This window comes from Dyadobacter sp. Leaf189, assembly GCF_001424405.1.
Classification (GTDB): Bacteria; Bacteroidota; Bacteroidia; order Cytophagales; family Spirosomataceae; genus Dyadobacter.
Genome location: NZ_LMPS01000004.1, coordinates 1,093,884 through 1,149,543, shown reverse-complemented (window position 1 = coordinate 1,149,543; position 55,660 = coordinate 1,093,884). Strand labels below are relative to the sequence as shown.

59 protein-coding genes (2 of these 59 only partly in view) are annotated in these 55,660 nt (G+C 45.1%); 24 read left to right on the top strand and 35 right to left on the bottom strand.

The window, feature by feature from the left end; genetic code table 11:
* Positions 1-1,060 carry the 3' portion of a lipopolysaccharide assembly protein LapB gene (locus tag ASG33_RS14175; protein WP_056286136.1) on the top strand. The gene continues 56 nt to the left of window position 1, outside the view, so 1,060 of the gene's 1,116 nt are visible here — the last part of the coding sequence; the start codon falls outside the window, past its left edge; it ends in the stop codon at positions 1,058-1,060.
* A 1-nt stretch (position 1,061) separates the two neighbouring features.
* Here ASG33_RS14175 and ASG33_RS14170 read toward each other — a convergent pair whose 3' ends face one another.
* From ASG33_RS14170 to ASG33_RS14150, 5 genes are all read right to left on the bottom strand, one after another.
* Complete coding sequence (locus ASG33_RS14170) at positions 1,062-2,195, bottom strand: amidohydrolase family protein (RefSeq protein WP_056286132.1); 1,134 nt, start codon at positions 2,193-2,195, stop codon at positions 1,062-1,064.
* Between the two features lie 7 nt (positions 2,196-2,202).
* Entirely contained in the window at positions 2,203-2,721 is a 519-nt protein-coding gene (gene ispF, locus ASG33_RS14165) for a 2-C-methyl-D-erythritol 2,4-cyclodiphosphate synthase (protein ID WP_056286130.1), read from the bottom strand.
* A 42-nt stretch (positions 2,722-2,763) separates the two neighbouring features.
* Complete coding sequence (locus ASG33_RS14160; RefSeq protein ID WP_056286127.1) at positions 2,764-3,234, bottom strand: hypothetical protein; 471 nt, start codon at positions 3,232-3,234, stop codon at positions 2,764-2,766.
* A 182-nt stretch (positions 3,235-3,416) separates the two neighbouring features.
* A complete protein-coding gene (locus ASG33_RS14155; RefSeq protein ID WP_056286123.1) occupies positions 3,417-3,872 on the bottom strand; it encodes a hypothetical protein in 456 nt (151 codons plus the stop codon).
* Between the two features lie 4 nt (positions 3,873-3,876).
* Positions 3,877-4,338: a sigma-70 family RNA polymerase sigma factor gene (locus tag ASG33_RS14150; RefSeq protein WP_056286120.1), complete on the bottom strand. Its 462-nt coding sequence runs from the start codon at positions 4,336-4,338 to the stop codon at positions 3,877-3,879.
* Between the two features lie 242 nt (positions 4,339-4,580).
* Here ASG33_RS14150 and ASG33_RS14145 point away from each other — a divergent pair, with 242 nt between their 5' ends.
* Positions 4,581-5,240 (top strand): HAD family phosphatase, encoded by a 660-nt coding sequence (locus tag ASG33_RS14145; RefSeq protein ID WP_056286117.1) that lies wholly within the window; start codon positions 4,581-4,583, stop codon positions 5,238-5,240.
* Positions 5,241-5,242: 2 nt separating this feature from the next.
* Here the strand turns inward: ASG33_RS14145 and ASG33_RS14140 are convergent, their stop codons facing one another.
* Entirely contained in the window at positions 5,243-5,872 is a 630-nt protein-coding gene (locus ASG33_RS14140; RefSeq protein WP_056286113.1) for a C40 family peptidase, read from the bottom strand.
* A 208-nt stretch (positions 5,873-6,080) separates the two neighbouring features.
* On the opposite strand from ASG33_RS14140, the gene ASG33_RS14135 reads away from it, so the two are divergent.
* The 8 genes from ASG33_RS14135 (at position 6,081) to ASG33_RS14100 (ending at position 12,863) form a co-directional block, all read left to right on the top strand.
* Positions 6,081-6,692 carry a fumarylacetoacetate hydrolase family protein gene (locus ASG33_RS14135; RefSeq protein WP_056286109.1) on the top strand — a complete coding sequence of 204 codons (612 nt, stop codon included), beginning with the start codon at positions 6,081-6,083 and terminating at the stop codon, positions 6,690-6,692.
* A gap of 50 nt (positions 6,693-6,742) precedes the next feature.
* Positions 6,743-8,701 (top strand): M23 family metallopeptidase, encoded by a 1,959-nt coding sequence (locus ASG33_RS14130; protein WP_056286107.1) that lies wholly within the window; start codon positions 6,743-6,745, stop codon positions 8,699-8,701.
* A gap of 3 nt (positions 8,702-8,704) precedes the next feature.
* Positions 8,705-9,163 (top strand): thioredoxin-dependent thiol peroxidase, encoded by a 459-nt coding sequence (gene bcp, locus ASG33_RS14125; RefSeq protein ID WP_056286105.1) that lies wholly within the window; start codon positions 8,705-8,707, stop codon positions 9,161-9,163.
* 104 nt (positions 9,164-9,267) lie between these two features.
* A complete protein-coding gene (locus tag ASG33_RS14120) occupies positions 9,268-10,125 on the top strand; it encodes a transketolase (protein WP_056286102.1) in 858 nt (285 codons plus the stop codon).
* Between the two features lie 59 nt (positions 10,126-10,184).
* The gene (locus ASG33_RS14115) at positions 10,185-11,144 is read left to right on the top strand and encodes a transketolase family protein (protein ID WP_056286097.1); all 960 of its coding nucleotides are present in this window, start codon (positions 10,185-10,187) and stop codon (positions 11,142-11,144) included.
* A 197-nt stretch (positions 11,145-11,341) separates the two neighbouring features.
* Positions 11,342-11,884, top strand: a complete 543-nt coding sequence (locus tag ASG33_RS14110; protein ID WP_056286094.1) for an RNA polymerase sigma factor — start codon at positions 11,342-11,344, stop codon at positions 11,882-11,884.
* A gap of 55 nt (positions 11,885-11,939) precedes the next feature.
* On the top strand, positions 11,940-12,380 hold the full coding sequence (locus tag ASG33_RS14105; protein ID WP_056286091.1) for a hypothetical protein: 441 nt from the start codon (positions 11,940-11,942) through the stop codon (positions 12,378-12,380).
* A gap of 21 nt (positions 12,381-12,401) precedes the next feature.
* Positions 12,402-12,863, top strand: coding sequence for a hypothetical protein (locus ASG33_RS14100; protein WP_056286089.1), 462 nt, complete (start codon positions 12,402-12,404; stop codon positions 12,861-12,863).
* A gap of 85 nt (positions 12,864-12,948) precedes the next feature.
* On the opposite strand, the gene ASG33_RS14095 is transcribed toward ASG33_RS14100, so the two are convergent.
* From ASG33_RS14095 to hisB, 4 genes are all read right to left on the bottom strand, one after another.
* Positions 12,949-14,526: a SulP family inorganic anion transporter gene (locus ASG33_RS14095; protein ID WP_056286085.1), complete on the bottom strand. Its 1,578-nt coding sequence runs from the start codon at positions 14,524-14,526 to the stop codon at positions 12,949-12,951.
* 45 nt (positions 14,527-14,571) lie between these two features.
* The gene (gene can, locus ASG33_RS14090) at positions 14,572-15,219 is read right to left on the bottom strand and encodes a carbonate dehydratase (RefSeq protein WP_056286082.1); all 648 of its coding nucleotides are present in this window, start codon (positions 15,217-15,219) and stop codon (positions 14,572-14,574) included.
* A 98-nt stretch (positions 15,220-15,317) separates the two neighbouring features.
* A complete protein-coding gene (locus ASG33_RS14085; protein WP_056286079.1) occupies positions 15,318-15,614 on the bottom strand; it encodes a hypothetical protein in 297 nt (98 codons plus the stop codon).
* A 331-nt stretch (positions 15,615-15,945) separates the two neighbouring features.
* Positions 15,946-17,070, bottom strand: a complete 1,125-nt coding sequence (gene hisB / locus ASG33_RS14080) for a bifunctional histidinol-phosphatase/imidazoleglycerol-phosphate dehydratase HisB (RefSeq protein WP_056286075.1) — start codon at positions 17,068-17,070, stop codon at positions 15,946-15,948.
* A 183-nt stretch (positions 17,071-17,253) separates the two neighbouring features.
* On the opposite strand from hisB, the gene ASG33_RS14075 reads away from it, so the two are divergent.
* The 4 genes from ASG33_RS14075 (at position 17,254) to ASG33_RS14060 (ending at position 20,875) form a co-directional block, all read left to right on the top strand.
* The gene (locus tag ASG33_RS14075; protein WP_056286073.1) at positions 17,254-17,847 is read left to right on the top strand and encodes a riboflavin synthase; all 594 of its coding nucleotides are present in this window, start codon (positions 17,254-17,256) and stop codon (positions 17,845-17,847) included.
* A gap of 69 nt (positions 17,848-17,916) precedes the next feature.
* Positions 17,917-18,714, top strand: a complete 798-nt coding sequence (locus tag ASG33_RS14070; RefSeq protein WP_056286069.1) for a PASTA domain-containing protein — start codon at positions 17,917-17,919, stop codon at positions 18,712-18,714.
* Positions 18,689-20,551: a T9SS type A sorting domain-containing protein gene (locus ASG33_RS14065; RefSeq protein ID WP_082489213.1), complete on the top strand. Its 1,863-nt coding sequence runs from the start codon at positions 18,689-18,691 to the stop codon at positions 20,549-20,551. The genes ASG33_RS14070 and ASG33_RS14065 overlap by 26 nt, the downstream gene beginning before the upstream one ends.
* A gap of 24 nt (positions 20,552-20,575) precedes the next feature.
* Entirely contained in the window at positions 20,576-20,875 is a 300-nt protein-coding gene (locus ASG33_RS14060; protein ID WP_056286066.1) for a rhodanese-like domain-containing protein, read from the top strand.
* Positions 20,876-20,928: 53 nt separating this feature from the next.
* Here ASG33_RS14060 and miaA read toward each other — a convergent pair whose 3' ends face one another.
* A complete protein-coding gene (gene miaA / locus ASG33_RS14055) occupies positions 20,929-21,846 on the bottom strand; it encodes a tRNA (adenosine(37)-N6)-dimethylallyltransferase MiaA (RefSeq protein WP_056286064.1) in 918 nt (305 codons plus the stop codon).
* A gap of 131 nt (positions 21,847-21,977) precedes the next feature.
* On the opposite strand from miaA, the gene ASG33_RS25955 reads away from it, so the two are divergent.
* Positions 21,978-22,580, top strand: coding sequence for a hypothetical protein (locus tag ASG33_RS25955; RefSeq protein WP_056286061.1), 603 nt, complete (start codon positions 21,978-21,980; stop codon positions 22,578-22,580).
* Positions 22,581-22,651: 71 nt separating this feature from the next.
* Here the strand turns inward: ASG33_RS25955 and gldN are convergent, their stop codons facing one another.
* The 8 genes from gldN to sucD all read right to left on the bottom strand — a co-directional run bounded on the left by gldN (position 22,652) and on the right by sucD (position 31,830).
* Positions 22,652-23,713, bottom strand: a complete 1,062-nt coding sequence (gldN, locus tag ASG33_RS14045; protein WP_082489212.1) for a gliding motility protein GldN — start codon at positions 23,711-23,713, stop codon at positions 22,652-22,654.
* 36 nt (positions 23,714-23,749) lie between these two features.
* Positions 23,750-25,342: a gliding motility protein GldM gene (gene gldM, locus ASG33_RS14040; protein WP_082489211.1), complete on the bottom strand. Its 1,593-nt coding sequence runs from the start codon at positions 25,340-25,342 to the stop codon at positions 23,750-23,752.
* An 83-nt stretch (positions 25,343-25,425) separates the two neighbouring features.
* Positions 25,426-26,244 carry a gliding motility protein GldL gene (gldL, locus tag ASG33_RS14035; RefSeq protein ID WP_056286059.1) on the bottom strand — a complete coding sequence of 273 codons (819 nt, stop codon included), beginning with the start codon at positions 26,242-26,244 and terminating at the stop codon, positions 25,426-25,428.
* A gap of 114 nt (positions 26,245-26,358) precedes the next feature.
* The gene (locus tag ASG33_RS14030) at positions 26,359-27,432 is read right to left on the bottom strand and encodes an SUMF1/EgtB/PvdO family nonheme iron enzyme (RefSeq protein WP_056286052.1); all 1,074 of its coding nucleotides are present in this window, start codon (positions 27,430-27,432) and stop codon (positions 26,359-26,361) included.
* A gap of 344 nt (positions 27,433-27,776) precedes the next feature.
* Entirely contained in the window at positions 27,777-28,754 is a 978-nt protein-coding gene (locus ASG33_RS14025; RefSeq protein ID WP_082489210.1) for a type IX secretion system membrane protein PorP/SprF, read from the bottom strand.
* Positions 28,755-28,886: 132 nt separating this feature from the next.
* The gene (locus ASG33_RS14020) at positions 28,887-29,669 is read right to left on the bottom strand and encodes a uroporphyrinogen-III synthase (protein WP_056286047.1); all 783 of its coding nucleotides are present in this window, start codon (positions 29,667-29,669) and stop codon (positions 28,887-28,889) included.
* A gap of 42 nt (positions 29,670-29,711) precedes the next feature.
* Positions 29,712-30,893 carry a DUF4271 domain-containing protein gene (locus ASG33_RS14015; protein ID WP_056286043.1) on the bottom strand — a complete coding sequence of 394 codons (1,182 nt, stop codon included), beginning with the start codon at positions 30,891-30,893 and terminating at the stop codon, positions 29,712-29,714.
* 58 nt (positions 30,894-30,951) lie between these two features.
* Entirely contained in the window at positions 30,952-31,830 is an 879-nt protein-coding gene (gene sucD, locus ASG33_RS14010; RefSeq protein ID WP_056286040.1) for a succinate--CoA ligase subunit alpha, read from the bottom strand.
* A 103-nt stretch (positions 31,831-31,933) separates the two neighbouring features.
* Between sucD and ASG33_RS14005 the strand changes: the two genes are divergently transcribed.
* Positions 31,934-32,536 carry a DUF6962 family protein gene (locus ASG33_RS14005; protein WP_056286036.1) on the top strand — a complete coding sequence of 201 codons (603 nt, stop codon included), beginning with the start codon at positions 31,934-31,936 and terminating at the stop codon, positions 32,534-32,536.
* Between the two features lie 105 nt (positions 32,537-32,641).
* Entirely contained in the window at positions 32,642-33,139 is a 498-nt protein-coding gene (azu, locus tag ASG33_RS14000) for an azurin (protein ID WP_056286034.1), read from the top strand.
* Positions 33,140-33,204: 65 nt separating this feature from the next.
* Here azu and ASG33_RS13995 read toward each other — a convergent pair whose 3' ends face one another.
* A complete protein-coding gene (locus tag ASG33_RS13995; protein WP_056286031.1) occupies positions 33,205-33,750 on the bottom strand; it encodes a TlpA disulfide reductase family protein in 546 nt (181 codons plus the stop codon).
* A 178-nt stretch (positions 33,751-33,928) separates the two neighbouring features.
* Between ASG33_RS13995 and ASG33_RS13990 the strand changes: the two genes are divergently transcribed.
* Positions 33,929-35,272 carry a tetratricopeptide repeat protein gene (locus ASG33_RS13990; protein ID WP_056286028.1) on the top strand — a complete coding sequence of 448 codons (1,344 nt, stop codon included), beginning with the start codon at positions 33,929-33,931 and terminating at the stop codon, positions 35,270-35,272.
* 146 nt (positions 35,273-35,418) lie between these two features.
* On the opposite strand, the gene ASG33_RS13985 is transcribed toward ASG33_RS13990, so the two are convergent.
* Genes ASG33_RS13985 through ASG33_RS13975 form a run of 3 tightly spaced genes read right to left on the bottom strand, consistent with a single transcriptional unit; the run spans position 35,419 to position 37,055 of the window.
* On the bottom strand, positions 35,419-36,129 hold the full coding sequence (locus ASG33_RS13985; RefSeq protein ID WP_056286026.1) for a superoxide dismutase: 711 nt from the start codon (positions 36,127-36,129) through the stop codon (positions 35,419-35,421).
* 25 nt (positions 36,130-36,154) lie between these two features.
* Positions 36,155-36,769 (bottom strand): recombination mediator RecR, encoded by a 615-nt coding sequence (gene recR / locus ASG33_RS13980; RefSeq protein ID WP_056286023.1) that lies wholly within the window; start codon positions 36,767-36,769, stop codon positions 36,155-36,157.
* Positions 36,770-36,779: 10 nt separating this feature from the next.
* Positions 36,780-37,055: an ATP-dependent Clp protease adaptor ClpS gene (locus ASG33_RS13975; protein WP_056286020.1), complete on the bottom strand. Its 276-nt coding sequence runs from the start codon at positions 37,053-37,055 to the stop codon at positions 36,780-36,782.
* A gap of 108 nt (positions 37,056-37,163) precedes the next feature.
* Between ASG33_RS13975 and ASG33_RS13970 the strand changes: the two genes are divergently transcribed.
* Together ASG33_RS13970 and ASG33_RS13965 are read left to right on the top strand one after the other, a co-directional pair.
* On the top strand, positions 37,164-38,639 hold the full coding sequence (locus ASG33_RS13970) for a sodium:solute symporter (RefSeq protein WP_056286016.1): 1,476 nt from the start codon (positions 37,164-37,166) through the stop codon (positions 38,637-38,639).
* Positions 38,640-38,909: 270 nt separating this feature from the next.
* Entirely contained in the window at positions 38,910-39,305 is a 396-nt protein-coding gene (locus ASG33_RS13965; RefSeq protein ID WP_056286013.1) for a hypothetical protein, read from the top strand.
* Positions 39,306-39,360: 55 nt separating this feature from the next.
* Here the strand turns inward: ASG33_RS13965 and ASG33_RS13960 are convergent, their stop codons facing one another.
* From ASG33_RS13960 to galE, 7 genes are read right to left on the bottom strand one after another with little or no spacing between them, the layout of a single operon-like run.
* A complete protein-coding gene (locus ASG33_RS13960) occupies positions 39,361-39,693 on the bottom strand; it encodes an MGMT family protein (RefSeq protein ID WP_056286008.1) in 333 nt (110 codons plus the stop codon).
* On the bottom strand, positions 39,680-40,270 hold the full coding sequence (locus ASG33_RS13955) for a DUF3109 family protein (RefSeq protein WP_056286005.1): 591 nt from the start codon (positions 40,268-40,270) through the stop codon (positions 39,680-39,682). Before ASG33_RS13955 ends, ASG33_RS13960 begins: the two co-directional genes overlap by 14 nt.
* 10 nt (positions 40,271-40,280) lie before the next feature.
* Positions 40,281-42,779 carry a LysM peptidoglycan-binding domain-containing protein gene (locus tag ASG33_RS13950; protein WP_056286002.1) on the bottom strand — a complete coding sequence of 833 codons (2,499 nt, stop codon included), beginning with the start codon at positions 42,777-42,779 and terminating at the stop codon, positions 40,281-40,283.
* A gap of 33 nt (positions 42,780-42,812) precedes the next feature.
* A complete protein-coding gene (locus ASG33_RS13945) occupies positions 42,813-43,454 on the bottom strand; it encodes an O-methyltransferase (RefSeq protein ID WP_056285999.1) in 642 nt (213 codons plus the stop codon).
* Between the two features lie 30 nt (positions 43,455-43,484).
* Complete coding sequence (gene rfbA / locus ASG33_RS13940; RefSeq protein WP_056285996.1) at positions 43,485-44,351, bottom strand: glucose-1-phosphate thymidylyltransferase RfbA; 867 nt, start codon at positions 44,349-44,351, stop codon at positions 43,485-43,487.
* A gap of 42 nt (positions 44,352-44,393) precedes the next feature.
* On the bottom strand, positions 44,394-45,449 hold the full coding sequence (gene rfbB, locus ASG33_RS13935) for a dTDP-glucose 4,6-dehydratase (protein ID WP_056285993.1): 1,056 nt from the start codon (positions 45,447-45,449) through the stop codon (positions 44,394-44,396).
* Positions 45,450-46,466, bottom strand: a complete 1,017-nt coding sequence (gene galE / locus ASG33_RS13930; protein ID WP_056285990.1) for a UDP-glucose 4-epimerase GalE — start codon at positions 46,464-46,466, stop codon at positions 45,450-45,452. It lies immediately after the preceding gene.
* Between the two features lie 213 nt (positions 46,467-46,679).
* Between galE and ASG33_RS13925 the strand changes: the two genes are divergently transcribed.
* The gene (locus ASG33_RS13925) at positions 46,680-47,528 is read left to right on the top strand and encodes a transglutaminase-like domain-containing protein (protein WP_056286590.1); all 849 of its coding nucleotides are present in this window, start codon (positions 46,680-46,682) and stop codon (positions 47,526-47,528) included.
* Here the strand turns inward: ASG33_RS13925 and ASG33_RS13920 are convergent, their stop codons facing one another.
* Positions 47,529-48,158, bottom strand: coding sequence for a 4'-phosphopantetheinyl transferase superfamily protein (locus ASG33_RS13920; protein WP_056285986.1), 630 nt, complete (start codon positions 48,156-48,158; stop codon positions 47,529-47,531).
* A gap of 157 nt (positions 48,159-48,315) precedes the next feature.
* Between ASG33_RS13920 and ASG33_RS13915 the strand changes: the two genes are divergently transcribed.
* From ASG33_RS13915 to folB, 3 genes are all read left to right on the top strand, one after another.
* Positions 48,316-49,218: a WD40 repeat domain-containing protein gene (locus tag ASG33_RS13915; protein ID WP_056285983.1), complete on the top strand. Its 903-nt coding sequence runs from the start codon at positions 48,316-48,318 to the stop codon at positions 49,216-49,218.
* A gap of 103 nt (positions 49,219-49,321) precedes the next feature.
* A complete protein-coding gene (locus tag ASG33_RS13910) occupies positions 49,322-50,362 on the top strand; it encodes a DivIVA domain-containing protein (protein ID WP_056285979.1) in 1,041 nt (346 codons plus the stop codon).
* Between the two features lie 6 nt (positions 50,363-50,368).
* Complete coding sequence (gene folB / locus ASG33_RS13905; protein WP_056286586.1) at positions 50,369-50,719, top strand: dihydroneopterin aldolase; 351 nt, start codon at positions 50,369-50,371, stop codon at positions 50,717-50,719.
* Positions 50,720-50,775: 56 nt separating this feature from the next.
* Here folB and ASG33_RS13900 read toward each other — a convergent pair whose 3' ends face one another.
* From ASG33_RS13900 to eboE, 4 genes are all read right to left on the bottom strand, one after another.
* Positions 50,776-52,032 (bottom strand): saccharopine dehydrogenase family protein, encoded by a 1,257-nt coding sequence (locus tag ASG33_RS13900; RefSeq protein ID WP_082489209.1) that lies wholly within the window; start codon positions 52,030-52,032, stop codon positions 50,776-50,778.
* Between the two features lie 39 nt (positions 52,033-52,071).
* Entirely contained in the window at positions 52,072-53,250 is a 1,179-nt protein-coding gene (locus ASG33_RS13895) for a sorbosone dehydrogenase family protein (RefSeq protein WP_056285975.1), read from the bottom strand.
* 64 nt (positions 53,251-53,314) lie between these two features.
* Positions 53,315-54,679 (bottom strand): alkaline phosphatase family protein, encoded by a 1,365-nt coding sequence (locus ASG33_RS13890; protein ID WP_056285972.1) that lies wholly within the window; start codon positions 54,677-54,679, stop codon positions 53,315-53,317.
* On the bottom strand, positions 54,672-55,660 hold the 3' portion of the coding sequence (eboE, locus tag ASG33_RS13885) for a metabolite traffic protein EboE (RefSeq protein WP_056285968.1). The gene runs 214 nt beyond the window's last position; the window shows 989 of its 1,203 coding nt (coding positions 215-1,203); its start codon lies off the right edge, out of view — the gene reads right to left on this strand; it ends in the stop codon at positions 54,672-54,674. The genes ASG33_RS13890 and eboE overlap by 8 nt, the downstream gene beginning before the upstream one ends.

Sequence of the window (55,660 nt, the reverse complement as noted above, 5' to 3'; positions counted from 1 at the left end):
TACGCAAGCGCAATTACTCAACGATCCCGCAACTTTGAAAAATGTTCAGAACAGTCTGGACAAAATCTATAATTATGAGTTTGACGAAGCTGAAACTTTCATCAGCCTGGTAGAAAAAAAGTACCCCGATCATCCCGTCTCCCACATTCTCGATTCCTTTATCCTGTTCTGGAAATACCTTCCGATTAAAGATAATCCCGCAAAATCAAAAGAATACGTCCGCAAGCTGGACCTGTGCCTGCAAGCAATTAACAAGAAGTACGGCAAAAACAGCCTTGATCCGGAAGCTGTCTTTTACACGATGGTCGCCAGGGGTTACCTCGCTATGATGTACAACTACCGTGGTGAAATGATGAATGCAGCAGGGGAGGGGAAAAAGGCTTATAACGCATTTGTAGAAGGGCTCAAACTGATCAGCAAAAACCCCGAGTTCTACTTTACGTCAGGGATGTACAATTACTATGTGGAGGTATATCCGGAGGAGCACCCGATCGTAAAACCCGTTCTGCTTTTCTTTAAAAGCGGGGATAAGGCGCTGGGATTAAAGCAAATGGATCTGGGTACTAAAATGGGTACGATCACCAAAGCTGAGTCTTGCTTTTACATTTCCCACGTGTACCTGAAATATGAATCAAAGCCGGAAAAAGCGGTGAGTTACATGGAAAAGCTGGTGAGCCTTTATCCCAAAAACCCTTTGTTTTTAATGAAGAATATCGAGGCACAGCTGCTTTCCGGGCGATACGATGTTGCCCGGAAAGAGCTTGCTGACTTTAAAAAATATAACACAGGATTTTACCCGCTCGCCTTCCATTCATTCCAGGGATTACTCGATGAAAAAGCCGAGCGGAATGATGCGGCGGCTCAAAGGGAATACTTACTCGCGCTGAAAGCGCCGCACGATGCCCAATACACCAAAGAGTACCACGCATTTGCTTATGCGGGGTTGGCCAGGATCGCAGCGCGCGCAGGCAACAAGTCGAAAGCAAAGGATTATTATAAGAAGTGCCTCGAAAAAGCCGAGTACCGCTCCGTGATCAAGGAGGCGAAAGCTTTCAAATGATTTATTTCGGGAAAAGACTTTTATCCAGACCCGGAATAATTTTCAATGCGTTTTTATAGTAAAGCTTTTTCAAAACTTCATCAGAAAGCCCCATTCCGTACATTCGCCAGAATGCGTGATACTTTTTGTGATAGGGGAAATATTCGTCTTCGGTTTCAAGTACCCTGAAATAAGTCGCATATTCCGACGGCACCCAGCTGTCTTTTCCAAATAACACCCGGTCCTGGTACTTTTCAAAAAACTTTTTCGCAGTGCGTGGCTGTCTGCCCAGTTCCGCAATAACAGCGCCTATTTCAACATACATATTGGGAAACACGACCATCAGGCTGTCCAGCTTTTTCAGGTTGTTGGGATACCAGCCCATGTGCGCATTGATAAAGGTTGTTTTCGGGTTTTTTCTGAAAATATGGTGTTGTTCTGCAATTAATGAGTCAAATGGAACAGGATCATTCGGGCCGCGTCTTCTTCCGGGGTGTGTTTTAAGTTCGAGCCAGCGTTCATTGTAGCGATCCATTGGGTCCCAGAAAGAAGGGACATCGGCTGTGTGGATCAGAACAGGGATACCCAGCTCACCGCATTTCTGCCAAACAGGCTGCAATCTTGGATCACTTACTGCTACCCTATTTCCCTTGTCATCTTTAATGCCGCTAAAACCCAGGCTTTTGTAAATCTTCAATCCCTTGGCGCCCATTTTTACATCTTCTTCGAGCTGCTTTACTGCTTTCGCACTCCAGTCTGCTTCACCGAAACCTTTGAACTGCAGGTTTGTGAAAACAGCAATGCGTTTAGGTTCGTTTTTAGTGATATTTTCAAGAGCGCCTTTGAGTGTGGCTGTTCCTTCGCTCCATTCCTGTGACCATCCGCGCCCACTCAGATTGACCATAATACCCATGTTCAGACTGTCCATTTGCTTTACCAGCGCTTTCAGGTCCTGCGTCGGCATTTGATACTGGTGATTATGAACATCGATAAAAGGGAATTTCGCCCTTTTCAAGGGATGCTCTTCCACTTTCAAAGTTGAAATGGGATCGTACTCTTCGAAGCCAAGCGGCTGGGTTACTTGTGAAGGTTCCTGTGCTTTACAGCTGAAAATGAAAGCAATGAGGGAAAGCAGAGTAAGGGAAAGGTTTTTCATCAGGAAGTTACAGGGATGGAGTCAGATTTAGGTTTGAGAATGTATTTTTCGAATAGATCAATGCCACGCAATGCGCGGCGATACCTTCTTCCCGTCCCACAAAGCCGATATGCTCGGAAGTAGTTGCTTTGATGGAGATATCTTCCTCCGGAATTGCAATTACCTCTTGCAGGCAAGCTTTCATGACAGGAATATGCGGGTTCAATTTTGGATTTTGCAAGACAACGGTCACGTCTATATTCCCCACTTCAAAACCTTTCTCTCTGATCATTTCCAGGACTTTTGAGAGCAGTATCTTGCTGTCAACCCCTTTCCATTGCGGATCCTTATCTGAGAAGTGGTAACCGATATTGCGCATATTAGCTGCTCCCAGCAGGGCGTCGCATATGACGTGACAAATGATATCTGCATCAGAATGCCCTTTTGCGCCATGAGAATGCGGGATCTGAATACCACCCAGCCAAAACGGCCGGCCTTCTTCCAGTTGGTGAACATCGTAGCCTTGACCTACGCGAAATGGAAACATATATTTTAATGAAAATGGGAAATAGTATTTGGTATTCGTAAACTATCGAAGCTTCAAAATATCAATATCTTGTTCGATCCCCTCAAACCTTGCGTCAAAACGGTCAAACCTGTTCATCATTGCTTCCATAAAATGAGCCAAAGTATCTTTGGTCACCATGGTATCTTTGATAACTTCTATATCGGTTGAATTCTTTCTTATAACCTTGATGATATCAAGCAGTGCTTCCTGAAAGCCACCTTGCCGGTCACTAAGCTCCATCTGGTTTTCGATCAGTTTGCCCATTAAACCTTCCATTCTGTCCAGTTTCGATGATGTGTGTTTATACCCATCTTCGAGCTGCTCCTGTCCGTTTTCGAGCCTCTCCTGTCCATTTTCAAGCCTTGCCTGCCCGATTTCAAGTCGTGCTTGTCCATTTTCAAGCCTAACCTGGCCGTCTTCAAGCCTGTCCAGCCTAAGTAACATGTCCGCGATTAATTCTTCCAGATTACTGATCCTGTCTCTGTCTTTCATGATAATGTGCTTTAAACAAATATAATAATTCTTTACTATCCTATACGGGAAAGAGGGGCCTTGGTAACGGAGGCTAGCTCTATTTTTCAAAAAAACACGGATACAGTTGGTGTTTCAAAAATAAGGGCGCACAAAAAAGCCGGAGTACAGGCTCCGGCTCTAATCGAAATACTATATTTTCTTTACTTGGTTTGTTCAACCTGCAATTTCAACCTTTGCAGCTCCTCTTCCTGACTTACTGTTTTAAAGTAGTAGTAAAGCCCGGCGATCAGGAAGATTTTTGAGAGTATGAATACTGCAATGAATGCGGGCCGCCAGAATTTGTGGACTTTAATGTGCGTGTCATTTACTTCAACGTCCAGGTACTGCCGGTCTGGGTTCTCGGCATTCGAAAATTCCTGACGCGCTTTTTTGTCACGCGTACTCCTCAGCCTGACAACTTCACGAACTGCCTCCGGCGGTGCTACGGATTCTTTTTCGAAATATTGATTGATGCCAGCTTCCAGCTCAACGACATATTCTTCCAGCATTTGGTCAGATTCAACCATTTGCCTGACCTGCGTTTGCTCCTCCTGATTTGTGAGTCCGAGAAGATGCGCTTCCAGTATTCCGCTTTCTATAAATTCCTGTGTTTTCAATGCGCTAAGCGTTGCCGTTTGTTTTGAAAAAATCGTGGAAGCTGCGAAGCACTTCCGATTTCGTGATGTTTAATTTAACTGCCACTTCATCCGGCGTAAGCCCGCGGCGAAATGCCAGGTCGAATATAACCTGTGGCGTCGGTGCGCCTGAAAAAGGGGCATTGTCTTCTTCAAGTGCCGTCAGCGACGTCAATTTCTTCTTTGCTTCCACTGCCTTTGCACGAGCCAGCTTGATAATGCAGGCTGCGTAGGAAAACGGATAGCTGTTGCAGGATTGAAGCAGGGGAGATGCAAATACACTTACCAGTACTTCCTGCGCCAAATGCGGTTGTGGAATGATTTGTAAGACAATGCCGTAAGCCATCGCACCAAACTGATCGTAAACTTCGAGCGAACTCAGGTTCCTTTCAGGCTTTAAAATAGGTTGCGGCCCCGCTGCATTGCTTATCCTTTCTAATTCATTCATACTCTACAATTAATTAAACGAAAAGTATTCAATCCTGACTGTAAAAAAAGCCGTGCTGGAAAGAAATAAGAAGGCGCCTTTTACTTGTAATAAGATAACAAGTTAAGGTAAATGTAATAGAATAACACCAATATCTCCAATTTAAGTCAAAAGTTCTGGCTGGTATTTACGGCTCACGGATGCTTACCTCAGATTGGCTGATCAGCTTGGTTGATAGGCTTTTCGTTGTATACCTTTGTAGTATGACAGATCAAATTGCGGTTATTTTCGATATGGATGGTGTAATATGTCACACCAATCCGTACCATTCCAAAGCTTTTCGTGAATTTTTTTCAAAGCGCAATCTCAGTCCTACCGATGCAGACTTTGCTGCGCATATGTATGGTAAGAGTAACAGCTACATTCTCAGTCATTTTCTTGAAAGGGTAGTGGAAGGGGAAGAGCTTTTGCAGCTTGAAGATGAAAAGGAAAGTTTGTTCCGGAAAATTTACGAGCCTTTTGTAGAGCCGATCAGCGGCTTCGTTTCATTTATTGAAGATTTGAAAAACAATCAGGTCAAACTGGGCGTCGCTACTTCTGCACCGCGGGCTAACCTGGATTTGATTCTGGGCAAAGTACAGGTTATGGATTACCTGGGCTCTGTACTGGCAAGCGAGAATGTGACAAAGCATAAACCTGATCCCGAAGTATACCTGGCTTCTGCCAAAAACCTGGGTGTGCGCCCGGAGCAATGCGTTGTTTTCGAGGATTCGTTCTCGGGGGTTTCTGCGGCGATCAACGCAGGAATGCGCGTTGTCGGGGTTTTAAGCTCACATACTATCGAAGAGCTGCCACCCTGCAATCTGTATATTTCAGATTACCACGAAATGTATTTTGCAAAAGTGAAGGCGCTATTTGCCTGATATCAGAATGGCCGCATTGCTTTTACGAAACGGCCTTTAAAATAATTGGAAAACAGATTGTCTTCTCTCACGCCGCGTGAAGTGGATGCGTGAATGAAAATGATTTCCTGCGGACTTCTCACGTCGGTTACAATGCCGGCGTGGGATACGTAGCCTTCTTTTCCGGCTTCCGGTACAAAAAACAGCCAGTCGCCCGCTTTCAGGTCTTTCAATTGACTTACCTCTTGCCCGAATTCCGACTGCTGCCAGGAAATGCGGGGAACTTTCATCCCAATCTCAGAATACACCGAACAGATCAGGCCTGAACAGTCTATTCCGCTCTTGTCATTTCCTCCCGAACGGTAGGGTGTACCTGTGTAAGTTCTGGCTACCTGTACCACCTGAGGAATTTCGGCGGCCGATAAGCTGCCCGGAGTGGAATATGCCGGTTTTGCAGCAGGTCGCGCAGCGGTTCTTGGCGCTGGCTTTCTTGCTGGTGCTTTTGGTGCGGGTTTGCGTGAGGTTAAAGTTCTTCTCCCGCTCGTTTTAGCATAGCCCGGTTTCTCAGGTGTTTTGCGGAGGGTATCACAGGAGGTCAGGAGGTTGAGGAATAAAAAGGAAAAGAGAATGGACAGCGTAATTTGCTTCTTCATGCGTAAGCTTTGAATGGAAACAATGTTTAACCAAAAATAGCAAGAAAATATTCTTTTGAGCAGCCAAAGCCGCACTTGCCGGCGGGGAACATCTATATGTAACAACTGTTTCCCAAGCGAAAAATTGTGGCAAATGTTATGTCACTGGCTGCTTTGTAAGTAGTTTTGTTATTGACAGAAATACACATTCAAACCAGATTTACCTCGAATGAAAATAATTTGTGTGGGGCGGAATTATGCAGATCATATCGCGGAGCTGAACAATGCAAAACCAGATGCTCCTGTAATTTTTCTAAAACCCGAAACTGCTCAGCTGCGCCTGGGAGAGCCTTTTTTTTACCCTTCATTTTCCAAAGATGTCCACCACGAAGTGGAGCTGGTGGTCAAGATCAACCGCGTTGGCAAAAATATAGAAGAGCGGTTTGCACATAAGTATTATGATGAAATTGGTGTGGGTATTGATTTTACGGCGAGGGACTTACAATCAGAATTGAAAAGCAAGGGACTGCCCTGGGAGCTGGCAAAGGCATTCAATGGATCAGCGCCGGTTTCGGAATTCGTGCCTGTGTCCGATTTTGAGGATATCCAGAATATCAATTTTAGTCTTGATATCAATGGAGAAATAAAGCAGCAGGGCAATTCGTCGATGATGCTTTACCGGATCAACTACCTGATTTCGTTCGTTTCCCGCTATTTTACATTGAAAAAAGGCGACCTGATTTTTACAGGTACCCCCAAAGGTGTGTCCGCCGTGCAGATCGGGGATAAGCTGACTGCATTCATCGAGGGCAAGAAGATGCTTGAACTATTCGTTAAGTAAACCGTATTCTTCAAGTTTATCGGCCAGCTGCGCCGCAATCACCTTCTTTCATGCATTATTGTTTCCGGACAATCGTCCGCATCAGCTTTTTTGCTTTGGGTTTTGCCTTTTTTGGCGGGGCTGGATTTGCCCAAAAACTGTCCTACCAGAAAGATTATTACCAGTTTCCAATCCGGCCGGGACTTCCTAATTCGCTTGCAGGCGGACTTGGTGATCTCCGGAGCAACCACTTTCATGCCGGTCTGGATATCCGCACGGAGCAGCGCGAAGGATTACCGGTTTATGCCGCGGCAGAAGGTTATGTGTATAAAGTAGGTATACAGCGGAGCGGATACGGCAATGTGATCTATCTCAGGCATCCCAATGGACAAACAACCGTTTACGGCCATTTGTTAAAATTCAGTGAGCCGCTGGCCAGCTATGTCCGGGAAGAGCAATATAAAAAGCAGACTTTTGAGATAGAGCTGTCTCCTGAGGAAGGTAGGTTTGCTGTTAAAAAGGGCGAAGTAATCGCTCTCTCGGGAAACACTGGCGGATCGGCCGGGCCGCATTTGCACTTTGAAATCCGCGATTCCAAAAACAATTATCTCAATCCACTGTACTTTGGGTTTAAGGAAATCCGGGATGTAACCCCTCCCAAATTCGTCAACCTCGCCATTCGTCCGCTCGATATCAATGGAAGAGTGAACGGGCAATTTGACAGGAAGGTATATGCGCCTGTAAAGCTTGCTGACGGATCTTATCGCCTGAAAGATCCCGTAAGTGCAACAGGAATGATCGGTTTTGATCTTGTAGCACATGATCAGATGACGGGAACGGGCTTCCGGTATGGGCTGCAATGCATTGAGATCAGAATGGACGGACAGGAGGTTTTTTCTTACAACATTGAAATTTTCCCCAGTACCTCCACCAGGGACTACAACAACCTGATCGATTACGAAACCGAGCAGGCGACAGGCCAGCGGTTTTTGAAATGTTATGTTCCTGACGGGAATACTTTTAATCTCTACAAAACCAATGCATTTCAAGGTAAGCTGAACATTACCGATACGCTGAGCCACGAGGTGAGTATCAGGATTTCAGATTCGCATGAAAATGCTTCCGAGCTGCTGTTTACCATCAAAGGTGAGCCCCGGAATCCTCCGTTGCGGGTAGATACCACCGAGGTGCGCCCCGAATGGGTTCAAACGGACGTGCAGGAAAACACTTTGGTCGTGAAAGCGAAGTATTACCGGAGCACGCTTCCATTTGCAACCTATTTTGTTGATGGTAAGGAAGTAAAAAAGGAGCCGGACCTATATGCAAATGATGCAGCCGTTTTTCTAACGGATTTAAGAGAATATCGTCCGGATTCTGTGAAAGTGGCCAATACTACTGTCAAAACTTACCTGAGAAGTCAGATCTTTCCTGCGATAGCCTCTTCGTATAAAGCGGAAAAGTGGAGTGTGAACTTCAAGAACACTAGCTTATTCGATACCCTTTTCCTGACCGGGCAGCAGAATTTCAATGCTTTGACAATCAACAACCGCGGCACTGCATTGAACGATTACATTTCAGTTGCATTCACGCCTGAGAAAGTACCTGAGAATAAAGAGAAAACGAGGGTTTACAGGTATCTTAATGGAGATTACCGGTTCCTGGGCGGAGCGTGGAACAATGATCAGATTGAATTTGATACCAGGGAGCTGGGGACTTTCGTGATCATGGCAGATACAATGCCCCCGAAAGTACGCCTGACCGAAAATAGTAAAACACGTATCACCGGTTTTATCAGCGATCCTACCTCGGGTATTGAAAGCTTCAATGCTTTTGTAAACGGAGAATGGGTGCTCTTGAACTACGATTATAAAAAAGCATATATATGGTCTGAAAAACTGGACAAGACCAAGCTTTTCGAAGGCGAGCTTGTGCTGGAAGTAAAGGACAGGGCGGGAAATAGTACTATCTTGCGAACAGAAATTACCGAACCGGTTGTTATCCGTAAGAAGGTAAATAAACGTAAAAAGTAAACTATGGCAATTGAGGCAGGAGAGCCCGCACCCGCATTTTCAGCAAAAGACCAGGATGGCAACGAAGTAAAACTCTCGGATTTTAAGGGAAAAAAACTGGTTCTTTACTTTTATCCTAAAGATGATACACCAACCTGCACAACGCAGGCCTGTAACCTTCGTGATAACTACGATTTGTTGATCAAAAAAGGTTATAGTGTGCTTGGTGTCAGTGTCGATGATCAGAAATCGCATTTGAAATTTATCAAAAAGCATAACCTGCCTTTCTCACTTCTTTCCGATACCGATCACAAGATGGTGGAAGCTTATCAGGTTTGGGGTGAAAAAACGAATTTTGGACATACTTATATGGGTATAATCCGCACTACTTTCGTCATTAATGAAGAAGGTGTGATCGAGGAGGTAATTCAGAAGGTAGAGGCCAAAAATCACGCAGGTCAAATTCTTGGTAAAACTGAATAATTATAAGTCATTTTGCCAGTCCGATTAAGCTGACATTTGCCTGGCTAAGTCACTCACCACGAGGACGGCCGGATTTAATATAGTCCAATAGAAAATCGATAAAAATGGAAATTGAACAACTAGAAAAAGTAGCTTCACAAGTTCGCAGGGACATTGTACGCATGGTGCATGGCTGCCAGTCGGGTCACCCGGGCGGTTCTCTCGGCTGTACCGAATTGTTAGTAGCGCTGTACTTCGAGCGGATGAAACTGAAAGAGGCAGACGGCAAGCCCGTTTTTGATATGAATGGAACGGATGAAGATCTGTTTTTTCTCTCAAATGGCCACATTTCTCCTGTGTGGTACAGCACGTTGGCCCGTCGCGGCTATTTCCCGGTTGAGGAAATGGCTACTTTCCGCAAGCTGGATTCAAGATTACAAGGTCACCCGACCACGCACGAGCATTTGGAAGGTATCCGCATTGCCTCTGGTTCACTTGGACAGGGAATGTCTGTGGCAATCGGTGCTGCATTGGCGAAAAAGCTCAATGGAGACAAAGGCCTGGTATACGTGTTAATGGGAGACGGTGAGCAGCAGGAAGGCCAGGTTTGGGAAGCAGCTACTTTTGCGCCGCACCACCAGGTTGACAATCTGGTCGCATTTATCGATTTGAACGGACAGCAGATCGACGGTCCTACCGTGAAGGTTATGAACAACCTTGATCTTGGTAAGAAATATGAAGCATTTGGCTGGGAAGTGATTTCCATTGAAGAAGGAAATGATATGGCAGCGGTGCTGAAAGGTTTGTACGAGGCAAAAAGCCGCCTTGGTCACGGCAGACCTATTATGGTCCTGCTCCACACCGGAATGGGCTTTGGTGTTGACTTTATGATGGGCAGCCACAAATGGCACGGCGTTGCGCCAAACGATGAGCAGCTGGCAGCAGCATTGGGTCAGTTGGAAGAGAGTTTGGGAGACTATTAATACCGGATAACCCAAATTCCTTTAAGCCATTCTATTATTTATAAGAAGATATCAAACTCATGAAAAAATACACCTTCACTGAAAAGAAAGATACCCGCTCGGGTTTTGGTGCCGGAATGCACGTTTTGGGTCAGCAAAATCCAAATGTAGTTGCACTTTGTGCTGACTTGGTGGGTTCTTTGAAGTTAGAGCCTTTTATTAAAGAAAATCCGGAGCGTTTTGTTCAATGCGGGATTTCGGAAGCAAATATGATCGGAATCTCGGCTGGTCTGACAATTGGCGGTAAAATTCCTTTTGCAACTACTTTTGCCAACTTTGCGACAGGCCGCGTTTATGATCAGATCCGCCAGAGTGTAGCCTATTCAGGTAAAAATGTGAAAATCTGCGCATCTCACGCAGGCTTGACATTGGGAGAAGATGGCGCTACCCACCAGATCCTGGAAGATATCGGAATGATGAAAATGCTGCCTGGAATGACAGTAATCAATCCTTGCGACTATAACCAGACCAAAGCTGCTACCATTGCAATCGCTGAATATGACGGTCCTGTGTACCTGCGTTTCGGCCGGCCGGTTATCCCTGTATTCACGGATGCAGACCAGAAGTTTGAGATCGGCAAAGCGTGGATGGTGAACGAAGGAACGGATGTCAGCATTTTTGCGACCGGCCACATGGTTTGGGAAGCGATCCAGGCTGGCGAGTTGCTGGAAGCAGAAGGTATCAATGCTGAAATTATCAACATTCACACCATTAAGCCGCTTGACGAAGAAGCTGTACTGAAATCTGTGGAAAAAACAGGTTGCGTGGTTACAGCCGAAGAGCACAACCGCATTGGCGGACTTGGTGACAGCGTTGCGCAGGTTCTGGTGAAAAACAAGCTGGCTCCGCAGGAATATGTAGCTGTGGACGATAGCTTCGGCGAAAGCGGAACACCAACGCAGCTTTTGGAAAAATACGGATTAACAGCCAAACACATTGTGGAAGCTGCCAAGCGTGCAATTGCCAGAAAGCAGGCATAACGCATTTACATTATAAAATCAGAAGTTGTAAATAGAGCCCGGTGGGAAGTGAAACACGTCTTTCGCTCCCGCCAGGCTCAATTTTTGTTTGATGAAATGGAAAAATAAACTATTATTGACTTACGTTCATTCGCATTTGAGCGGCAATGCTACCCACGCTGCGCTGGCGAATGAACTTTCAGGTTAGAACCTTTTAAATGTCTGACGAAGAATTATTATCCCTTTTTGCAAATCCGGAAACGCGTCGAAATGCGTTTAATCAGCTTGTACGGAAGTACCAGCAAAAAGTATATTGGCTGGTTCGCAAAATGGTTATTGACCACGATGATGCCAACGACGTTACTCAGGATGTGTTCATTAAAGCCTGGACTGCGCTTGAAAATTTCCGGGGTGATGCCAAGCTATACACGTGGCTGTACCGCATTGCGAGTAACGAGGCGATCAACTTTTTGAACAAAAAAAGAAGAAAGTACTTCGTGCCGATTTATGATGTTGAAAATGAACTGGCGGAAAAGCTGGAAGCCGATCCGGAAGTCAGCGGCGATGCGATTCAGCTAAAATTGCAAAAGGCGATACTGAAATTGCCAGAAAAGCAGCGGCTTGTTTTTAACCTTAAATACTTTGAAGAACTGCCGTATGAGGAGATTTCAGAGATAACCGGGACATCAGTCGGCGCATTGAAAGCTTCTTATCACTGGGCGTCAAAAAAAATTGAGGATTATTTAAATGACAATGATTAAACTATTTGCGGCGCAAAGAGTCAAACTTCCGAATAAGTAAAAATTATTAATAACTATGGATAAGGGACGTATACGATTGGAAGATATCCGGAAGGAGGTTCCATTTTCGGTGCCCGAGGACTATTTCGATAAGTTGCCTCAACAAATTCAATCCAGGATACCTGCTGAGCCGGTGCGAAAACCTGTTATCAGTTGGAACTGGCAGCGGGTGACCGGCCTGGTCTCGGCAATGGCGATCATCCTTGTTCTGGTTTGGGTAACTGTTCCCGAGCGGCAGGGATCTCTCGGCCAGGAACCTTTGAGCGATGTGAGCAATGCTTCCATTATCAATTACCTGGAAGAAGAAAATATCAGCTACTATGATCTGAGTGAACATAAAGTAGTTCAAAAAGCTTTTGATACGGACTCAACAGTTTTGTATTATCTGGATGGACTTGACGACGATGTGATCCGTCAGCAAATCCAGGAATCGGTTACTGCACAAGAAACCATCTGACCCTAACAGCATCAAGAAAAAATGAAGGTTAAGCTTATTACCCGGAGATATCTGAACATCCTTTGCGGCCTTGTTATGATTGTGGCCGCAGCTTCCAATGCGAATGCGCAGCATCGGTCAGAAGAAGAAATCAAGAGGATACAGGACGCAAAAGTGGCGATTATAACAAATCGCCTGAACCTGACACCGGAACAGTCGGCTGGTTTTTGGCCTGTTTATAATGAATATTCGCAGAAGCGCCGTGAAATCCACCGCTCTCAACGGAAGATTATTAACGACAAGAAGGCCGAAGGAAAAACCGATGACCAGGTCCTGAACAATCTGAAAGAAGTGCAGGATTTGCGGCAGAAAGAACTGGACCTTGAAAAAGAATACCAGAGCAAGTTTCTGAAAACCATTACAGCAGCCCAGGTTATTGAATTGTATAAAGCGGAACGCACATTCAACGATATGTTGATCCAGCGCCTGAAACAACGTAATTAGCGTACCTGATACATTCGAACTATTACAAAAAGAATCCCACAACCGTGAACCGGTTGTGGGATTTTCTTATAACCGCATTCTGGTTTTAATGGCCTCCAACAGTCTGGACGTCATTGATACCTCTTGTTTCCACGGTAATGTTTCGCAAGGGGGCAGAATGCTTTTTGAAGTCCTGGATAATTTCGAGGACATCATAGTCGATGTTAAGCGACTTGCTACCATCTATGACCACCGTAGCTCCGTCTGGCAGGTTTTCCAGTGTCGCACTGATACTTCCTTTGTTCAGGAAAGTCACTTCTTCCGACAATATCAATGTAATCACCTCACCTTCACGGTGCTGCTCTTTAACATAGTGGTAGGAGTGCTGGTAATTCTTTCTCAGAATAAAGTAGATCGCGACTACCATTCCCACAGCGATGCCTTTGAGCAAATCTGTACTGAGAATAGCGATAATGGTAACTATAAACGGGATAAACTGCTCTTTACCCAATCGGTACATTCCCTGATAAAGCGAGAATTTAGAGAGCTTGTACCCTACCATTAACAGAATAGCTGCAAGAGATGCCAGCGGAATGTAATTCAGGAATTTCGGGATCAATACGGCCGATAGCAGAAGAATTGTACCGTGTATAATGGTACTCATCCGGGTACGGCCACCTGAGTCGATATTGGCAGAACTGCGCACGATAACCTGTGTTACAGGTAACCCTCCGATCAAACCCGACGTCATGTTCCCGATACCCTGCGCAATCAGCTCGCGGTTGGTAGGAGTGCTGCGCTTGAAGGGATCAAGCTTGTCGGTTGCTTCAACAGAAAGGAGTGTTTCAAGGCTCGCTACAATCGCCAGGGTCAACCCTATGGTATATACTTCTACTCTTTGAAAGGCAGAGAAATCAGGTGTTTTGAAGAACCCGAAGAACTCGCGGGCATTTGTTGCAACAGGCAGCTGCACCATGTGTTCGCCTGAAAGCGTCCATGCAGGCATTAATGCGGCATAAACCAGATTTAATGCAACCCCTATCAACACAACAAACAATGCGCCCGGCACAAAGCGGAAAAACTGGATCCGTTTCATGAAAGGCTTGTCGAACAGGATCAGTAATCCGAGCGAGACCGCAGAAATGATGATTGCGCCGGTACTGCTGTACCTTACGGAGTTCCAGATTTCAGTAAACGTATTCTGCCCGTCTTTCTGATTGAATGCCTCATCGCCCATGAAATCTGCATCGTACCCGAAAGCATGAGGGATTTCTTTGAGGATCAGGGTGATACCAATAGCAGCGAGCATTCCCTTGATCACCGATGAAGGGAAATAGTACCCGATGATTCCCGCCTTTAGCAGACCGGCAATAACCTGCAAAGCACCTGCTATGACTACCGCCAGGAGGAAGGCTTCAAAGCTGCCCAACGTTTCAAGCGCATTTAAAACGATCACAACAAGTCCGGCAGCCGGGCCTGCAACACCTAACGAAGATCCGCTGAGCGCGCCTACTACAATCCCGCCTATCATTCCGGCAATAATCCCTGAGAAAAGCAGGTCGGACCTGCCGGTAGAGGCGAGTGCCACGCCGAGGCAAAGTGGTAGTGCCACCAGGTACACGACGAGCCCGGAGGGGAAATCGTATTTGAGGTTGGAGAACAAACTCTTATTTTTCAAAGACATACGACTGATTCGAAAGGATTGTTAGTTTTTATTTTTGTAGTTAGCCTAAACGAGTTGAAGACTTTCCAGCCGGTATACATCCTCAAAATCGTTGGTGTTGCCTGCTGTCACATCAAGGTCTTGCAGGATACCTGAGCTGATGTCGTAAACAACTCCATGAACTTGGAGCGCTTTCCCGTTTGACCAGGCATTTTGTACAATGCTGGTTTTGGCAAGACCACGTACCTGTTCGATCACATTGAGTTCAACAAGTCTGTTGCTGCGCAGTTGAAGATCAGAAATAGCGTTGAGCTCTTTCTGGTGCAGCCTGTAAACGTCTTTGATGTGACGTAACCAGTTGTCGATCAATCCCACCTGCTTGTTGCCCATTGCCGTAAGTACACCACCGCAACCATAATGTCCGCAAACAATAATGTGGATTACACCAAGCACATTCACCGAGTAATCGAGCACGCTCAGCATACTCATGTCGGTGTGGATCACCATGTTGGCGATGTTGCGGTGTACGAAGATATCCCCTGGCTGGGTGCCTGTCAGGGCATTTGCCGGAACGCGGCTATCGGAGCAACCGATCCACAAAAACTTAGGACTTTGGCCTTTCGCCAGGTTGTTAAAAAAGTCTGGATTTTCTTGGGTAGTATCGTTAACCCACTTCTTATTGTTTTCAAAAAGCTGCTGATATGACTTGACCATGATCTCTGATTAGTATAAAAATAAAAGGATATAGTCCTAGCTTCGAATGGACAACAATTATCCATAGAATGCTGGAATATTTACTAAATCGGGGGAAATCAAATCAGCTCCGGAGGTGGGGAGAGCAGATTATAAACAATGTCATTCCGAAAACTGATAGCGTACAGGAAGGAGTTTTTCGGTGGAATGGACAGGGAGAAATGGTCGAATTGAACTGCATGATCAGTGAAGAGCTGATCGTCGGTCATTTTTTCGGCTTCCGTTTTTTCATTATCACAGGTACCGGTATCGCAAACCACAGACATTTTGCTTTTGGCAAGCAAAATACTTGCTACATCTGTGGCTTTACAGATGAGAAAGGTCGTAAGCAGTATGAGACAAAGTGTTCTGAGCAATGTATTTCAGATTTGAGGAAGCGAGTTGGTAACGCCTGGTTGGGCTAAAACGTTCTTTCCCAGGTAATTTATTGCAGACGGTGTACAAAATATGTTACTACTGCAATATCAGCGGAGACAAAAAAAGGGCAATGAAGCCCTGTTACTTATTGGTTTTCCAATTCTTTTCATTGTTCTCAAGCCAGCGCCCCACGAGAAATGCGGAACCCAGTAGAACAATATAGAAAACGATCATTATTATTGTCATTCCCATAATTAATCAATTAAATAGACTTTTTTGACTTGGACAAAAATAGGTAAAAAATGCAAATGGAATCTATTTCAACAAAATTTAAAGTACCCCTTTTGTTGACGGCATAAAATCCAAAGCCTTCATATCGCGACGCACAGCCATTTTGATCGCCTTGGCAAAGGCTTTAAAAACAGACTCAATCTTGTGGTGCTCGTTATCGCCTGCGACTTTGATATTCAGGTTAGACAAAGACGTGTCCGAGAATGATTTGAAAAAGTGAAAGAACATTTCCGTAGGCATTTCACCAATTTTCTCGCGCTTGAACTCCGCATCCCACACAATCCACGGCCGGCCTGAGAAATCAATGGCTACTTGCGCAAGCGCTTCGTCCATTGGAAGCAGGAACCCATACCTGTTGATACCCCTTTTGTCGCCGATCGCCTGGCGGTAAGCTTCGCCCAATGCAAGTGCAGTGTCTTCAATCGTGTGGTGCTCATCTATGTGCAGATCACCGGCAACGCGGATAGAAAGATCGGCACCTGAATGCCGGGCAAGCTGGTCAAGCATGTGATCGAAGAAGCCCAGGCCCGTGTGAATATCGGACCGGCCACTGCCGTCGAGGTTCAGCTCTATTTTGATCTGTGTTTCTTTTGTATTTCGCTCCACGGACGCAATCCGGGAAGGTAATTTCAAATGTTCATAAATCGTATCCCAGTTCGTTGTGATCAATGCAGTTGCGGATTTAATCTGGTCCGAGATACTGTTATCCGGGAAAGATTCAGCAAACAGAATTGCTTTTGCGCCCAGATTTACGGCCAGTTGAACGTCGGTCAGCCTGTCACCGATTACGTAGCTGTTCGCAAGATCGTATTCTTCCGTTAGGTAGGACGTCAGCATGGCAGTGCCGGGCTTGCGCGTGGGCAGGTTATCCTCGGGGAAGCTTCTGTCCACGTGTATAGCAGCGAAGTTGATATTTTCACCTGCCAGTGTTTGAAGCATTTTGTTGTGAGCGGGCCAGAAAGTAGGCTCGGGAAACGAGTCAGTCCCCAGACCATCCTGATTGGTTACCATCACCAGTTCGTAGTCAGTTTCTTCGGCTATTTTCCTAAGATTTGAGATCGTTTTGGGTAAGAATTCCAGTTTTTCAAGCGAGTCAACCTGAAAGTCAGTTTTTGGTTCTACGATAATCGTCCCGTCCCGGTCAATAAATAGTACTTTTTTCATTCGTCAAATAGTAAGAAGATAGCGGTTATATCCGAACTGCCCGGCTGTGATTTCCTGCAAAGTTCGCAAAGAATGGGAAATTGAAAAGCTATCAGAGCGAATGTAGGCGAGTTTAACGCATTTATTAAGAATAACAGTGCGCGAGAAATCTTAACTTTGGCTTTCAAACTTGACTTGAATAGGATGTTTACAGGAATTGTTGAAGCACTGGCCGACGTAGTAAAGATAGAGCAGGAGGGTACTAACAAGACATTTACATTGGCTTCTTCCATTGCAACAGAATTTAAAATCGATCAGAGTATCAGTCACAACGGGGTTTGTCTGACGGTTGTGGCAGTGGATGGTGAAAACTATCAGGTAACCGCGATTGAAGAAACCCTTTCAAAAACAAATTTGGGAGAGCTGGTGCCAGGCAGCAAGGTCAACCTGGAAAGATGTATGCCCGCCAATGGTCGTTTTGACGGACACATTGTACAAGGGCATGTAGATCAGACAGGCATTTGCACGAATGTGGAAGAAAGAGATGGCAGCTGGCTCTTCGACTTTGAGTACGATAGCGCAACTGGCAATATTACAGTTGAAAAGGGCTCCATTTGCATCAATGGCGTGAGTCTCACGGTATTCAATTCGGAGAAGAATGCATTCAGAGTGGCGATTATACCTTACACTTATTCCTTTACGAATTTTCACTCATTGAAGCCAGGCGATTCTGTTAACCTGGAATTTGATATTTTAGGTAAATACATTAAAAGAATTCTTGGCGCTTATACAGTTTAGGATATTGGCTTCTAACATTATTACGTTTATTTTTACCCGTATATCATATTTCGTGCATCAGATACATTCATGGCCAAGATAAGTACGCAGTCCAAAAAGGACCTCTTCATACATATAGGAATAATTGTCTCGCTGCTTCTGGTAATTTTTCTCGGTTTTTTCTTTGTATACCTTCCTTTTACAACCAATCACGGCGAAGCAGTCACCGTTCCTGATCTGAAAAAGAAAAGCGTGGCGGATCTAGAAGAGTTTCTGGATACCCGCGACCTGCGTTATGAAGTGGATTGCACATTTGTTGCCAATATCGCTCCGCTGACCATTATTGCCCAGTACCCGCCTCCGGGAGCGAAAGTGAAAGAAGGCAGGAAGATATATGTGACGGTAGTTTCTAACACAGCCCCGCTGATCAAAATGCCGAAGCTGACGGATATGACGCACAGGAGTGCTCAGCTGCTGCTGAAAAGCGTTGGGCTGGAAGAAGGAAATATCTCCTACGTACCAGATATGGCGCAGAATGCGGTTTTGCGGCAAATGTATAATGGCAAAGAAATTCTGCCCGGCCAGCCAATTACCAAAGGTTCGAAAATCGATCTTGAATTGGGAGAAGGTTTGGGTACGGCACAATTTGAAGCTCCTTCTGTGATCGGAATGCCGCTCGATGAAGCGAAGATTGCGATTATTGGTTCAGGGTTGAAAGTAGGTCAGCAAATGGAGGTTCAGGCCGAAGAAGGTCAGGCGCCGGGATCGGTTGTAAGACAAAACCCTGATGCAGGCAATAATGTGAGAATAGGGGATGTAATTGATCTTTGGGTAACGCCGCAGTCTTTGGAACCAACTGAGAATGAAACAAACCAGCCTGAGCAATAGCCTGTTTAAAATTCAAAAGAAAGTTGCCGTCCTTTTTTGGATACTGCTGCTGGTACAGTGCCAATCTCTCTATGCACAGCTAAGGATTGTGCCGATTGATCCGTCAAATAATACAGATATCAGAAGAGGTAGTGAAGAAAATAACCTGAGAACTGAGGCAGTAACTTTGCCTTTCTTCGATGATTTTTCAACAGCCCGCACTGCCTCTCCGGACATAAAGTACTGGCTTCCGGGAAGCGGGGTTTACATCAACAATTCGCTATCTACTTCGCATCCTTCACGCAATCTGGCCACATTTGATGGACTTAATGCGGCTGGGATACCTTACAACCTGAACAATCAGCTGGGCCAGGGCTTCACGGATACGCTGACTTCACAAGCCATCAATCTTGCTGGTAAAACTGCTGCCGACTCGGTTTATCTGAGCTTTTACTGGTCTGCAAAAGGCTTCGGCGAACTACCTGATTCCAGCGATTTCCTGAGCCTGGAGTATTTTAACCGAAATAATCAATGGGTAACTGTCTGGCAGCAGAACGGATTTGAAGCAGATACTACATTCAAACAGCAGTTTGTTGCGATCACAAACGCAGCATATTTGCACGCTGTTTTTCAATTTCGTTTTCGGAGTTTTGGCCGCAATTCAGGCGCGTACGACACCTGGCACCTGGACTATGTGCATCTGGATGCAAAAAGGTCCCGAAAGCAGCCGTACATCTTTGATGTAGCTACCCGCAAGGCGATCTCGCCACTTTTGAAAAGGTACACTGCTATGCCGCTGCGCCAGTATCTTGTTAATCCAGCCGGCGCATTGTCCGACTCTATCAAGACAGACATTGTAAATCATTTCAATAATTTCAATGTCCTCACCAGCACATTTACCTTAACTGACGTAAAATCAGGAAAGGAATTTCAGCGGAATGTGCAAAGGTCGATTTTTGTAGAATCATTGAAGTCAAAGACACTGAGTGTAAAGCCTGCGCCTGCGGCTATTAGTGCCCCCGGTGACTCCATTCATTTGTTAGCGAAGTTTTTCATCACAACTACGGACACGATCCCGAATGTCAATCTGAAAAATAACGACACGATAACCTCACGCATTTCTCTGACAGACTATTATGCATTTGACGATGGAAGTGCGGAGTACGGGATTCAGGTAAATCAGCGATTGGGCCGTGTAGCTGTGCGCTACATTTTGGCCAAACCCGATACGATCGGTGGAGTCAGAATGGCGATTGTTCCATTCAACAGGGATGTGGCAGGACAGAACTTTACGATACAGTTTTTAAGCAGTAAAAATGGAAAACCGGACCGGGTTCTGGCACAAAGATCAGCCGCTGCTTCCTACGCATCGGACCGGAACGGATTTGCTGACTACCGGTTGAGCACGCCTGTTGCAGTACCTGATACCTTTTACGTTGGCTGGCAGCAGATCAACGAGCAACCGTTGACCGTAGGTTTTGACAGAAATTCCACGTTGGGTAAGGATCATGTTTTCTATAACCTGGGAACCGAATGGGCGAAGGAGCAATCTTTAAACGGAAGTATAATGATTCGTCCGTATCTCGGTGCAAAAGTGCTTGGAGTAGTGACTGGCAGGGAAGAAGTTGCGACTGAAAACTGGTTCTATCCAAACCCAAGTAATGGTACTATCAGCTGGAAGGCTAAAAATTTAAACCAGATCTACATTTATTCAAATGATGGCAAGTTATTAGATACAATTTTGCCGAAACGTGATCAGCAATCGCAGGAGTTGAGGGGATTAAAGGACGGGATTTATATTCTGAAAGCTTCGGACGGGAAACGATCATTTGTACAAAAAATGTTAATATTGAAATAGCTAATCAGTAAACAAATTATCGAAATGGATATAACTGTTGAAGAACTTAAAAAGAGACTGGATGATGGTGAGGACCTTCATTTCTACGATGTACGTGAAGAACATGAGTATGAAGAAGATAATCTGGGCGCTAAATTGATTCCCCTCGGCGAGCTTCCGGATCATCTTGACGAGCTTGAACCATTGAAGAACGAAGAAATCATTATTCATTGCCGTTCAGGCGCGAGAAGTGGCAAGGCTGCCAAATTTCTTGAATCACAGGGTTACACGAATGTAAGAAATGTAACAGGCGGCATTCTCGCCTACCGTGAGCTTGAAGATTGATTAAGGTCAAAAGAAGGAAATGGCGATTTACAAACCTGTAAATCGCCATTTTTTTATGCATATAGGTGAGTACTTATATATGCACGAATATTATCATAGTCTTCTACGTCGAACCATTTGAAATCGCCCTGGTGACGGAACCAGGTTAGTTGTCTTTTAGCATATCTTCTTGAATTTTGCTTTAAGAGCCGGATCATTTCAGATTCATCGTATTTGTTGTCAAGAAACTCAAATACCTCTTTGTAGCCGACAGTCTGCAAAGCCTGGTGTGAGCGGTAAGGAACCAGGCTTTTTACTTCATCTACTAACCCGTCTTGCAGCATGATATCAATGCGCTTGTCAATTCGGTTATACAGTTCTGTACGGTCGCGATTCACTGCAATGCAAATGGGCTCGAAATCCCTACTTTTCACATTCCTTAATTTGTACTCACTGATTGGCGTGCCGGTTGTATAATATACTTCAAGCGCACGAATCACCCTTTGTGGATTGGATAGCTCGCTGGTAGCAGCAAAACCCGGATCAACAGCAGCAATCTCTTTTTGAAGAACATCCAAGCCTTCTGCGACTAACTTATCAGTTAATTTCTCGCGCAGCCCTGGTGCAGGTGCCGGAAGATCATCCAGGCCTTCCAGTACAGCTTTTATATAGAATCCCGAGCCGCCTGTCATGATCATATAGTCAGAATGCTCAAAATGCGCTTTCAGGAGCTTGATTACATCGCGCTCGAAGTCTCCCGCACTGTATGTTTGCTGAATGGAATGGGAGTTAATAAAATGATGAACAACTTGCCGGAGTTCTTCCGTACTCGGTTTGGCAGTACCGATGTTCAGCTCACGAAAGAATTGACGGGAGTCGGCAGAGATTATTTCTGTATCTAAATCGAGTCCCAATTTCACTGATAATGCTGTTTTTCCAACAGCCGTCGGGCCTGCAATTACGATAAGCTTTTTCTTTCCGGTATTCGGCATTACGAGAAGGATTAGTGACTTTTTTTCTATAATTTATGGGTCAAACTGCTTAGGCTTCGTCACTTTAACAAATCCTTGCGTATTTATTTTAAATCTTTTCTTTTCAATTCACATTCTAAACGTAAACAACTATGTTGAAAAAATTATTACTATTTGCCTGGATCGGAGTGATGGTTCTAGCAGTTAGCAGTTGCGAAGGTCCGGAAGGTCCAGCCGGCCCGAAAGGAGATACTGGTGCAGCCGGCCCCGCGGGTCCTGCTGGCCCTGCCGGTGAAGATGGCGAGGATGGAACGGGCAGTGGTATGTCAGGGTCTGTTATCGCATTTATGGGTGAGATTGAAACCGACACTTCAGGAAATATGATTGTTGGGGACACAGCCTTTTTTGCTGATGCCACCGACGAGGAGATACTTAGTTTCGAGAAGGGGATGTTCCAGGTGTTTTTGAAAGACAATGGCGCTTACTTCCCGGTTCCTGGGTATGTACTTTTTGAAGACGAAGCAATTAGTTACGGCTATTACTACCAGATTGACGGGAATGGTTTGTATTTCCCTATTTTCAGAACTTCTGCGGCAGATAACCCGCAACGTTCATTTGAAGAGGTTCGTGTAGTATTTATCCCGGCTCTCAATGCAGGTAAACAAAATGCGAATGTAAACTGGAAAAATTACGACGAAGCAGTTAAGGCACTTGGTTTGACGGAAGCTGATGTAAAGGTGATCCGCAAGAAGTAACTCACGATCGTTTATAAAAAGAGAGAGCCGAAATCAATCGATTTCGGCTCTCTCTTTTTACTATCATTCTCTTAATATTCCCAGAGACCGTGTTCCAGCTCCATTAACTCTTGTTCGTAATTAAGGGATTTGATCAACGCTTCTTTTTCGCCATTATAGATATCTAAAAACGCTTTATCGTTTGCATTTGAGAACTTGGTGATCCTTCCGTAGAACAAGCGAAGGTCAAATGCGTCAGCCAGGTTCTTGTTTTGCGCTGTGTTATGCGTGTTGTACCAGATATACTTCTTAGGATCGCTTCTGAACAATCTCTCTACGTCTTTGTAGCGGAAAGAAGCAACAGGAATCTCCAAGCCAGTAGCTGTTTGTTCAGCAGGCAGGATGATCGTAAGCGTCTGAATATCGTTGTAAAGTCTTGATCTCTTCTTGTCAAAAGTCCAATCTTCTTTGATCTCCAGAATGCTAAGCTGCTCAGGGAAGTACTCTTCTTCAGTTGCTGCTACCTGCGTGTCAAAAGATGTTGAATCCGGCTTAGGTTGTTCAACTACCGGCGGCTCTTCTTTTGCTACCTGCGCATTTTTAGCACCTTTTTTGGTTGATTTCTTCTTTGGAGGACCCCAGCCATCATCTACCGGCTCGGCCTCTTTCTTTGCAGCTGCACCCCAGCTATCGTCAGCAGGCTGTGCTTGCTTGGCAGGTTCTGCTGCTGGCTTAGCGCCCCAGCCATCATCTGTTTTAGCAGGTGCACCAAATCCTGCGGCGATCTCTTCTGCAGATAATCCCGCAGTTTGATTAGGGATCAGAATACGTTTATGAAGTTCGTCACCCGTGATCTTTGTTGCGCAGGAATCATTTGTATATGCATCAATCAGCCCTGCTTTTGCAGCATCCAATAGATAACGTGTAATCTCATTGTTTTTTGAGAACATGGAAATGTTCTGCTTTTCTTTAAGATCCACCCTTCTCCAAAGCGTCCTTTTCATCATCACATCTCCATCTGCAATAGGACGTGACGAGAAAACATTAGCAGTCGAATCCTCTTTCTCCTGTGCGAATGCAGACCCTGAAATCAGGGACAAGGATAATAAAGACCATGCAATCGTTTTTCCATTCATTCTTCTCATATCGTGCATAAGTTGTATTGTCCAATCAACGACAAAAATAATGTCTTAGTATAAAGTAACCTGGCGAGTTTGGGTTCCCATTTCGACCTCGCTGATTGCACCTTTGAAGTTCTGGCGCTCTACTTTGAGAATCGAAATAACATACCGGTCACCTGGCTGTGCCTGCTGTGCCAGTGAAGAGATAGAACCGCCTGATCCGGAAAGCGTTACACCATTGATACGACGCGAGCCTCTCGCAAGAGATACCTCTATCTGAGACACTCTGAAACGCGCATCCTCAGGCGAGAAGTTCTTAAAGCTTTCGTCAGGAATAGCTACTACCTGAATGCTTCTGGCGCCTGTTGCAGGTGCACCTTTTCTTTCATCAAACGGAGCTCCGTTAACCCTTACTTCCAGTGATGGTTTCGGTACCCTGTTAACTCTGAAAGGCTCCGATCCAAGTACATTGCCCGCATTGCTTACAGTGATGTTCAACTGAGCTCTGTTTGGAACAATAGTAAATTTACCTTTCTGACCGCTTGGAATAATCTCGCCGCCATCTGTCGAGAAGCTAGGAGCCCAAAGAGCGCCTAATGCAGGACTTTGAATACTCAGCTTGTTCGCACAACCAAAGTACAATGGAGGCAGTGTTCCTGTTTCGATCTGGTAGGTTGGCTTCACCACGAAGTATTCCTGATTCATGGTATAAGTAGTATCTCTTCCAGAAGGGGTAGGGATGGTAATTCTTGCCTGAAGTTCACGTTTTGCAAGTCCTTCCGCATTGTATCCGCCACCTTGTGCAGTGAACTCGATTAAACCAATTCCGTTTTCAACTTTCACCGGCGATCCGTTCAAGCTCATTCTTGGGGTGATACCACTTGCCGAAGCAGCGATAAACATCTGACCCTTGAATTTAGTACCTGCAACCACAGTCTTCGCATCTGCACTTACCATAGCAAGTACCCGGTCAAACTTAATGTCGGCAGCACCAACTTTACTTGCGAGATAATTCAAAACTTCACCTTCCATTCTGCGAATATCCGTTTGCTTCTGGCTTAGTACTGCAAGAGCAGCTGCAACAGGAGTTTGCGCGAAGTTCAATTCTGCAAAATCTTTATTACGTTGTTCCTTGTTGCCTTTTGCCACAGGATCCTGATTTCCGTCCAGTGCAAGAGGTTGAAATTTGTTAGGTGTAAGTTGGTTCAATTGTGCAGTAAAGCTGTTGAGGCTTTTCTGCAGCTGGTATGCTTTTCCATTTTTAGCACCTCCCACCATCAATTCTGCTACTTTACCTTCTTCCTGCGGATTTTTAATCGCGCCCTCCTCATTCAAGCCGCCACCTGCACTGGTGATGATTTCCTGCTTTAATGTATTGATCGAATTTGTAATCTCGGATGTGTACTGACGAACCTGGTCTGCTTCCTTTAAAACGGCAAGATCTGCCGAGCGGTTTCCTGCTTTTTCGACAGCCGCCTTTATTTTAAGTACTGTTTCCTGGTTGATTTTATTGGCTGCGCCTGAGGACAGTTCCAAAGAATTGTTCAAGAGAATGAATTTTTCTATAATGGCTGAACTTACCTGCAATGCGAGCATCGCTGTAAGTACCAGATACATCATTCCAATCATCTTTTGACGGGGTGTTTCTTTTCCACCTGCCATATTATTCAGTAATCGGTTTCAGTGATTAAATAATTTAGGGGAGACAAGCTTCTGCAAATTACAAAAGCTTGTCAGAAGGGTTTTTACGCGTTTCCGCCACGCATTGCAGTAAGCATATTGCCGTAAATACCATTCAAAGAGGAAATGTTGGTTGTCAATTTCGACATTTCACTTTTGAATACTTGTGATTCTTTGGTGGCATCTGCCATATTCTCCATTGCGGCAGTAAGGTTACCGTAGAATGCATTCATTGCTTTCAGGTGTTTTGTAGTATCCTGAAGTTCAAGCTCATAAACTGCGTTTAATGCGCCCATGTTCTTAGTGATCTGCTGGAACTGCTCACGGTATGACTGTGCGTCTTTCGTAGCGTCTGCCATAGAAGTCATCGCATTGATAGCAACTCCGTAAGATTTATTCATATCGCTGATCGCTGTTGACGCAGTTTTCACATTTCTTGCGTAATCATTGGTAGCAACAGTTGCATCAGTCAGATCAGTGATTTTACCAACAGTTTCAGAAAGGTTTCTGAATCCTTTGCCAAGGCTGTCAAATATTTCCGGGGAAAGCTTAGCATTGTCAAGCATATTGTCAAGCTTGGCAGTAATGTTGCTGCTTTGGGTTGTTGTGCCGCGGGTAATTGCAGGTCCGTTGTAATCGTCTGCAAGCTCAGGATACACTCTTGTCCAATCCGGATCTCTGTCGGTAGACTGAGTCAATGTTTGCAACGCGTAAAGTAAAAAGATGATTACCTCAGTACCCAGACCAAGAGTAAGCATCTCGCTTCCTCCGTCCCAGTGCTGAATTTTAAATAAAGCTCCTAAAATCACGACGGCAGCACCGGCGCTGTATATTGTTGGTACCAGTTTATCCCAAACAAAACTAGGTCCGCTATTCTTAGCCATACGAATCAAAAATGGTTACAGTGAATAAATTGAAATAAATACTATGAGTTCGAGGGGATCGAAAAAAAGAAGCAGGGTATAAAACACTGCTTCTCTTATATATTAATGTTACTACTAACGACGTCTGGCACGGGCACCTCCACGGTCGTTAACATTATCCATCACGCAGCGGAAGCCGATGAAAGCGCGACGTTCAGTTTCATATTCAAAAGTTCTTGTTCCTGTTTGCAGATAGTAAGCAATGTCTTTCCACGATCCGCCTTTTACAACTTTACGAGGCTCGTCAGGATTGTCGTATTCAGGGTTCATATCCCACACGATCGCGGTAGCATTGTCAGTATATGCGTCAGAAGTCCATTCAGCTACGTTTCCTGCCATATTGTAAAGACCAAAATCATTAGGGTTATATGCGTTTGCAGGACCTGTATATGGATATCCGTCTGCGTCGTAGTTACCTCTTTGTGGTTTGAAGTTAGCAAGGAAACATCCTTTCGCATTCATTGTATAAGGGTTACCCCATGGATACTTCGCAACTGCACGTCCGCCTCTTGCTGCCCATTCCCATTCTGCTTCTGAAGGTAGACGGAAACCTGTAGAATTAAACTGTCCTTCTTTATTCTGAAAATCGTGAAGAAGATTGGTGCGCCACTTGGAGAAGTACTGTGCAGCAAGCCAGCTTACACCAACAACAGGGTAAGTATCAAATCCCGGGTGCTGATAGTAATATTCTACAAATGGATCTCCATTGGAGTAGGCAAAATCTTTTTTCCATACTGTAGTATCAGGGTAATACTTGGACATGATTTCTTCTTCGCCCAACACAGATACAGAGTCAACAAGGAGTGCATTCACGAACTGACGATATTCGTTGTTTGTGATTTCAGTATCATCCATAAAGAATGAGCTGATTGTCACACGACGGTTCATGTTGTTCATAGAAGATGCAATATCTTCATCGGCTTGTCCCATTACGAACGAACCCGAAGGGATTACCACCATTCCTGCAGGAGTAGTCTGTTTAAAGCCCTTTCTGGCAGTTGCAGTAATTTCTCCATTTTGAATACCGCTTTCTTCTTTTCCTCCCTTGCCAAACTTACTCTTGATAAATCCGCAACTCTGCATGAGCATAAGAGCGGCTATCAAAAGCAGACTTTTGACTCCATCCCGATAGAACACTTTCACATTCATAGTGGTTTTGTAAAATTTTAGATAATAAAATGCTAGCCTAAAAACGATAATTGATTCTGTATAGTATAATTGAAAAAGACAAAAAACTAATCTGCTCCGGGCTGATCCAGCGAGTACCGAAGGGAAATAAATATGCTCCCAAAGCTGCTAAATCCAGACTTATCGACTTAACGTAAAGAAAAAGAGAATTGGTATAAGTGTCGATAATTTTACAAATATAAATTAAAGTTTAACAAACTGCCTTAGAGGAAGTAGTTACAGGTTTGTAAAAAACCAAGGTAAATGTGCCAATGCTGGTATTTTAATACTAAAAAATTGAATATTGCAAACTTTCGAGTTGGCAGTTAGAATCTGAATCGCGGTGTCCTGATGATCGTTTTCTTGCCAAACTTAGGAGATGGTAATGCATAGGACAACATCACTTCAAAAGAGGAAGGTGACTTGGTACGGTCGCCGCCTAATACCAGATCATACGCGCCTGATAATCTCAGCGATTGATCCGGAAGCAGATAAATTCCTCCCATTAATATAAAGTAAGTATCCTGCTGCCGATAGGTACCGCCGATCCAGTAGCGTTTGTTGTAAGTTACAGTAGCTCCGCCTTCTACCGAAACCGTGCTGATGTCAGATTTTACAAGTACTATGGGCTGTATATCAAGTAAGTAACCCAGTTCTATGTTTACACCCGCATTGAAATATAATGTTCGGGGCAATGGATTGGTGCCTGTTTCTGAACCAAGTTGGTATTTTGGTTTGAGCAGGTGGTTCAAAGACACTCCAGCATAAAATGCATCAGCTTCGTAGCGTACACCTACTGCTACATCAGGATTTATTTCCGAAATCACACCCGTTTGAATCAATGGATCGTCCGGGTCTCTGGCGCGCAGCTTTCCATAATCAATCGCCTGGCGAAAAAGTCCGGCGCTTGCACCTACCTGAAAATTCCCGCCGCCTAATGGAATACGATAAGCAGCAGACAATTTGAAATCCTGATCCGTGCGCGGCCCGCTTCGGTCATTCAGTGCGTAAAATCCAATGCCAAAATTCTTGATCGGCATGCTGAAAGAGAACAGCTGCGTTGACAATGCGCCGCCTTCGTCCGTCAGGTTTGTTCCCTGGTAACCTGCATATTGTGTCCGGTGTGTAAGCTGAAACTTGGTAAGACCATCCGCGCCCGCAGCTGCCGGATTAAGGTAAAGCTGGTTCAAAGAAAATAAACTAAACTGCGCGTCTTTCTGAGCAACAGCAGCAAAGGGAAGCAAAAATAAAATAGCAAGTAACCGGTTATTTTTATTACTCCTTATAGTAAACTTCAAAGTCATACTTTTGGGTTTGTTTAGGGAATCAACCGAAGGTTTTCAGTTTTGATTTATAACGCATATTGCTTAAAAAAATTGATATAAACACAAAAAAGCCCCGGAAATTTTCCAGGGCTTTTTTGTTGAATTTTAAGCTTATATGCCGTTTGCCTGCCTGATATAAAGGTCAAGCGCGCCGGTCATTGAAGGCGCATTTGGTAACGGCGCCTGGATGTCAAGTACAAGGCCCGCATCTTCCACCGCTTTCGCGGTTGTAGGGCCAAATGCTGCTATGCGGGTATAGTTTTGTTTGAAGTCAGGGAAGTTGTCAAACAGCGACTTGATACCCGACGGACTGAAAAATGCAATGATATCATAATATACGTCTTCCAGATCAGAAAGGTCGGAAGAGACAGTCTGATACATGGTAGCCTCCTGAAAGTGGAACTCTTCTGTATCTGCAAATTCCGGAATATCGCTTTTTCTTACGTCAGAACACGGATAAAGAAACTTCTCTTTCTTATGTTTCCGCATCAGTTCAATCAGCTCCGACGCAGTTTTTGTACCTGTGAAAATCTTTCTTTTCCGGATTACAATGTACTTCTGAAGGTAATTGGCAGTTTGTTCCGAAATACAGAAGTACTTCATCGTTGCAGGAACCTCAATACGTCCCTCGTTGCAAATCCTGAAAAAATGATCAATGGCGTTGCGGCTTGTAAAAATAACCGCTGTGTGATCCAGAATGTTGACTTTTTGCTTGCGAAAGTCTTTGTATGAAACTCCGTCAATTTGAATGAAAGGCCGGAAATCAACTTTGATATTATACTTTCGGGCTAATTCGTAATAGGGTGAATTTTCGTCGGCGGGTCTGGATTGGCTTACTAGCAGGCTGGTCACCTTTTTAAGCCGTTCCTGATCAAAATTGATAGTATCACTCATGTAAAATCCTCATTAGTTTGTTCCAAACTCATCTTTGTCTGATTATAAGGCAAATTTCATACTAACGATGAGCGGGATGATTTCAATAACGCAAAGGTACGAAAATAAATACAGATTAATCAACGCGCCAGGCGGCTTGGTGACCACGTACAATGCAATGAAACGGCCTATATAGAAAAACAGAAAGGGTATCACAATGTATGCCCGCATATCCGAGATCCAGTTCATCTGGTTAAAGCTCATTCCGAAAATGATAAGAAAGAACGCCCCGTAGAACATGTAAGAGGATTGTATTATTTTGATAAACAAAACATCAACCTGCTTGTCAAGATTAAGCATATTTCCAGCCAGCAACATGCAAATGTATTTGACGTAGGTAAGTACAAAAAACAACGTAGAGATAATCAGAAAGTCGGCGAAGATCATGAGTGTGTTTGATTTCTCCGATAGTATGCTGTTTACCGAAAACAGATTAACCCTGTTACTGGCAAAAAACAGGAGTAAAAAGCTCATCCACATCGCGGTGATGATCGCGAAAAAGATAATTGTATTACTGTAAGGTTTGTTGATTTTCGAAATCTGCTCGCGGGGGTCACCGTTGAAAAACTCAATGGGATTGATCAGCCGGATGAATGAGAGTGGGTTCAGGTTGAAAATCCATGCATTCAATATCAGGATCAGTACCAAAGCCAGCACTGCGAAATTACCGAACGGTGAAAATGAAATGGGTTTAATATTAATAAAGCTGGGCCGAGTACTGGTAAGCGTAGCTGCATCAGCGCTGTTTTTTCTGTGACACAATAACGCCGCTTTGTCCTCAGTTCCCGGACCGCCATAGATCGTGACCAGCAATTCGTCCTTTCTGTAAACTTTAATCAGACTGTCAATGCTGAGCTCCCTCCATTGGCCGGGGTCAATCCGGGATTGCAGTGCACCTTCGATGAACAGGTAGCTCTCCGTTTCGGCTGTCAGCAGCAATGCATACCTGCGGTTCTTAACAAGATCAATGTATAGACTTACAGAACGGGAATCCTCGTCAACACCCTGCGAGTAGGGGACGTAGTTTTTATAGGCTGCATTATAAACAAGCCAATCATTCTGGTAATTGTAAACAGGGAAATAGCGTTCGGGGAGCGTGACCTTAGCTGCACTGAATGCAACGGTCGCGAAAAACATAAATGCCGTAAAGAAAGCCCAACTGGTGCGTGTGAATACGGACTTCATAATTATAAAAGGGCGGGGTTTCCCCAGCCCTCTTAAAGGTAGTATGCTTAAATGTAGATTATTTTCTTCCAAGAGCAAGCAGCATCGTTTCGCCGATCAATGCAGGCGATTCAGCAACAAAGATACCTGACTCTTTCATGATTCTGATTTTAGCTTCTGCAGTATCGTCAGCACCACCGATGATTGCACCAGCGTGGCCCATTCTGCGGCCTTTAGGAGCAGTTTGTCCGGCGATAAAGCCTACAACCGGCTTTTTATTACCAGTCGATTTAATATAGTTTGCAGCATCTGCTTCCATGCTTCCGCCGATTTCACCAATCATAACGATCGCTTCGGTTTCAGGGTCATTCATCAAAAGTTCTACTGCTTCTTTGGTAGTTGTTCCGATAATTGGGTCACCGCCGATTCCGATTGCAGTAGTTTGTCCCAGTCCTGCGCGAGTCAGCTGGTCAACCGCTTCGTAAGTCAAAGTTCCTGATTTTGAAACCAGACCAACAGTGCCTTTTTTGAAGATAAAGCCAGGCATGATACCTACTTTACATTCTTCCGCAGTGATTACACCCGGACAGTTAGGGCCGATCAGGCGGCAGTTCTTGTTTTTGATATATTCTTTCGCCTGCATCATATCCTTGGTTGGGATACCCTCGGTAATACAAACGATTACGCCGATACCAGCATCAGCTGCTTCCATGATTGCGTCAGCGGCGAAAGCCGGTGGAACGAAAATGATAGCCACGTCAGCTCCGGTAGAACGAACAGCCTGATCAACAGTGTTGAATACAGGTCTTTCCAAATGAGAAAGTCCGCCTTTACCAGGGGTAACACCACCTACGACATTGGTACCATATTCTATCATCTGCTGGGCGTGAAAAGACCCTTCCGAACCGGTAAATCCCTGAACTATAATCTTAGAATTTTTATTAACTAAAACGCTCATGTTGGTAAATCAGTTTTTTTGGTAAAAGTAGAACGAAAAGCACGAAGTAGCAAAATGTAACCAGAATTTGTAAATTGCTTTTTTGACAATCTGATGGGTGTTTATGGATCTACTTAGCAATCCCCATATATTTTCTAATCTCGTTTTAAGCGGCACCAGTTTGTTCATTTTTTTCAGGTATTTCAATAGTCAGCCTGCGGTTACGAAATGGCTTTGGGGTATCTTCTTCTTCAGTATCGCTGCTGTCGCGTTGACGGACCTGCTCGTTTTTGCAGGAGTGGAAACGATGAACCCCGTCCGCGAAATTGCTTCTGCCGGTGAGATGACGCTGGGCGCAATATGCCTTGTGTCGGCATCGTGGTGTCTTCTAATGCGCTATAAGGGCGGGAATTTTCTGCTGTTTTCAACGGTAGCTCTGGGGTTGCTGCTCTTTTACTGTATCACCTGGTTCAGAGTAGAATATGTGGGATTGATTATCAAATCCCTTTGCATTCTAGTGACCCTGCTGATCTCCTGTGTGGGCCTGGCCAGCAGACTGAAAAGCGCGCTTTGGGTTGTTATTTCGATGATGCTCCTTGCATTAGCTACCAAGTCTGGCAAGCTTCCTATTCCAATGGACCCTGTCGATATTAACCATTATATGATGGTTTTGTCAGTGCTATGCGTAGGTCGGGCTGTGCGCGATCAGTACAAAATCCTCTTCTGACAGATTAGTTTTCAAACAATTGTTAATGAATTGTTTTTTTAAAACACCGTGTCGTAAATTGCACAGGTTAAATTTAATTAAACAAGTATACCTAATACTCATAACATGAAAACGACCAAGTATGGCGTAATGCTTCTTGCCTCAGTTCTGGCTTTTGGAGCAGTTACAATGAACCCTGTTAAGGCTGAGTTGATTTCTGCCGGCACAGTGGTGGACGATGCAAAACAAGTTAAAACCATCGTTATAAAAGGAACTGACGCAATGCAGTTCGACCTGAAAGAGATCAAGGTAAAAGCGGGACAAAAAGTAAAGCTTACCCTTACTCACGCTGGTAAACTTGCAAAGGCTGCAATGGGTCACAACTGGGTATTATTGAAACCAGGTGTTGACGTTGCGACATTTGGGTCGAAAGCTGCGGCTGCCAGAGAAACAGAATACATTCCTGCATCTGAAAAGGCGAGCATCATTGCACATACCAAGCTTGTAGGTGGCGGAGAAAGCGATACGATCGAATTCACAGCTCCTGCAAAAGGTACTTACACTTACATTTGCAGCTTCCCAGGTCACTATGCCCTGATGAAAGGTACTTTCGTAGTGGAATAAACTATTGATAATATGTTTAACAAGAAAGGCGCTGATACCAGCGCCTTTCTTGTTAAACAGGGTTTTCAGATTTCCGCAAGCTGTTTTTCTATCAGGTCAACTACCTCTGGCCGATCCCATTGAGAGGCGCCTATTTCCTGCGCCAGGATTTTTCCCTTGTAAATAATGTAAGTCCGCGGAATCGCATTGCCATCAAGTGCGGAGGGATATGCCCCTGTATATTGATAAAAAGGCAGCTGATATCCCTTTCTTTCAATAAATGGGTTAACAGTGGCCGCATCTTCGTCGGAGATAATGTAAAAAGCTACGTCTTTATGTGACTTGTATTTATCATAAAGCTTTTGAATACCTGGCATTTCCATATTGCAGGGTCCGCACCAGGTCGCCCAAACGTTGATGAAAACCAGCTTGTTTTCGTCCATCGCCACAGGCTTTCCTTCCAGGTCTGTCATAGAAGTGAGGTATACCGAGGATGATTCTCCTGCTTCCTGAACGGGTTCCTGATCAGTTGCGACCGGCGCATCGGCGGACTTGAAGAAGGCGAAGTATACGGCCGTGCCGGCAATGATGAACAATAGTGCTACAAGTATTTTCTTTCCCGCTGCTGTCATATCTAAATGGTTTGGTAAGTAGTAGGTTGTACCAATGGTACCGCCATAAAAGTAACCAATATCCCGGACTATGATTTACAATAATCCGACGCATTTCTTTTTTTGATGCTAAAACGGAATTTGAATACTTTTATAGAATAATTGCAAAATATCTGATTTGAGGAAAAGGTTTACATTCATGAAATTCTTAGTATCTGGCGTCGCATTTCTATTTGCGCTTACCCTGTCTTACCCCATTCTTGCCCAGCGTTCAGCCGCCGAATTCTTTGAAGAAGGAAACACAAAAGCCGGCACGGGCGATTTTAACGGCGCATTGCAGGCTTACTCTACTGTGATATCCATGAGTCCTGAGCACGCGCCAAGCTATTTCAACAGAGGGTTGGCCAAGGCAAATTTGAAAGACCACCGCGGCGCGATACTGGACTACGATAAAGCCATTGAACTCAGTCCGAAAGAGTCTTTGTACTACCAGAGCAGGGGAGTGAGCAAGAGTTTACAGGAAGATTACCGTGCCGCCATCGAGGATTATTCCAAAGCCATCGAGCTAAATCCGGAGGAGCCCAAAGCCTACTACAACCGCGGTGTTAGCTACGCCAAACTTAAAAATCACCGGAATGCATTGACGGATCTCGACCACGCGCTCGCATTGAACCCTGATGAGCTGGCTGCATTGTACGCCAGAGGCAATTGCAAGCAGGATTTACAGGAATACGCAGGAAGCCTCGCCGATTTTACACGTGTAATCGAATTGAGCCCTAAAAGAACGGGCGCTTATGCAGGCCGCGGGTTAGCGAAATTGGAACTCGGGGATTACCAGGGTGCCAGCGCCGATTTTACGCGGGCCATTGAATTAAGCCCAAATGACAGCGAGCTTTATGCAAACAGGGGTTTGGCGAAAAACAAATTAGAGGATTTCGGAGGCGCTATCATTGATTTTGATAAAACCATTCAACTCAACCCGGATCATTTTCAAGCTTATTATGGTCGGGGTTTTTCAAAGGGAAAACTGAATGATCACCGCGGCTCAATTGCAGATCTGACGAAGTCAATCGAGCTTAAAAATACGTATGTAGGTGATCCTAAAAAGATTGTCTATTCCGGGAAGATTAACCGGGAAAAGCTGGACGAACTTCGTGAACAAGTGAAGGAGAATGTCAAAATAGCGGCGCTCACCAATGAGCGTGCCGAAGCTTATTATATCAGAGGAGTTGTAAGAGCGAAAATTGGAGAAACAAAAGCTGCTATTCAGGATCTTACAACAGCAGTAGAGCTTAGTCCAACTTACTCGAATGCATATTTTTCCCGGGCAATGATCCGCTCTGCCAGCGGCGATCAAATGGGAGCTGTACTGGATTTTACAAGTTCCATCAAACTCCGCTCCGACTATCCGGAAGCATATTACCTGAGGGGAATTTTGAAAAACAGCCTGGGTGAAATCAACGATGGTTGTCTGGATCTCAGCAAAGCCGGAGAACTGGGCTATCAGCAGGCTTATAAAGTGATTTCTTCGTTTTGTAATTAGATAGTAAGGGAGGAGGGAAAAAAGTTTGTCACCCTGAGCGGAGTCGAAGGGCATCGTGCGCAATGCCCTTCGACTCCGCTCAGGGTGACAAGGTGTTGCCTACCGTTACCTCCTTCCTCCCTCGTCCCTTTCCTTCCTCCTCCTTCTTAAGCCTTCTTCATATTATCCGCTACTTTCTCCCAATTCACAACATCCCAGAATGCTTTGATGTAATCTGGTCTTTTGTTTTGGTAATGCAGATAGTAAGCGTGTTCCCAAACATCCAGTCCGAGAATTGGTGTACCTTTTAGTTCGGATACATCCATTAGCGGGTTATCCTGGTTTGGAGTAGATCCAACTGACAATTTTCCGCCTTTTGCAACCAGCCACGCCCAGCCAGAACCGAACCGAGTAGTAGCTGCTTTGCCGAACTCTTCTTTAAACTTTTCCAGAGAGCCGAATTGCGCATTAATTGCATCTGAAACTGCACCTGTTGGTCCATTACCTTTTTTCGGGCCCATTACTTCCCAGAAAAATGTATGGTTCCAATGACCGCCGCCATTGTTGCGGATTGCCGCTGGCGCTTTGCCCACAGACTTGATGATTTCTTCCAACGACTTCTTCTCAAACTCAGTCCCTTTCACTGCATCGTTCAGATTTTTCACGTAAGCTGCGTGGTGCTTTCCGTAATGGATTTCCATGGTCATTTTATCAATACTCGGTTCCAGAGCGGCAAAGTCGTAAGGAAGCGGGTTTTGTTTGAATGGCGCCGTTTCCGCCAGTATCATTCCCGAATCTCCGGCAAATGTGTGATTGGCCAATGCTCCGGCAGTAAGTGCTCCACCGGCAAGTGTCCGCAAAAAATCTGTTCTATTCATAACTATTCATTGAAATTGTTATTAATCAATCATAAGCCACCCGACTTATGATACTGCGTCCCAGCGTGATTTCATCGGCATATTCCAGGTCTCCGCCAATGGGTACTCCGCGGGCAATGGTACTTATTTTTACTCCTGTGGATTTAAGCCGCTTTTGTAAATAAAATGCAGTAGTATCGCCCTCCATGGTAGGACTCAATGCAAGAATAATCTCCTGAACCTGCGCAAAATCCTCCGGGTTCTCAACGCGCCCGATCAGTGAATCGATATGCAGATCGGAAGGGCCAATCCCCTCCAAAGGTGAAATGATGCCCCCAAGCACGTGATATAAACCTTTGTATTGATTAGTAGATTCAATGGCAAGTACATCCCGCGTATCCACTACCACACAAATCATGCTTTGATCACGCTTCTGGTTTGCGCAGATGTTGCAGTAAATGTCGTCGGCGATATTGTGGCATTTGGCGCAATAAGTGGTTTTGGTACGCATGTCAAGCAGGGCATTCGAGAGAGACCGGGTTTGTTCTTCTTCTCTTTTAAGCAAATGTAATGCCAGCCGCAGCGCGGTCTTTTTACCAATTCCGGGAAGTCGGGAGATTTCGTTTACTGCATCCTCAATCAGTCGCGAGGGATAATTCATGTGCGTAAGGTTAATGTATTTCGGCTGAAATACCTCTCCGGCAAATTTCGTTCCGCATGCCGGCGAGTTCCTCAAATGCTCCCTCTTTGACGGAACATTTTCCCTTATAATGTATAATGATCGTACATTGTTCAGCCTGCTCGCTCGAATGCCCGCACACCTCTATCAAAGTATCTATGACCCAGTCAAAAGTATTCACATCGTCATTATAAATAACCAGCTTTTTAATGTCGGTGTCAATCGTTTCTTCCAGAATTTCTACATCTGTTTCTGTCAGCGCTTGCATAACAACCAAATTTCTGTTTGATTAGCAAATCTAATTAAAAACGCAGATTATAAGAAGCATTAGGCTTTTAATCCGTCGCTCCATCAATCCCAAACAGCCCCTTTTTTAATGAATCCTTATATCTCGCTGGTCATATTGGTAGTCTATTTCGGGATGCTGATTACGGTCTCTATTTACACTTCCAGAGGGGCGGATACGAATACATTTTTTACTGCTAACCGCCAGTCTCCGTGGTACCTGGTGGCATTCGGCATGATCGGAACTTCACTTTCAGGGGTCACGTTTGTTTCAGTGCCAGGTGCGGTTGCCAACATCCAGTTTTCATATTTCCAGGTAGTGATCGGGTATATTCTGGGATACTTTGTAATTGGTACCGTGCTGATGCCACTTTATTACCGCCTCAACCTGATTTCCATTTACAGTTACCTAGAACAGCGTTTTGGTTTCTGGTCGTATAAAACTGGTTCCGGCTTCTTTTTGCTTTCGCGTACAATTGGCTCTGCCGTAAGGCTTTATGTGGCTGCGCAGGTTTTGCAGCTGGCCCTTTTCAAGCCGTTGGGTGTTCCATTTGAGGTGGCAGTCGCAATTACCATATTTCTGATCTGGATTTATACCTTTAAAGGGGGGGTGAAAACCATTATAGTAACAGATACTTTGCAGACTTTCTTTCTGATTACTGCGGTCGTTCTGACGATCGTTTTGGTGTCAAGAGAATTAAATCTGAACGGGATAGGGGATATCTGGAATGCGGTAGACCAGAGCAAATACTCGAAGATCTTGTACTGGGAAACCAATGATCCCAAGAACTTCTTCAAGCAATTCTTTGCCGGCGTATTTATTGCCATTGTAATGACCGGCCTTGATCAGGATCTAATGCAAAAGAACCTCACTTGTAAGAACATAGGCGAGGCGCAGAAGAACATGTTCTGGTTTACAGTCGTGCTTGTGATCGTCAACTTCCTGTTCCTGTCTCTTGGTGCATTGCTTTACGTATATGCAGAAGCGCAGGGTATCCCGGCAACAGCAAAGACAGACGATTTCTATCCGATGCTTGCGCTCAACCACCTTGGGTTACTGGTAGGTATCACGTTCTTGCTAGGCATTACTGCCGCCACTTACGCCAGTTCCGACTCTGCATTGACTGCGCTGACAACTGCATTTTGCATTGATTTCATGAACATCGAAAAGCGGCCAGAGGAAAAGCGCTCATCCATTAAATTCTGGGTGCACATCATGTTCTCTGTGATCTTCTACCTGGTTATTCTCATCTTCAATAGATTGAACAGCAAAGAAGTAATCACGGCCGTTTTTGATCTTGCAGGTTATACCTACGGACCATTACTCGGACTTTTCTCCTTCGGCGCATTTTTGAAAAGACCGGTTAAAGACCGCTGGGTTCCGCTGGTCTGCATTCTGGCGCCCATTCTGACTTACGTTATCAACGATCACTCAGCTGAGTGGTTTAACGGATATAAGTTCGGGTTTGAAAGATTGATTATAAACGGGCTGATTACCTTCATCGGTCTCTGGATACTTCATGATCCCAAACCCAAGCTCACCGACAACTACGCTTCTTTCAGGTAAGTCTGCTTACGCATGCAAAATAAAACCGCATATTGCTGTAACATTTTAAATGTTCGCTTTCAAGGTCGAATGTTCGGTTCTGAACAACTTCTTGCGGGCTGGTTTTGGAAATGGAAGACCAAGATTAATATTATAGCGGATTGAAAATCAGATACTTATAGATCAAATTTTGTATGTGGAATTTGTAAAAAGGCGAATGTGGCACGTCCTTTTTTATTTAGAGATCAACCATGCAAGTGCATGCGGTCAAACTCTAAATAGCTATTAGCCATGAAAATCTCAAACATTTCAAACCTGTTCTGCGCATTGGCGCTCACTTTGTCACTCGCTTCTTTCACAACTGACAAAAAGAAAAACACAGAAGACAAAGAAGCAAAAGCAGTAGCATTCGACGCAAGTCTTTACAAGATTTCGGATACCAACAAAGTCAGACTATCTGTCAATAAAGGTACCGACGACAAGGTAAAAGTGATTGTAAGGGATAAAGCAGGGAATGTGTATTACTCAGAAGTTTTCAATGACAAAGGTTCCAAATACCGCCGCGTATTCAACCTGGACGAAATGGGAGACGGAACTTACTACTTCGAAATGCACAACAAGAATAACAAATTGGTCAAAGAAGTTCAGATTGAAAGTACCAGCGAAAAGCTGATTTCATTACAATAGGTTTAGTAAGGTTCATCATAAACAAACAATCCCGGCCTTGGCCGGGATTGTTTGTTTATGATAGTTCTTTTTCCGGGTCCCAGAAGCAGGTTTTCCAGTTCTGAATCTTATTGTTCCTGACAATCACGCCCTCGCTTTCCAGCAATTCCTGCATGGTAGTGGGGGTTTCGAAAAGTGCCGCGGCGGTAAGCTCCCCCTGGCTGTTGACAACTCTGTGGGCAGGAATACCTTCACGTGTATAGCTGTTGCCCATTGCCCAGCCCACCATTCTCGCGCCACGATTGTTTCCCAGGTATTTGGCTATCGCGCCGTAAGAAGTTGCGCGGCCGGCTGGTATCTGCCGGACTACATCATATACGTCGTTGAAAAACGAATTATCTTTTTTCATTGGCTCTTGCCTCTTCACGCTCGCCTATCTCGTGAGTCAGCTGATCATACCATTGTGTACCATAAGCACGGATCAGCGGCTCTTTCAGGAATTTATAGACAGGTACGCCAAGCTGTTTGCCAAAGTCGCAAGCAGGGCTGCATATAGACCAGCGATCGTAGTTCAATGCGTGAAATTCATCGTATTTTGTAACACGAATAGGGTACAGATGGCAGGAAATCGGTTTTTTATAGCTGATCTTGCCGTCTAGGTAAGCTGCTTCAATACCGCATTTAAGAATGTTATTTTCATCATAAATGGCGTAAGCACATTCTTTCCCATCGATTATCGGAGTTACAAAGTCTCCATCCCAGTCTTTGGTTGAAGTTCCTTGTTCGGCAATGGCCTTTTTACCTGATTCAGTCAGGTAAGGTTCTACCATCGGATATATTTCGTCGAGAATGGCTACTTCCTCTTCGTCAAGCGGCGCACCTGAATCTCCTTCTACACAGCAAGCACCTTTACATTTGTCCAGGTTGCAGACAAATAGCTGGTCTTCGATATCGTCACTGATACAGGTATGGTCAATTAAAATCATGGGTTCTCTTCTACTGCTGAGGTATTTTAAGTTTTTGTCCCACCATAACGCTATTTCCTGAAATATTGTTTACTCTCTTAAGTTCTTCAATGGAAGTGCGATAGGTTTGTGCAATGCGGAAAAGTGTTTCACCGGCGGCAACAATGTGCGTCTGTACACCGCCACTGATTGCCTGGTTAACAGCTTCATTGTCCGAAGGATTGCCTGCATCGCGTCTTACACGCAGCCGCTGGCCCACTTTCAGGCGATCCGAATTGCTCAGGTTATTTATTTCAAAAAGATCCTTAATAGTCAGATTATAAGCTTTTGAAATGCTGTAATAGGTTTGTCCACCCTGAACAACGTGGAATTCGGCATTTGGATCAGCTGTCAGTCTGGTCTCTTGCTTGATTTCCTCGGGAGTCTTGAAAGTGGCAGCAGGCTCACTGCGTGTTACAGCAATTCTTTCAGGTGCCGTTTTCTCAGGAGTTGTTTTTTCAACTACAGGTGCAGCTGCATTTTCCTTGCCTGCTTTGCTAACGATCAACTTTTGACCCACAACCAGTCTGGCCTGAGCTCCTCTGTTATTAAGATCCAGAAGCTCGCGTAGCGAGAGATTGTATTTGCTCGCAATGCCAAAATAGGTATCGCCTGACACTACTGTATGCGTGGTAGCAGCGCTGGTACCAGCGTCTGTTGAAACTTCTTTTGCTGCATTCTCCTTTGCCGCGCGTTCTTCTGCCGCAGCTCTCTGACGCGCATATACAGAAGTGGAAGCTGTTGATCTCGTTTCATTTGGTGTAATTACCTTCGACGGACCATCTGCTTTTGCAATCGGGCGTTGCTCCTCCGTAGATTTAAATGACGTATCTGCATTGTCCTGTGTGATGATCACAACCCTGTCGTCAGATTCCTGCATTACAGGTTGCTTCGAAGCAGGATCTACGGCACCGGTTTTAGGTACCGAACTAGATGCTGTTACCGGAGGAGCTGTCACAGGTGCTGCGGCCGAAGCAGCAGGTGTAGCTGGTTCAGGAGACTTTGTCTCAGCAGGAGCGCCAGTTTCTGTTTTCTCAACCAATACTGGTGTATATTTCTTTCTGCCCGATGGTTTGTCAGGAATGGTATTGGCAGCAGTTACCGGTGTTTTTTCAGGTACAACAGCGATTACCGGATCTTTCGCAGCAGGAGGTGTGGTTTGAGGAGGCGCGATGATCTCGATTGGTTGTTTCTTCGGACGCTTTTTGTCCAGGAACAAAACCTGTCCTGTCTGAATCGGATAGTTCCGGCTGGTAGTGCGGTTATATTTTAAAAGGTTGACAAGGCGCACACCATATTGTTGCGATACACTATGCCAGGTATCGCCAGGCCGCGCGGTGTGGAATGGGGTAGAGGCTTTCTTATGCTTTCTTGATAAATAATATACTTGTCCTGGAACAAGCGGCATTTCTGCCAGCATATCATTGTATTTCATGAATTTAGGAGCTCTGAGCCCGCCCGCCTTGGCTAGTGTTTTAGGCTTTGCACCCGGTGTCGCTTCGATCCCTTTCAGGCCATTGATTTCGTACAATGCAGGACTTTGGGAGGGTGGGGAGGTTTTCCTTAGAACCGGGTAACCCGAATCTTCGTAAACAGAAGCTACGGTAGTTTGCTGTGGCGGCAACGACAATTTTTCCCGTACTTCTGCAACTTGCGCCACCGGTACAGGAATCGTTACGAGATATTCCCTGTCAGATGGAATCTCGTCGTCTACAAGCCAGCGGTTATAATTTTTCAGCTCTGCGGCCGGGATACCGAGCGAACTTGCAATCTGATCCAGCGACTTGCCTTTTCCAAGATCTGACTCGATTAGAACAAATGCATTCGGCGACTTGTACCTTTCTATACCCGCTTCCAACGCAATTTTATGTGCAAAAAATCGGAGCATGTACCGGTCTGTTTTGGCTGTAAGCGTCACTTCACGTGCATAAGCCCAGCTGGCAGGGACAATCTTTTTCACACCGCCTGCTCCCAGGTAATAAGAGTACAATGTAGTTACCCAGTTGTTGAACTGCTGGTTATTCTTCTTTAAATACCAGGCAGCGGCGTGCGTAGAAGAACTGATGTTCTTTCGCTCATCAACTTTATCATCAACCCGGAGGTTCAGCCCGCGCGCTGTTTCAGGTTTGAACTGCCAGTAACCCACTGCATTTGAGGTAGAGACCACATCAGGGCGAAACGAGCTTTCCTGTACCGCAAGGTATTTGAAATCAATGGGCACTTCCTCGTCCATCAAAATACCCTCTACAATGGGAAAATGAAGAATAGCTCTGTCCATTTTCTCTTCCCAGAACTTCTTATTTGACATCAGGCTTTTTACGTCCTCTTCGATCAGGTTTTGGGCGCCTCTGTCAAACTTCACCGTAATTCCTCCGAAAGACACACTTGCAGGTATCTCGGGAGTTTGCGATAAAGACTGACTAACTGTTACAAGCGACAAAATCCACGCAACTGCAAGGTACTTGATGTTTTTAATGAAAGTTCTGGCCATAAAATAGTGGTACTTGACTTACTGATTGTGTGCTTAATTTTTTTGAAGTATCATTAATCCGTCGCGGATTGGCAGCAGCACATTGGAAACGCGGCTATCCTCGTGAACCATACGGTTGAAATCCAGCAACGCTTTGGTGTCTTTGTCCAGCTTAATGCCTTCCTGAATGACTTTGCCACTCCAGAGTACATTATCGGCGATGATGAAACCGCCTTTTCTTACCTTTTCAAGACAAAGCTTAAAATAAGAAGAATAATTGATTTTGTCCGCATCGATGAAAACCAGGTCGAAGGTGTCTTCGAGATCCGGGATCAGATCGAGGGCATTGCCAATTTTATATTTGATGGAGGAGGAATACGAAGAGCGTTCAAAGAAACTGCGGGTAAAAGTTTCAAGCTCTTCGTTGATATCGATAGTAACTAATTGCCCGCCTGGATTCAATCCTTCGCAAAGGCACAATGCAGAGTAGCCGGTGTAAGTCCCGATTTCCAGGATCTTGTCAGGTCTTATCATCTTTGAAATCATTGACAAAAACCTGCCCTGTAAATGCCCGGAAAGCATACGTGGACTGAGAATGTTAGCGTGGGTCTCCCTGTTCAAAGACTTCAGCAACTCACTCTCATTTTCCGTGTGCTCTACGGAATACTCCTCTATTTCCTCTGCCAAAAACTTCATTTAAATAATCCGGACAAAAGAGCCGCCGGCTCAGCCGTTGGCTACAATGCGTTCAAGATAGGTTCCGTAGCCGCTTTTTACGAGAGGCTTGGCGATTTCACGTAACTGGTCTGCTGTAATAAAGCCCATTCTGTAAGCGATCTCCTCAATGCAGCCTACCTTTAAACCCTGGCGTTCTTCTATCACCTGTACAAACTGTCCGGCCTGCATCAGCGACTGGAAGGTACCAGTGTCGAGCCAGGCTGTTCCACGGTTGAGTACGCCTACTTTGAGTTTGCCGCGTTCCAGATATACCCGGTTAACGTCGGTAATTTCCAGTTCACCCCTTGGTGAAGGCGGGATTGTTTTCGCGATTTCAACAACGTCATTATCGTAAAAATACAACCCTGGAACTGCATAGTTTGACTTGGGTGTAGTCGGTTTCTCTTCTATCGAAAGAACATTGTTGGATTTGTCAAACTCTACAACTCCGTAACGCTCAGGATCATGTACCTGGTATGCGAAGATTACGCCACCCTCTGGATCGTTATTGGATTGTAAAAGCTGCGATAAGCCTGATCCGTAGAAAATGTTATCTCCCAGGATCAATGCTACTTTCTCATTTCCGATAAACTCTTCTCCGATGATAAATGCCTGTGCCAATCCGTCCGGGCTTGGCTGCACAGCATAACTGAACTGGCAACCCAGCCTGCTGCCGTCTCCCAGGAGCTTTTCAAAGTGAGGCAGGTCGTGAGGCGTAGAAATAATCAGTATCTCGCGAATGCCCGCCAGCATGAGAATAGACAGCGGATAGTAGATCATTGGTTTGTCGTAAACGGGCATAAGCTGCTTACTTACTGCCAATGTCAAAGGGTGCAACCTGGTTCCGGAGCCTCCGGCCAATATAATGCCTTTCATAAAGTGAGTTCTTTTTTGGGGTGAGCGACCTACTATCCGGAATTATCTTTCCGAATACATTCCGTCGTAGTATTTCTGGTATGTCCCGGAAGTAACGTTATTAAGCCACTCCTGATTGTTGAGGTACCAGTCTACTGTTTTTTCAAGACCTTCGGCAAATTGCAGGGATGGTTTCCAGCCCAGCTCATTAGAAAGCTTGGTTGCGTCGATCGCATAGCGCAGGTCGTGGCCGGCACGGTCAGTCACATAGGTGATCAGCTGTGCAGTTTCGCCTTCTTCGCGGCCAAGCTTTTTGTCCATAATGGAGCAAAGCAGCATTACCAGGTCAATGTTTTTCCATTCATTGTGCCCACCGATATTGTACGTTTCGCCATTTGCACCATCGTGGAAAATCACATCGATTGCTCTGGCGTGGTCTTCTACAAAAAGCCAGTCACGGATGTTTTCGCCTTTTCCATAAACCGGAAGCGGTTTTTTCTGGATGATATTGTGGATCATCAAAGGAATCAGCTTCTCAGGAAAGTGGTTTGGGCCGTAGTTGTTAGAGCAGTTGGAAATCACAACAGGTAACTTATAAGTGTTGTGATATGCTCTTACAAAGTGATCAGAAGATGCTTTGGAGGCCGAGTAGGGAGACCGGGGATCATATTTGGTTGTTTCCAGAAAGAAAGTACCCGGATCGTGCAGCTCACCATAAACTTCATCAGTTGAAACGTGGTAAAAACGGTGGTTTTGAAGATCTTCTTTCCACGCACTTTTTGCCGAGTTCAGCAGGTTTACGGTCCCGACCACATTCGTCATTACAAATGACATAGGATCTGAAATGGATCGGTCGACGTGACTTTCGGCTGCCAGGTGGACAACACCATAAAAGTTATGTTCGGTAAAAAGCTTCTCAATGAACGCAGCGTCCACGATATCGCCTTTTACAAATGTATAATTAGGTGCGTTTTCAACGTCGCGCAGGTTTTCAAGGTTACCTGCGTAAGTGAGTGCATCCAGGTTGAAAATGTGGTAATCAGGATGGGAAGTTACAAAGCGGCGCACTACATGTGAACCAATAAAACCGGCACCGCCGGTGATCAGAATTTTTTTCATTTATTGAGCTGATATTTTTAGTTGCCAATTCCATGCATCGCGCAAGGCGTCTGCTATGGATTTTTCAGCATTCCACTTCATTATATTATTGACTTTGTCCGACTGCGCGTAAATCTTCTCCACATCTCCCTCACGACGCGGCCCTATCGTATAATTTAATTTCACACCATTCACTTCTTCAAAAGTGTTGATCAGCTGTAAAACGGTGTAGCCTTCGCCGGTGCCTACATTGAATACATCGTAGTAGTTGGCTTCTTTTTCTTTCCCCAGCAGTTCCAGCGCTTTTACATGCGCTTTGGCAAGGTCAACCACATGAATGAAATCCCGGATACAAGTTCCGTCTGACGTGTCATAATCACTGCCAAATACAGTCAGAGATTTGCGGAGACCAGCTGCTGTTTGCGTAATGAAAGGAACAAGATTGCTCGGTACTCCATTTGGCAACTCGCCAATCAGCGCAGATTCGTGGGCACCGATCGGGTTAAAGTATCTGAGCGAAATGGCTTTGATGCCCGGCTTGGAATAGGTATGATCGCGGATGATGTCTTCACCGATCGCTTTTGTATTTCCGTAAGGTGAATTAGCGGGCTTTCGTGGTGTATTTTCGGTAACCGGTATCGCGTCAGGCTGCCCGTACACCGTACAAGAAGAGGAGAAAACAAAATTCGGGACATTGAACTCCTGCATGGCACGCAAAAGAACCAGAAGCGAGATAATGTTATTCTCGTAGTAGTTTAATGGCTTTTCAACCGACTCGCCTACCGCTTTGTAAGCTGCGAAGTGAATGACCCCGTCAAACTGCTCTTTGGCAAAGAGGTCGCGGATCTGGTCTGCATTGTTACAGTCGATTTCGTAGAATGGAAAATCCTTGCCTGTAATCTTTTTGATCCCCTCCAGAACACCCCTGTTTGAGTTATAAAGGTTGTCTACAATGACCGGTTCGAAACCTGCTCTATCCAACTCTACAACAGTGTGGGAACCTATAAATCCGGCTCCTCCGGTAACGAGAATTTTCATGCCCAAAATCTAATTTTAATGATTATCGCTGATGTAGCTGCTTGTAAAAAACGCCTTTAAGTATGCAATAAAACAGAATTCAGGGTATGATAACAACTTAAAGTGATTATCTGGGAGTGCTTTTTTTTCCCGGGCAAAAGTAGAAAATTTGGCTTCTATAAAAAAAAAATGTTTTTATTTATCCGTTGGTTGTTAAATGCAGATTTGAGGAAAATGAACCAGAGAGAAATAAAGGCACTGATATCCTTACTTGATGACGAAGATCATGAAGTGAGCCAGCATGTTGAGGGTAAAATCCTGTCACTGGGAGGAAGTGTGATCCCGTTTTTAGAAACAGAATGGGAAGAAAGCTTTAATCCCCACGTGCAAAGAAAAATAGAAGAACTGATCCACGAACTGCAGCTCAGCATTATGATCGAGCGGCTGCAAGCATGGAAAAACGGCGGCGGCCTGGATTTGCTGGAAGGAATGTGGATCATCGCAACCTACCATTATCCCGACCTCTCCATAGAAAAGCTGAAAACCACTATCGAGCAGCTTTATTACGATATCTGGATCCAGTTTCAGGAAGAAATGAATGCGGTAGACCAGATCAAACGCATTAACAGCCTGTTTTTCGGAGTGATGAACTTTGCGGCGAATACCAAGAACTTCCATTCGCCTTCCAACTCAATGGTCAATGTAGTACTGGAAAGCCGCCGCGGTAACCCTATTACTTTGTGTGTGATTTACCTGCTGGTCGCAAGAAAGCTGGGAATGCCGGTGTACGGGGTTAATCTTCCGAACCTTTTCGTGCTGACGTATAAGAGCGACCAGACCCAGTTCTATATCAATGTATTTAACCGCGGGATCATTTTTTCCAAAACGGATATCGATCATTATATCGCCCAGCTGAATATCAAATCAAAGGAGATCTTTTATCAGCCCTGCACCAATCTTGAAATTGTGCAGCGCGTGTTGCGAAACCTGATCTTGTCTTATGAAAAAACAAGCGAGCAGGATAAAATGCAGGAGATCGAAAAGATATTGAAGTCAACACTCGACGAGCCGGAAGATAACTGATCAGAGTGCGACGGCCAGGCAATGCCCGTCAAACCACCTGATGTGAATTCTGGACTTTACAATTTTGTCTTCGTCTGTCAGTTTTCCTTCTGTCAGTACCTGTCCAACGGAGAATGGCTGAATGCGGATCGCTTCTTTAAAACTGATCTTTTTCTTTCCATACATTTTATAAAGCGCCTCTTTCGCGCACCAGTAAATGCTGAGGCGCGAAATGTCGTTTTCTGCGTGGTCAAATTCTTCGGGAGAGAGGTACTTATTGGCAGTCCGCTGCAACTTTGCGTCACTTTTTTCCATATCAATGCCCACTGCGGCAAGCGGGTTAATTGCTACTGCCACAAATTCAAATGTATGTGTAATGGAGATATGGGATTCGTTGTCGATCAGAAAAGCTTTTCCGTGTTCGTCCTTGTGCAGACCTACATAGGCAATGCCAAACCTTTCCGCAAGGGTTTTGATGAGCATGCGGCTAGCCAGCCATTCCCTGATTTTCTGAGGGTGTGAAATGTTGTTTAACTCTTCGATATTGAAGCGGGTACCCAGATTTTCTCTTAACTCTGATTCAGTTTCCGTTAACTTCCACAGCAGCAGTGTACAGGTTTCTTCGATCATCTCGGAATGAACGAGCGGCATAGTTATTCTGTTTAAAACGGATTGAAGCTTTTTGGGGCTGTTGGCTTTTAGCTATTAGCAGTTAGCTTTTAGCTTTTGGGTGTTAGCTTTGAGTTGGCTCCATTAATTAATACCTAACGGCTAACAGCAAAGGCTAACTGCTAACCACCAAAAAACAATGAACATTCACAAAGTAGATACTTTTTCCGGTCATCGGGATAGTGTTTATACAATAATTTCAGATTCGACTTCCCACGGTTTCTATTCTGCCGGCGGCGATGGATTTGTCATTCAATGGGATCTGAATAAGCCAGACCTGGGCAACCTCGTTGCGCGCGCAGGCACCTCCGTTTATACGCTGGCCCTCCATCCTGAGGATCAAAAGCTCTGGATCGGTCAGAACTACGAGGGAATTCAGCTGCTGGACACCGTAAGTAATAAGATCGAAAAAACGTCAAAGATCACGGCGGCTGCCATTTTTGATATCAAGATCTGGGGCGAAAATGCATTGATTGCTACCGGTGACGGGGTGATCATTGTGGTGGATGTGCCGAGCTTTTCTGTTCGTAAGCACATCAAGGTTTCGGGTAAAAGTGTGCGGTCGATTGCAGTTAATTCGCTTACCAATGAATTCGCAACCGGCGACAGCGAATGCAATGTACATATCTTTGATCTGGACGGTTTTGTTTTAAAAAAGACAATCCAATCACATTCAAACTCCGTTTTCTCCGTTAAGTATTCACCGGACTGTCAATATCTTTTCACAACCGGGCGCGATGCGCACCTGAAAATCTGGGATGTAAATGATGCTTATGGTACAGTGGCCGACATTCCTGCGCACATGTACGCCATCAACGACATTGCATTCAGTCCCGACCAGCAATTATTTGCTACCTGCAGTATGGACAAATCAATTAAAGTCTGGGATACTGCAACTTTCAAATTAAAGAAAATCATCGATCGTGCACGCCACGCCGGGCATGGAACTTCGGTGAATAAACTCCTCTGGACAACGTGTGAAAACCAGCTGATATCATGCAGCGACGACCGGATGATATCGGTCTGGAAAGTGGCCGAATAGCATACTTATAATATGGTATTATTGGCAAATACTTTGAAAAATGACGCATATATCTTTAACTTACACGACTGATTTTATCTAGTAACAAAGCTTTGAACGCATCATGAAAATATCCGCGATAGAGATACGCAAGCATACTTTTGAAAAGATTTTCAGAGGTTACGACCCGGACGAAGTAGATGCTTTCCTGAATTCACTGTCACAGGAATGGGAGCGATTTTCGAGCGAAAACAGCTTGTTGAAAATGCAGCTCGAATATGCGGAAAAGGAGCTTAGCAAGTTAAAAGACATAGAATCAACGCTATTTCGCACACTGAAAGCGGCGGAAGATACCAGTAAGCTGATTGAGAAGGAAGCACATGAGCTTGCTGAGAAAAGGATTGAAGAATCGAAGTCAACAGCCAGTGATCTGGTGTCGGAAGCAGAATCCAGGACGAGCCAGATTATACGGGAAACCGAAGATCGTTTGAAGCAATTCAAAGAGGATTTTGCAACTGAAATCAAACGGCAGGAACGTGACTTCAAAGCGATTGAAAATTTCAGGGACAACCTCATTGTTCAGCTTACTTCGCTGGCCAATAATACCATAGATACTGTTGAACGTTTTGAGCAGAAATATGATAAGGAATCTGTTCTGAACAAGATGGAGGAAATCAAGCAGCACGTTGCTGAAATCGATATTCCAAAGAAACCAACTTATCAGATTCCTGCCATGGAAGTTGCCAGGGAAGAGGAGCCGGAGGAGCATCAGGCGGAGGTATCTGTGATTTTGCAGGACGATAAACCGGAAGTTGTTTTTGAGATCGCAAAAGAAGAGGAAGAGCCAGAAATCGTTGAAGTTGAACCGGAAGAAGAAGAATTGTTGCCCGAAGCGGCCTTTGAACAGGAGGAGCTGAATGCGATCGAGGAACCTGAGCCCGTAGCAGTCACAGAGCCGGAACCAGAACCGGTTGAGGAGGAAGTGGTTTACAACAGGCCACGGGAAACAGTAAGAAGCGCTGCCGATGAGGCAAATGAAGCATTGGCTGAAATGCACAGATCAGCTGAAAAAGCGCGCGATTCATCACCGGCGATCAACAGGCCGCGTGAAACTACCCAACCCAAGAAAACGGGCGGCGGAGGTTCATTCTTTGACCAAATCTAATTGACATTGGGAACTATCAGCCTTGAAGGACTTGAATTTTTTGCCTATCACGGATATTATCCCGAAGAGCAAAGGATAGGCAACAAATACGCGCTCGACATAACAATCACAACTGATTTTTTTAAAGCCGCGCAAGCCGATAAACTCAGTGAAACAGTCAATTACGAAACGATTTATCAGATCGCGTCCAAAGTAATGCAGGAGCCTGCAAAACTACTGGAACACATCGGCTTCAATGTAATTGAGAAGATCAGAGAACATTACCCGCTTGTAGCAAATATCAAAGTGCGGGTCTCCAAGTTCAACCCGCCGGTAGGAGGGGTTTGTACGCGGGCTACTATAACGATGGAAGGATAATAAGAGAGGCAGCCTTAGGGCTGCCTCTCTTATTATCCTTTGTCACCAAAGCAACGTCAATACTCGTGAGGAAGCGGAACGTTGATCCGCTCGTTCCATGGCAAACCGTGCTGGTTAAGCAAGTCCATGAACGGATCAGGGTTCAATTCTTCTACATTGTATACACCCGGCTTCATCCATTCTTCATTCGTCAGCATCAGCATGGCGCCGATCATTGCCGGAACTCCCGTGGTATAGCTTACAGCCTGTGCGCGTACTTCGCGGTAGCATTCAGCATGGTCGCAGTTGTTCCAAACGTAGTAAGTCTTTTCTTCTCCATCTTCAATACCCTTGATCTGGCAACCAATGGAAGTTTGTCCGGAGTAATTTTCGCCCAAAGAATCAGGTGCAGGTAGTACTGCTTTCAAGAATTCGAGCGGCACGATATCCATTCCCTGAAATTTGATAGGCTTAATGCTGGTCATACCTACATTTTCAAGCACATTCAAATGCGTAATGTAAGCTTGTCCGAAAGTCATCCAGAAACGCGCCCGTTTTAGGGTAGGGAAGTTTTTCACCAAAGATTCAAGCTCTTCGTGGTAAAGCACATAGCTTTCCTTTGGACCAATACCCGGATATTCAATCGGTTTGTGAATGGACATTGCAGGGATTTCAATCCACTCGCCATTCTCCCAGTACCTTCCTGGCTGCGTGATTTCACGGATATTGATTTCCGGATTGAAGTTAGTCGCAAATGCTTTTCCATGATCTCCTGCATTACAGTCAATAACATCCAGGTAATGCATTTCATCGAAATGGTGCTTGTTGGCATAAGCCGTGAAAACCTGCGTAACGCCCGGGTCGAAGCCGCAGCCCAGAACCGCCATTAAACCAGCTTCTTTAAACCGCTCCTGGTAAGCCCATTGCCAGCTGTATTCAAACTTGGCAACATCTTTCGGCTCGTAATTTGCGGTATCCAGGTAATGTACGCCGGTTGCCAGACAGGCTTCCATAATCGTCAGATCCTGGTAAGGCAATGCTACATTGATCAGTAGCTTAGGTTGAAAACGCTTGATCAAAAGCACTGTTTCGGCTACTATATCTGCATCAACCTGCGCAGTCTGGATAGTAACTCCGTGCATTTCCTGGATTTCAGCGGCAATTTTATCGCATTTGGCTTTGGTGCGGCTGGCCAGCATGATCTCGGTAAAAACATTGCTGTTCATTGCACATTTATGCGCAACAACACTACCAACACCACCCGCGCCAATAATTAGGACTTTCGACATTTTTATATTTTTAAACTTGTCAGGAGACCGGACAAGTTGGTTCATATTTTCGGCAAAGATAAAATGGCGGGCTTATTTTTCAACTTAATTTGCATTCACCAGCTTCATTACCTTTCCATCGCTGTAATTGAGGAAATAAACCTCCCCATTCACATCCTGCCCGAAAGAAGAAATTGACCCCTGGTTTTCCAGGATCAGCGTATTTTCCTTTTTTGCATTACCGTCCATTTCCAGCGCCCAGATCCGTCCGCTCACATAATCGCCGTAAATGTATTTGCCAATCAATGAGGGTACCGCTTTACCACGATACACATAGCCGCCTGTGATGGATTTATCGCCATTGCTCTGGCTGTAATCGTGAATAGGCTCAACCAAACCTTCCCGGCCGCAGTTTGAGGCTGGATTGTAGCAATCAACGCCCTCTTTCAATCGCCAGCCATAATTACCGCCTTTGGTAATAATATCAATTTCTTCTCGCTCATTCTGGCCCACATCTCCTGCAAACAGCCTGTTGTTTTCCATATCGAAACTGATCCGCCAGGGATTTCTGAGACCGTACGCATAAATCTCCGGCAGGTTTCCTTCGGTGTTCGTCGCGAATGGATTATCGGCTGGGATACCATAATTGCCTTTCGTAGTTCCATTCACATCCACACGCAGGATTTTACCCAAATGACTTTTCAGGTTCTGCGCATTGTTCTCAGGATCGCCGCCGCTACCCCCGTCACCGGTCGCGATATACAGCAATCCATCTTTCCCGAAATGCATTGAGCCTCCGTTGTGGTTACTGTAAGGTTGGTTGAATGTGAACAGTACCACCTCACTTGCAGGATCAGCCTGGTTAGTTGCCGGGTTCGCTTTGTAGCGCGCGATCGTAGTTTTTAATGGATTTCCATTGGTATAATTGACAAAAAGGAACCCGTTTGTCTTATAGTCCGGGTGGAAAGCAAGACCCAGCAAACCGCGTTCGCCGCCAGAGGTTACTTTATTTTTAATGTCAAGAAAAGCACTGCTGCTGGCTACGGAAGCTGTACTTGCGAAAGTTCTGATCGTTCCTTCCTGCTCGATCACGTAAAAGCGGCTGCTGTCGCCCGGCGCCTGGGCGAGCTCAACGGGTAAGTTGAATTTCAATGCGGGGAATGCGTCAGCAGAAGTGATCCCGCCCTTCGGGATCTCTGGTACCTCCTCCTTATCAGGGTCTTTGGAAGAACACGCGAGCAGTAAAGTGGCAATTAAGAAAGCGTGAGTCAGATGAGGTTTCATATTCAGGACGTTGAAGTTTGTTAGTTCAACGTCCTGTAAATGCTTTTTGTTTTTAAAACTTCCTTTAAATCAAATGTTTCCAGATCACATCGTACACATCAACCGCCTCAATCTCGCTCTTTTCGAGCGGCGAATCAGTAATGCAGATCGGGTAATATTGGCGGGGCACGTTGATACTCCCGTGAGAACCTTTGACCAATGTGGCATCCAGCGGGATTACATCCATCAGGTACCTGAATCCCATTAATTTTCGGGCAAGTTTATAGCCCGCGCGAACTTTGATCAAAGGGTTTTTGGGGTCCATAAACATTTCAACCGGGTCGTAACCTGGTTTTCTGTGTATATCCACCAAATGCGCGTAGTCTGGCGCTTTGGCATCGTCGAGCCAGTAATAGTAAGTAAACCAGCTGTCAGGTTTGGCCATAACCACCAGGTCACCCGAGCGTTCGTGATCGATATGGTAGGCTTTCTGTTCTTCTTTATCCAGTACCAGGTCAATGCCCGGTGTTTGTTTTAAAACTTTGATAATCCGCTCCCGAACAGATTCATCATTAATATAAACGTGTGCAATCTGATGATCGGCTGCTGCGAAAGCTTTCGAAGCGCCTGCGTCGAGCAGTTCATACCACCTTTCAGTCCGTATCGAAATGGTACCTTCATTCCGCAGGATCCGGTTGATGTGGATCGGGTTACTTACAGGATTGATCCCGTATTCAGAAAGCAAAATGATCTTCGCATTTTTGGATTCATAATGCGTCACCAGCTCTTCTACCAAATTGTCGATCTCACCCAGCTCTTTGCTGATTTTCGAAAAATCGGGGCCGAATTTTTGAAGGCAATAATCCAAATGTGGCAGGTAAATGAGCGTAAGTGTCGGATCATGCTTTTTATCAACCCAAATAGAAGAATCTGCAATCCATTTACTTGATTTGATATTCGCATTCGGGCCCCAGAAGTTGAACAATGGAAATTGTCCCAGGTCTTTTTGCAGCTCGTCGCGCAGTTCAGGCGGGTAAGCATAGCAGTCGGGCGCTTTCACTCCGTCGGCGTGGTACTGCGGTCTTGGAGTTACTGAGAAGTCAGCGGTGGAGTACATATTATACCACCAGAACATTTTGGCGCAGGTGAAATGCGGGTCAATGCGTTTGGCAGCTTCCCAGATCTTTTCGCCCTTTACCAGCTTGTTAGACTGTTTCCAAAACTTCACTTCCGCATCTTCCCGGTCGTACCAGCCATTTCCAACGATCCCGTTTTCAGCCGGCCATTTACCGGTGATATAGGTACTCTGGGAAGTTGTGGTAACTGCGGGTAAAACGGGCTTTATAGGTGTTAACTGCCGGTCTTTGATGTATTTGGCCAAAAACGGGGTATGTTCTCCGATCAGATTGGCACTTAATCCGACAATGTCGATTACTACTGTTTTATTCATAACTCAAAATTTTCTTCACCCACTCCAGCTCGCGCACGATCGACTCACCAATGGGCTTTTGCATATCTTCAGGCAGCACGCCCCAGGTGTAAGTTTCCACTTCCAGATAATCTGAAAACGGGTTCTCTTTATGAATGCCCAGCGTTTTTACGATATCAGATTGGGTAGATTCAAGTACACCGTAGTGATTGACAAAAAGCGGTACGTGGAAATGTACGCGCCATTCTTTTTGCTGCTCGTTCCAGTCTTTCAGCGCGTCTTTGAGGTCAGGGTAGCGCGTTTTGCTCTGGCCTTCATTCAATGCAACTACCTGGTGCAGGTAAACGGGTTCGTCGAAAGTTTCAATCGCTTTCAGCTTGATCTCTCTCTCATTTTCAAAATTCACCTTCAAAGCGGAGCTCACCTGAATGCGGCCCACTTTAATCCCGACCTCATTTAATGAGTCCAGGATATCTTGTGGATCTTCAAAGCCGACAGCCGCGTGGCAGATATCATAGCAAAGCTGAATGTGCCTCAGAACGGCATCAGTAGCCTGCTCATTAGTAAATCCGTACTTCGCGCCCAGGTACTCTTCGGCTCTTAGTAAGAGCGTTTTTTTATACCATTCAACAAAGTCAACTGTGTTATCGAGAATACCGTCCGGCTCCGGCTCTATGTCCAGGTGCAGGTATTTGCCGGTTTCTTTTTCAATGGCGATCAGCGTATCAAGCAGTTCCAGAATGTGAGAAGTAGCCCTTTCTGTCGCCTTATGCTTGTCCTCCTCGGTTTCCCACCAGTAACGGTAAGACAGCGGCGGCGTGGAAACTCCCCCGTGCATTCCTTCCGGCAGCAGCTCGGCAAGTATGTTAAACAACCTGACGGTATATTCAAGCCGGTCGATCGTAGTCCAGTCTGGTGCATGTACATCGTCTTTCACGACTACATTATGAAACCCGCCGTAAGGAAATCCATTGATCACAAAAACATATATATCATTTTCCG

What these genes read in the sequence shown, in the direction of transcription:
- ASG33_RS14060 (WP_056286066.1), top strand. Translation starts at nt 20,576, where the DNA reads ATGGATATAACTGTTGAAGAACTTAAAAAGAGACTGGATGATGGTGAG.
- ASG33_RS14150 (WP_056286120.1), bottom strand. Translation starts at nt 4,338, where the DNA reads ATGAATGAATTAGAAAGGATAAGCAATGCAGCGGGGCCGCAACCTATT.
- ASG33_RS14030 (WP_056286052.1), bottom strand. Translation starts at nt 27,432, where the DNA reads ATGAATGTGAAAGTGTTCTATCGGGATGGAGTCAAAAGTCTGCTTTTG.
- ASG33_RS14120 (WP_056286102.1), top strand. Translation starts at nt 9,268, where the DNA reads ATGGAAATTGAACAACTAGAAAAAGTAGCTTCACAAGTTCGCAGGGAC.
- sucD (WP_056286040.1), bottom strand. Translation starts at nt 31,830, where the DNA reads ATGAGCGTTTTAGTTAATAAAAATTCTAAGATTATAGTTCAGGGATTT.
- ASG33_RS13960 (WP_056286008.1), bottom strand. Translation starts at nt 39,693, where the DNA reads ATGAAAAAAGATAATTCGTTTTTCAACGACGTATATGATGTAGTCCGG.
- can (WP_056286082.1), bottom strand. Translation starts at nt 15,219, where the DNA reads ATGGTCAAGTCATATCAGCAGCTTTTTGAAAACAATAAGAAGTGGGTT.
- ASG33_RS14100 (WP_056286089.1), top strand. Translation starts at nt 12,402, where the DNA reads ATGAAGGTTAAGCTTATTACCCGGAGATATCTGAACATCCTTTGCGGC.
- recR (WP_056286023.1), bottom strand. Translation starts at nt 36,769, where the DNA reads ATGAATTATCCCTCGCGACTGATTGAGGATGCAGTAAACGAAATCTCC.
- ASG33_RS14130 (WP_056286107.1), top strand. Translation starts at nt 6,743, where the DNA reads ATGCATTATTGTTTCCGGACAATCGTCCGCATCAGCTTTTTTGCTTTG.
- ASG33_RS14020 (WP_056286047.1), bottom strand. Translation starts at nt 29,669, where the DNA reads ATGAGTGATACTATCAATTTTGATCAGGAACGGCTTAAAAAGGTGACC.
- ASG33_RS14015 (WP_056286043.1), bottom strand. Translation starts at nt 30,893, where the DNA reads ATGAAGTCCGTATTCACACGCACCAGTTGGGCTTTCTTTACGGCATTT.
- ASG33_RS14005 (WP_056286036.1), top strand. Translation starts at nt 31,934, where the DNA reads ATGGATCTACTTAGCAATCCCCATATATTTTCTAATCTCGTTTTAAGC.
- ASG33_RS13945 (WP_056285999.1), bottom strand. Translation starts at nt 43,454, where the DNA reads ATGAAGTTTTTGGCAGAGGAAATAGAGGAGTATTCCGTAGAGCACACG.
- ASG33_RS14110 (WP_056286094.1), top strand. Translation starts at nt 11,342, where the DNA reads ATGTCTGACGAAGAATTATTATCCCTTTTTGCAAATCCGGAAACGCGT.
- ASG33_RS13990 (WP_056286028.1), top strand. Translation starts at nt 33,929, where the DNA reads ATGAAATTCTTAGTATCTGGCGTCGCATTTCTATTTGCGCTTACCCTG.
- ASG33_RS25955 (WP_056286061.1), top strand. Translation starts at nt 21,978, where the DNA reads ATGTTGAAAAAATTATTACTATTTGCCTGGATCGGAGTGATGGTTCTA.
- ASG33_RS14115 (WP_056286097.1), top strand. Translation starts at nt 10,185, where the DNA reads ATGAAAAAATACACCTTCACTGAAAAGAAAGATACCCGCTCGGGTTTT.
- ASG33_RS14025 (WP_082489210.1), bottom strand. Translation starts at nt 28,754, where the DNA reads ATGACTTTGAAGTTTACTATAAGGAGTAATAAAAATAACCGGTTACTT.
- miaA (WP_056286064.1), bottom strand. Translation starts at nt 21,846, where the DNA reads ATGCCGAATACCGGAAAGAAAAAGCTTATCGTAATTGCAGGCCCGACG.
- ASG33_RS14070 (WP_056286069.1), top strand. Translation starts at nt 17,917, where the DNA reads ATGGCCAAGATAAGTACGCAGTCCAAAAAGGACCTCTTCATACATATA.
- ASG33_RS14135 (WP_056286109.1), top strand. Translation starts at nt 6,081, where the DNA reads ATGAAAATAATTTGTGTGGGGCGGAATTATGCAGATCATATCGCGGAG.
- hisB (WP_056286075.1), bottom strand. Translation starts at nt 17,070, where the DNA reads ATGAAAAAAGTACTATTTATTGACCGGGACGGGACGATTATCGTAGAA.
- ASG33_RS13950 (WP_056286002.1), bottom strand. Translation starts at nt 42,779, where the DNA reads ATGGCCAGAACTTTCATTAAAAACATCAAGTACCTTGCAGTTGCGTGG.
- ASG33_RS13965 (WP_056286013.1), top strand. Translation starts at nt 38,910, where the DNA reads ATGAAAATCTCAAACATTTCAAACCTGTTCTGCGCATTGGCGCTCACT.
- azu (WP_056286034.1), top strand. Translation starts at nt 32,642, where the DNA reads ATGAAAACGACCAAGTATGGCGTAATGCTTCTTGCCTCAGTTCTGGCT.
- ASG33_RS13975 (WP_056286020.1), bottom strand. Translation starts at nt 37,055, where the DNA reads ATGCAAGCGCTGACAGAAACAGATGTAGAAATTCTGGAAGAAACGATT.
- gldN (WP_082489212.1), bottom strand. Translation starts at nt 23,713, where the DNA reads ATGCACGATATGAGAAGAATGAATGGAAAAACGATTGCATGGTCTTTA.
- rfbB (WP_056285993.1), bottom strand. Translation starts at nt 45,449, where the DNA reads ATGAAAAAAATTCTGATCACCGGCGGTGCCGGTTTTATTGGTTCACAT.
- ASG33_RS14160 (WP_056286127.1), bottom strand. Translation starts at nt 3,234, where the DNA reads ATGAAAGACAGAGACAGGATCAGTAATCTGGAAGAATTAATCGCGGAC.
- gldL (WP_056286059.1), bottom strand. Translation starts at nt 26,244, where the DNA reads ATGGCTAAGAATAGCGGACCTAGTTTTGTTTGGGATAAACTGGTACCA.
- ASG33_RS13895 (WP_056285975.1), bottom strand. Translation starts at nt 53,250, where the DNA reads ATGAAACCTCATCTGACTCACGCTTTCTTAATTGCCACTTTACTGCTC.
- ASG33_RS14105 (WP_056286091.1), top strand. Translation starts at nt 11,940, where the DNA reads ATGGATAAGGGACGTATACGATTGGAAGATATCCGGAAGGAGGTTCCA.
- ASG33_RS13970 (WP_056286016.1), top strand. Translation starts at nt 37,164, where the DNA reads ATGAATCCTTATATCTCGCTGGTCATATTGGTAGTCTATTTCGGGATG.
- rfbA (WP_056285996.1), bottom strand. Translation starts at nt 44,351, where the DNA reads ATGAAAGGCATTATATTGGCCGGAGGCTCCGGAACCAGGTTGCACCCT.
- ASG33_RS14065 (WP_082489213.1), top strand. Translation starts at nt 18,689, where the DNA reads ATGAAACAAACCAGCCTGAGCAATAGCCTGTTTAAAATTCAAAAGAAA.
- ispF (WP_056286130.1), bottom strand. Translation starts at nt 2,721, where the DNA reads ATGTTTCCATTTCGCGTAGGTCAAGGCTACGATGTTCACCAACTGGAA.
- gldM (WP_082489211.1), bottom strand. Translation starts at nt 25,342, where the DNA reads ATGGCAGGTGGAAAAGAAACACCCCGTCAAAAGATGATTGGAATGATG.
- ASG33_RS14145 (WP_056286117.1), top strand. Translation starts at nt 4,581, where the DNA reads ATGACAGATCAAATTGCGGTTATTTTCGATATGGATGGTGTAATATGT.
- ASG33_RS14140 (WP_056286113.1), bottom strand. Translation starts at nt 5,872, where the DNA reads ATGAAGAAGCAAATTACGCTGTCCATTCTCTTTTCCTTTTTATTCCTC.
- ASG33_RS13900 (WP_082489209.1), bottom strand. Translation starts at nt 52,032, where the DNA reads ATGAACCAACTTGTCCGGTCTCCTGACAAGTTTAAAAATATAAAAATG.
- ASG33_RS14170 (WP_056286132.1), bottom strand. Translation starts at nt 2,195, where the DNA reads ATGAAAAACCTTTCCCTTACTCTGCTTTCCCTCATTGCTTTCATTTTC.
- bcp (WP_056286105.1), top strand. Translation starts at nt 8,705, where the DNA reads ATGGCAATTGAGGCAGGAGAGCCCGCACCCGCATTTTCAGCAAAAGAC.
- ASG33_RS13920 (WP_056285986.1), bottom strand. Translation starts at nt 48,158, where the DNA reads ATGCCGCTCGTTCATTCCGAGATGATCGAAGAAACCTGTACACTGCTG.
- ASG33_RS13995 (WP_056286031.1), bottom strand. Translation starts at nt 33,750, where the DNA reads ATGACAGCAGCGGGAAAGAAAATACTTGTAGCACTATTGTTCATCATT.
- ASG33_RS13910 (WP_056285979.1), top strand. Translation starts at nt 49,322, where the DNA reads ATGAAAATATCCGCGATAGAGATACGCAAGCATACTTTTGAAAAGATT.
- ASG33_RS13915 (WP_056285983.1), top strand. Translation starts at nt 48,316, where the DNA reads ATGAACATTCACAAAGTAGATACTTTTTCCGGTCATCGGGATAGTGTT.
- galE (WP_056285990.1), bottom strand. Translation starts at nt 46,466, where the DNA reads ATGAAAATTCTCGTTACCGGAGGAGCCGGATTTATAGGTTCCCACACT.
- ASG33_RS13985 (WP_056286026.1), bottom strand. Translation starts at nt 36,129, where the DNA reads ATGAATAGAACAGATTTTTTGCGGACACTTGCCGGTGGAGCACTTACT.
- ASG33_RS14095 (WP_056286085.1), bottom strand. Translation starts at nt 14,526, where the DNA reads ATGTCTTTGAAAAATAAGAGTTTGTTCTCCAACCTCAAATACGATTTC.
- ASG33_RS13925 (WP_056286590.1), top strand. Translation starts at nt 46,680, where the DNA reads ATGAACCAGAGAGAAATAAAGGCACTGATATCCTTACTTGATGACGAA.
- ASG33_RS13890 (WP_056285972.1), bottom strand. Translation starts at nt 54,679, where the DNA reads ATGAATAAAACAGTAGTAATCGACATTGTCGGATTAAGTGCCAATCTG.
- ASG33_RS13955 (WP_056286005.1), bottom strand. Translation starts at nt 40,270, where the DNA reads ATGATTTTAATTGACCATACCTGTATCAGTGACGATATCGAAGACCAG.
- ASG33_RS14075 (WP_056286073.1), top strand. Translation starts at nt 17,254, where the DNA reads ATGTTTACAGGAATTGTTGAAGCACTGGCCGACGTAGTAAAGATAGAG.